Annotated in this window: 49 protein-coding genes, 1 tRNA gene and 1 pseudogene (1 of these 51 running past the window's edge); 29 read left to right on the forward strand and 22 right to left on the reverse strand. The window is 47.7% G+C overall.

The window, feature by feature from the left end; all coding sequences use genetic code 11:
* Positions 1 to 527: 527 nt before the first annotated feature.
* The 4 genes from JW878_06020 (at position 528) to JW878_06035 (ending at position 4,700) form a co-directional block, all read left to right on the forward strand.
* Entirely contained in the window at positions 528 to 956 is a 429-nt protein-coding gene (locus JW878_06020) for a tetratricopeptide repeat protein (protein MBN1762613.1), read from the forward strand.
* A 201-nt stretch (positions 957 to 1,157) separates the two neighbouring features.
* Entirely contained in the window at positions 1,158 to 2,273 is a 1,116-nt protein-coding gene (locus JW878_06025; protein MBN1762614.1) for a fructose 1,6-bisphosphatase, read from the forward strand.
* Between the two features lie 154 nt (positions 2,274 to 2,427).
* Positions 2,428 to 4,347: a peroxide stress protein YaaA gene (yaaA, locus tag JW878_06030; GenBank protein ID MBN1762615.1), complete on the forward strand. Its 1,920-nt coding sequence runs from the start codon at positions 2,428 to 2,430 to the stop codon at positions 4,345 to 4,347.
* Positions 4,348 to 4,454: 107 nt separating this feature from the next.
* A complete protein-coding gene (locus tag JW878_06035; protein ID MBN1762616.1) occupies positions 4,455 to 4,700 on the forward strand; it encodes a hypothetical protein in 246 nt (81 codons plus the stop codon).
* 118 nt (positions 4,701 to 4,818) lie between these two features.
* Here the strand turns inward: JW878_06035 and JW878_06040 are convergent, their stop codons facing one another.
* Both JW878_06040 and JW878_06045 read right to left on the reverse strand, forming a co-directional pair.
* Positions 4,819 to 6,222, reverse strand: coding sequence for a B12-binding domain-containing radical SAM protein (locus tag JW878_06040; protein MBN1762617.1), 1,404 nt, complete (start codon positions 6,220 to 6,222; stop codon positions 4,819 to 4,821).
* A 196-nt stretch (positions 6,223 to 6,418) separates the two neighbouring features.
* Positions 6,419 to 7,657, reverse strand: a complete 1,239-nt coding sequence (locus JW878_06045; GenBank protein ID MBN1762618.1) for an NAD(P)/FAD-dependent oxidoreductase — start codon at positions 7,655 to 7,657, stop codon at positions 6,419 to 6,421.
* Positions 7,658 to 7,894: 237 nt separating this feature from the next.
* On the opposite strand from JW878_06045, the gene JW878_06050 reads away from it, so the two are divergent.
* A complete protein-coding gene (locus JW878_06050; protein MBN1762619.1) occupies positions 7,895 to 8,602 on the forward strand; it encodes an AAA family ATPase in 708 nt (235 codons plus the stop codon).
* A 24-nt stretch (positions 8,603 to 8,626) separates the two neighbouring features.
* Here the strand turns inward: JW878_06050 and JW878_06055 are convergent, their stop codons facing one another.
* Positions 8,627 to 9,073 (reverse strand): response regulator, encoded by a 447-nt coding sequence (locus JW878_06055; GenBank protein MBN1762620.1) that lies wholly within the window; start codon positions 9,071 to 9,073, stop codon positions 8,627 to 8,629.
* Positions 9,074 to 9,329: 256 nt separating this feature from the next.
* Entirely contained in the window at positions 9,330 to 9,470 is a 141-nt protein-coding gene (locus tag JW878_06060; GenBank protein MBN1762621.1) for a hypothetical protein, read from the reverse strand.
* A gap of 191 nt (positions 9,471 to 9,661) precedes the next feature.
* Here JW878_06060 and JW878_06065 point away from each other — a divergent pair, with 191 nt between their 5' ends.
* Together JW878_06065 and JW878_06070 are read left to right on the forward strand one after the other, a co-directional pair.
* On the forward strand, positions 9,662 to 10,039 hold the full coding sequence (locus JW878_06065; GenBank protein ID MBN1762622.1) for a response regulator: 378 nt from the start codon (positions 9,662 to 9,664) through the stop codon (positions 10,037 to 10,039).
* A gap of 7 nt (positions 10,040 to 10,046) precedes the next feature.
* Positions 10,047 to 10,490, forward strand: a complete 444-nt coding sequence (locus tag JW878_06070) for a response regulator (protein MBN1762623.1) — start codon at positions 10,047 to 10,049, stop codon at positions 10,488 to 10,490.
* Positions 10,491 to 10,517: 27 nt separating this feature from the next.
* Here the strand turns inward: JW878_06070 and JW878_06075 are convergent, their stop codons facing one another.
* Positions 10,518 to 12,773, reverse strand: a complete 2,256-nt coding sequence (locus JW878_06075; GenBank protein MBN1762624.1) for a hypothetical protein — start codon at positions 12,771 to 12,773, stop codon at positions 10,518 to 10,520.
* A gap of 960 nt (positions 12,774 to 13,733) precedes the next feature.
* Here JW878_06075 and JW878_06080 point away from each other — a divergent pair.
* The 4 genes and pseudogenes from JW878_06080 (at position 13,734) to JW878_06095 (ending at position 17,703) form a co-directional block, all read left to right on the forward strand.
* Positions 13,734 to 13,826: pseudogene (locus tag JW878_06080) on the forward strand (energy transducer TonB).
* A gap of 109 nt (positions 13,827 to 13,935) precedes the next feature.
* A complete protein-coding gene (gene tadA / locus JW878_06085) occupies positions 13,936 to 15,849 on the forward strand; it encodes a Flp pilus assembly complex ATPase component TadA (protein MBN1762625.1) in 1,914 nt (637 codons plus the stop codon).
* Between the two features lie 14 nt (positions 15,850 to 15,863).
* On the forward strand, positions 15,864 to 16,754 hold the full coding sequence (locus JW878_06090) for a type II secretion system F family protein (GenBank protein MBN1762626.1): 891 nt from the start codon (positions 15,864 to 15,866) through the stop codon (positions 16,752 to 16,754).
* A gap of 7 nt (positions 16,755 to 16,761) precedes the next feature.
* Positions 16,762 to 17,703, forward strand: a complete 942-nt coding sequence (locus JW878_06095; GenBank protein MBN1762627.1) for a type II secretion system F family protein — start codon at positions 16,762 to 16,764, stop codon at positions 17,701 to 17,703.
* 134 nt (positions 17,704 to 17,837) lie between these two features.
* On the opposite strand, the gene JW878_06100 is transcribed toward JW878_06095, so the two are convergent.
* The 4 genes from JW878_06100 to JW878_06115 all read right to left on the reverse strand — a co-directional run bounded on the left by JW878_06100 (position 17,838) and on the right by JW878_06115 (position 22,191).
* Complete coding sequence (locus JW878_06100) at positions 17,838 to 18,287, reverse strand: hypothetical protein (protein MBN1762628.1); 450 nt, start codon at positions 18,285 to 18,287, stop codon at positions 17,838 to 17,840.
* A 51-nt stretch (positions 18,288 to 18,338) separates the two neighbouring features.
* Positions 18,339 to 20,924, reverse strand: a complete 2,586-nt coding sequence (locus tag JW878_06105) for a hypothetical protein (GenBank protein ID MBN1762629.1) — start codon at positions 20,922 to 20,924, stop codon at positions 18,339 to 18,341.
* Between the two features lie 5 nt (positions 20,925 to 20,929).
* The gene (locus JW878_06110) at positions 20,930 to 21,568 is read right to left on the reverse strand and encodes a hypothetical protein (GenBank protein ID MBN1762630.1); all 639 of its coding nucleotides are present in this window, start codon (positions 21,566 to 21,568) and stop codon (positions 20,930 to 20,932) included.
* 116 nt (positions 21,569 to 21,684) lie between these two features.
* Complete coding sequence (locus JW878_06115; protein ID MBN1762631.1) at positions 21,685 to 22,191, reverse strand: hypothetical protein; 507 nt, start codon at positions 22,189 to 22,191, stop codon at positions 21,685 to 21,687.
* Between the two features lie 312 nt (positions 22,192 to 22,503).
* Here JW878_06115 and JW878_06120 point away from each other — a divergent pair, with 312 nt between their 5' ends.
* From JW878_06120 to JW878_06140, 5 genes are all read left to right on the forward strand, one after another.
* Entirely contained in the window at positions 22,504 to 23,283 is a 780-nt protein-coding gene (locus JW878_06120) for a hypothetical protein (GenBank protein MBN1762632.1), read from the forward strand.
* On the forward strand, positions 23,284 to 24,174 hold the full coding sequence (locus JW878_06125) for a hypothetical protein (protein ID MBN1762633.1): 891 nt from the start codon (positions 23,284 to 23,286) through the stop codon (positions 24,172 to 24,174).
* A gap of 79 nt (positions 24,175 to 24,253) precedes the next feature.
* A complete protein-coding gene (locus JW878_06130) occupies positions 24,254 to 25,573 on the forward strand; it encodes a hypothetical protein (GenBank protein MBN1762634.1) in 1,320 nt (439 codons plus the stop codon).
* Positions 25,574 to 25,841: 268 nt separating this feature from the next.
* Positions 25,842 to 27,113, forward strand: a complete 1,272-nt coding sequence (locus JW878_06135; protein MBN1762635.1) for a hypothetical protein — start codon at positions 25,842 to 25,844, stop codon at positions 27,111 to 27,113.
* Positions 27,058 to 28,122: a hypothetical protein gene (locus tag JW878_06140; protein MBN1762636.1), complete on the forward strand. Its 1,065-nt coding sequence runs from the start codon at positions 27,058 to 27,060 to the stop codon at positions 28,120 to 28,122. The genes JW878_06135 and JW878_06140 overlap by 56 nt, the downstream gene beginning before the upstream one ends.
* A 126-nt stretch (positions 28,123 to 28,248) precedes the next feature.
* On the opposite strand, the gene JW878_06145 is transcribed toward JW878_06140, so the two are convergent.
* The 3 genes from JW878_06145 to JW878_06155 form a co-directional block, all read right to left on the reverse strand.
* Positions 28,249 to 28,449 carry a hypothetical protein gene (locus JW878_06145; GenBank protein ID MBN1762637.1) on the reverse strand — a complete coding sequence of 67 codons (201 nt, stop codon included), beginning with the start codon at positions 28,447 to 28,449 and terminating at the stop codon, positions 28,249 to 28,251.
* A 41-nt stretch (positions 28,450 to 28,490) separates the two neighbouring features.
* On the reverse strand, positions 28,491 to 30,404 hold the full coding sequence (gene gyrB / locus JW878_06150; protein ID MBN1762638.1) for a DNA topoisomerase (ATP-hydrolyzing) subunit B: 1,914 nt from the start codon (positions 30,402 to 30,404) through the stop codon (positions 28,491 to 28,493).
* Between the two features lie 62 nt (positions 30,405 to 30,466).
* Entirely contained in the window at positions 30,467 to 30,892 is a 426-nt protein-coding gene (locus tag JW878_06155; GenBank protein MBN1762639.1) for a GtrA family protein, read from the reverse strand.
* Positions 30,893 to 30,966: 74 nt separating this feature from the next.
* Between JW878_06155 and JW878_06160 the strand changes: the two genes are divergently transcribed.
* A tRNA-Leu gene (locus tag JW878_06160) sits at positions 30,967 to 31,049 on the forward strand.
* A gap of 58 nt (positions 31,050 to 31,107) precedes the next feature.
* Here JW878_06160 and JW878_06165 read toward each other — a convergent pair.
* A complete protein-coding gene (locus JW878_06165) occupies positions 31,108 to 39,627 on the reverse strand; it encodes a right-handed parallel beta-helix repeat-containing protein (GenBank protein MBN1762640.1) in 8,520 nt (2,839 codons plus the stop codon).
* A gap of 771 nt (positions 39,628 to 40,398) precedes the next feature.
* On the opposite strand from JW878_06165, the gene JW878_06170 reads away from it, so the two are divergent.
* The gene (locus JW878_06170) at positions 40,399 to 41,691 is read left to right on the forward strand and encodes an MATE family efflux transporter (protein ID MBN1762641.1); all 1,293 of its coding nucleotides are present in this window, start codon (positions 40,399 to 40,401) and stop codon (positions 41,689 to 41,691) included.
* Positions 41,692 to 41,713: 22 nt separating this feature from the next.
* Here JW878_06170 and JW878_06175 read toward each other — a convergent pair whose 3' ends face one another.
* Together JW878_06175 and JW878_06180 are read right to left on the reverse strand one after the other, a co-directional pair.
* Entirely contained in the window at positions 41,714 to 42,427 is a 714-nt protein-coding gene (locus tag JW878_06175; protein ID MBN1762642.1) for a phosphoribosyltransferase, read from the reverse strand.
* A gap of 33 nt (positions 42,428 to 42,460) precedes the next feature.
* A complete protein-coding gene (locus JW878_06180; protein ID MBN1762643.1) occupies positions 42,461 to 42,943 on the reverse strand; it encodes a peroxiredoxin in 483 nt (160 codons plus the stop codon).
* Between the two features lie 108 nt (positions 42,944 to 43,051).
* Here JW878_06180 and JW878_06185 point away from each other — a divergent pair, with 108 nt between their 5' ends.
* Positions 43,052 to 44,326 carry an amino acid permease gene (locus tag JW878_06185; protein ID MBN1762644.1) on the forward strand — a complete coding sequence of 425 codons (1,275 nt, stop codon included), beginning with the start codon at positions 43,052 to 43,054 and terminating at the stop codon, positions 44,324 to 44,326.
* Here JW878_06185 and JW878_06190 read toward each other — a convergent pair.
* Both JW878_06190 and JW878_06195 read right to left on the reverse strand, forming a co-directional pair.
* Positions 44,295 to 44,462: a redoxin domain-containing protein gene (locus JW878_06190; GenBank protein MBN1762645.1), complete on the reverse strand. Its 168-nt coding sequence runs from the start codon at positions 44,460 to 44,462 to the stop codon at positions 44,295 to 44,297. The two genes, JW878_06185 and JW878_06190, sit on opposite strands and share 32 nt — an antisense overlap.
* Before the next feature lie 51 nt (positions 44,463 to 44,513).
* Entirely contained in the window at positions 44,514 to 45,011 is a 498-nt protein-coding gene (locus tag JW878_06195) for a hypothetical protein (GenBank protein ID MBN1762646.1), read from the reverse strand.
* Positions 45,012 to 45,179: 168 nt separating this feature from the next.
* Here JW878_06195 and JW878_06200 point away from each other — a divergent pair, with 168 nt between their 5' ends.
* From JW878_06200 to JW878_06210, 3 genes are all read left to right on the forward strand, one after another.
* Positions 45,180 to 45,935 (forward strand): sulfatase-like hydrolase/transferase, encoded by a 756-nt coding sequence (locus tag JW878_06200; protein MBN1762647.1) that lies wholly within the window; start codon positions 45,180 to 45,182, stop codon positions 45,933 to 45,935.
* Between the two features lie 53 nt (positions 45,936 to 45,988).
* The gene (locus JW878_06205; protein ID MBN1762648.1) at positions 45,989 to 46,762 is read left to right on the forward strand and encodes an HAD-IIA family hydrolase; all 774 of its coding nucleotides are present in this window, start codon (positions 45,989 to 45,991) and stop codon (positions 46,760 to 46,762) included.
* Between the two features lie 154 nt (positions 46,763 to 46,916).
* The gene (locus JW878_06210; GenBank protein ID MBN1762649.1) at positions 46,917 to 47,099 is read left to right on the forward strand and encodes a hypothetical protein; all 183 of its coding nucleotides are present in this window, start codon (positions 46,917 to 46,919) and stop codon (positions 47,097 to 47,099) included.
* A 48-nt stretch (positions 47,100 to 47,147) separates the two neighbouring features.
* Here JW878_06210 and JW878_06215 read toward each other — a convergent pair whose 3' ends face one another.
* Positions 47,148 to 47,624, reverse strand: a complete 477-nt coding sequence (locus tag JW878_06215; GenBank protein MBN1762650.1) for a YbhB/YbcL family Raf kinase inhibitor-like protein — start codon at positions 47,622 to 47,624, stop codon at positions 47,148 to 47,150.
* A 923-nt stretch (positions 47,625 to 48,547) separates the two neighbouring features.
* On the opposite strand from JW878_06215, the gene JW878_06220 reads away from it, so the two are divergent.
* The 4 genes from JW878_06220 (at position 48,548) to JW878_06235 (ending at position 51,867) form a co-directional block, all read left to right on the forward strand.
* The gene (locus JW878_06220) at positions 48,548 to 48,745 is read left to right on the forward strand and encodes a hypothetical protein (GenBank protein ID MBN1762651.1); all 198 of its coding nucleotides are present in this window, start codon (positions 48,548 to 48,550) and stop codon (positions 48,743 to 48,745) included.
* A 109-nt stretch (positions 48,746 to 48,854) separates the two neighbouring features.
* Positions 48,855 to 49,331: a hypothetical protein gene (locus JW878_06225; GenBank protein MBN1762652.1), complete on the forward strand. Its 477-nt coding sequence runs from the start codon at positions 48,855 to 48,857 to the stop codon at positions 49,329 to 49,331.
* Between the two features lie 276 nt (positions 49,332 to 49,607).
* Complete coding sequence (locus JW878_06230) at positions 49,608 to 51,203, forward strand: thiamine pyrophosphate-binding protein (protein ID MBN1762653.1); 1,596 nt, start codon at positions 49,608 to 49,610, stop codon at positions 51,201 to 51,203.
* A 16-nt stretch (positions 51,204 to 51,219) separates the two neighbouring features.
* Entirely contained in the window at positions 51,220 to 51,867 is a 648-nt protein-coding gene (locus tag JW878_06235) for a DUF1122 family protein (protein ID MBN1762654.1), read from the forward strand.
* 159 nt (positions 51,868 to 52,026) lie between these two features.
* Here the strand turns inward: JW878_06235 and JW878_06240 are convergent, their stop codons facing one another.
* Both JW878_06240 and JW878_06245 read right to left on the reverse strand, forming a co-directional pair.
* Positions 52,027 to 52,248, reverse strand: a complete 222-nt coding sequence (locus tag JW878_06240; protein ID MBN1762655.1) for a type II toxin-antitoxin system HicA family toxin — start codon at positions 52,246 to 52,248, stop codon at positions 52,027 to 52,029.
* On the reverse strand, positions 52,209 to 52,499 hold the full coding sequence (locus JW878_06245) for a type II toxin-antitoxin system HicB family antitoxin (protein ID MBN1762656.1): 291 nt from the start codon (positions 52,497 to 52,499) through the stop codon (positions 52,209 to 52,211). The genes JW878_06240 and JW878_06245 overlap by 40 nt, the downstream gene beginning before the upstream one ends.
* Positions 52,500 to 52,582: 83 nt before the next feature.
* Between JW878_06245 and JW878_06250 the strand changes: the two genes are divergently transcribed.
* Complete coding sequence (locus JW878_06250; protein ID MBN1762657.1) at positions 52,583 to 52,792, forward strand: hypothetical protein; 210 nt, start codon at positions 52,583 to 52,585, stop codon at positions 52,790 to 52,792.
* A gap of 46 nt (positions 52,793 to 52,838) precedes the next feature.
* Here JW878_06250 and JW878_06255 read toward each other — a convergent pair whose 3' ends face one another.
* Positions 52,839 to 56,465, reverse strand: a complete 3,627-nt coding sequence (locus JW878_06255; GenBank protein ID MBN1762658.1) for an N-6 DNA methylase — start codon at positions 56,463 to 56,465, stop codon at positions 52,839 to 52,841.
* Positions 56,466 to 56,559: 94 nt separating this feature from the next.
* A complete protein-coding gene (locus tag JW878_06260; GenBank protein ID MBN1762659.1) occupies positions 56,560 to 57,150 on the reverse strand; it encodes a hypothetical protein in 591 nt (196 codons plus the stop codon).
* A gap of 230 nt (positions 57,151 to 57,380) precedes the next feature.
* On the opposite strand from JW878_06260, the gene JW878_06265 reads away from it, so the two are divergent.
* Complete coding sequence (locus JW878_06265; protein ID MBN1762660.1) at positions 57,381 to 57,545, forward strand: rubredoxin; 165 nt, start codon at positions 57,381 to 57,383, stop codon at positions 57,543 to 57,545.
* Between the two features lie 43 nt (positions 57,546 to 57,588).
* A protein-coding gene (locus JW878_06270; protein MBN1762661.1) for a hypothetical protein crosses the window boundary here: on the forward strand, positions 57,589 to 57,671 show its 5' portion. 691 nt of this gene lie beyond the right edge of the window; 83 of the gene's 774 nt are visible here — the first part of the coding sequence; it begins with the start codon at positions 57,589 to 57,591; its stop codon lies off the right edge, out of view.

Genomic DNA, 57,671 nt, shown 5'->3' on the forward strand with positions numbered 1-57,671 from the left:
ACGGATTATGAGCCATTTGATCTCCTCATTCGTCTTTACCATGCCATTCGAAGGCACGGACTGACGAAATAATAACTGGACTCCACATCGCCTTGTCAAAAAAGCAAAAAAGAAAAAGATAGTGCTGTAGAGGCTGCCTCTTGTTGTAAGTAGTTAGGCAGCCTCTCCAGCGGGTTTTTTCTCGGGACTTATTTATTGCCACGGACCTTCACGATCAGGTCAGACACGAACATATGACGATATGAGGGTCATATAAGCTTTTTGGTTATGTTTCCGGTGGAAACCGCTATAGCCTAACGTGAAAGCTAGTGGTGTTGATTTTTGTGGTCTGATTTTGAGAATAGGGCAAACCAAGACGGAAAACTCGTGATCTTCGTTCAGCTCGCTACTGCGTACCAACGATATTCGGTAGCAAAAGGACCTGAACTGTTCGTCGAGTGCTCCGAACCCGAACGTTTGATTTGATGCGTCATGCAACTCAGTCGAAAGCCGCACATATTATAGTGTAACCAGATCTTTATACAATCATGGTGGGAGAAGAGAAAGAGCCGGAGGAGGCGGAAGAGAAGACGGCCGAGGAATTGCTGCTGATCGGCGAAAAGTGTCTTGAGGACGGCAGATTCGAGGATGCCATAGCGGTGTACCGGGAGATCATAAATAAAGAGCCAACGCTTCCTACAACGGCTAAGGCTTGTAATGATTGCGGCGTCGCGTATGCGAGCTTGGAACAGCATGAAATGGCGATCGGGTTCTTTACGGCCGCGCTGAATCTCAAGCAGTATCTCATGGACGAAGGTATCGCGACGTACTACAATCTTGGTCAGGTTTACGGCACGCTCGGGGATGACAAGAAGGCCAAGGAGTGCTTCCGGCGTGGGGATGTGCTCAAGCAAGAACACAAACGCCGGGATGACGAGGCACTGCGTATATTCTCTGAAGTCTTTGATGAGGGGTAGGTTACGATAGACCGCGTGGCGATGAATGGGGCTGACAGACACGTCGTTACCGGTCCTTGAATTGCGCATGCCTGCTTGAATCTTGTTGCAGTCGGATCTTTTTTGATCCGCGGGCACGGTGATTATCGCACTTCGCGAAACTGTGTTGTGCGAAACTTTTTTATTTGTTGGCGGCCAACGTGGATGAATAGGGTGGAGAAGATGGAGAAAATAACCGTAAGTCTGATAAAGGCCGATGTAGGGGGATTTCCAGGGCATTCAACTGTGCATCCCGATTTGATGGAGCGGGCGAAGAAGGAGATGAAGCGGGCGAAGAAGGATGGCTTGCTTGTGGACTATCATGTCTTAAATGCTGGCGACGATTTACAGTTGCTGATGAGTCATCGTAAGGGCGTTGATTCCGAAGAGATACACGGGTTGGCGTGGCGGACGTTCGAGGCTGCGACTGAGGTAGCGAAGGAGCTCAAGCTGCATGGTGCGGGACAGGATCTGTTGGTGGATGCGTTTAGCGGGAACATCCGGGGTATGGGTCCTGGCATAGCAGAGATGGAATTCACGGAACGCGGTTCGGAGCCCTTAGTGGCGTTTATGATGGATAAGACAGAGCCGGGTGCGTTTAATTATCCCATCTATAAGATTTTCGCGGACCCCTTTAATACCGCAGGGCTCGTGGTCGACCCCACGATGCATGACGGTTACATATTTGAGGTATGGGACATAAAGGAGCGGAAGAAAGTGTTCTTAAAATGTCCTGAGGAACTGTACGCGCTGCTCGCATTGATAGGCGCGAAGAGCAAGTACGTGATCAAGCGAGTATTCCCGAAAGAGACGAGTCCGCTGCCGAAGGACGAGCCGGTGGCCGTGATAAGCACGGAGAAGTTGTTCTTTACCGCAGGTAAATACGTTGGGAAGGATGACCCGGTCGCCTTGGTGCGTTCGCAATCGGGCCTGCCCGCACTGGGCGAGGTTATCGAGCCTTTTTCCATGCCGTATTTGGTCAGTGGCTGGATGCGAGGTTCACATAACGGGCCGATCATGCCCGTTCCTGTCATGTATTCGCAATGCACACGGTTTGACGGCCCGCCACGAGTTCTTGCCGCGGGTTTCCAGCTAAGTCATGGTCGATTAGTAGGCCCTGCTGATTTGTTTAACGATCCGGCGTATGACCTTGCGAGGAGAAAGGCAGGGGAGATAGCCGATTATATGCGAGCGCACGGTCCGTTCGAGCCGCATCGGCTTCCTATAGAAGAGATGGAATATACAACTCTGCCGAACGTGTTAAAGAAGCTTGCGAGTCGGTTTGAAGAGGCGGAATAAATCATATTCCCCTCTTCTTATTCTTTTTCGCTATCGCTCACGGAAGGATTTTGATTATCCCTCAGTTGACTTGAGGTCTTTGAGTTAACGATATTGGATATTTAAAAGCCTTGAATGCCTCGTATTTAACTATAGTTCATATATGACAATTACGATGCTAGAAGAAGAATCGCTTGCGGATAACTGTAGAGCTATTCATGAAATTCTCGAATCCTTGCTAGAATATACTTATGAAACCCCCAACTTCGAGCTACCTACAAATGGCATTTACTTCTTCTACGAAGATGGCGAGTTTTGCACGCACGGGAATGAAAAACGGAATAGAATTGTCCGCATAGGGACGTATCGCGTTGATGGAAATTTCAGAAGCAGGATAAATAGCCATTACAGAGGCAACAAGAATTCCAGCGTGTTTAGAAAACTTCTTGGTGGGGCTCTAATTGGGAGAAAAGACCCTAATGATAGACGGCTTAAACAATGGCTAGAGCAGGATGCTCCTTCATTTCAAGAAATAGAGTTAGAGGTTACTAAAGAGTTAAAAGAGCATTTTAGCTTCAGATGCATACCTGTTGAAGATAAAGAAGAACGAGCATGCCTTGAAGAGCAGTTAATAGCAACAATGGCGAAATGTGACAAATGTAAACCCTCAGAGAACTGGCTCGGTAATTTTGCAACAGATGAATTAGTACGAAAATCAGGGCTGTGGAATCATCAGCATGTAACAAGCAAAAATGTACTTACAGGAGAGGCAATCGAAAGAATGAGAGAGCTAACAAGCAAAAACTCAAAAGAGAAAAGAGCTCTTTTTCTTATACCTTGTTGTTCGAAGAAGAAACCAAATGGCGATAAATCCCCATGGTTAGAGGTACGTTCACTTAGAAAAAACAATCGACTGGATTTCCTGGACATCTATCGACACCAAATGATTGATTTTTATTCTAATTTAACTAGAGATGAAGCCTTCAATTATTATAAGAACCGGAATACTGGAGAAACTCGAAATAAAAAGGTTGAAAAAGCTTGGAAGAAAAACTTGAATACCCCCGGATGCGGGACAATGAAGGCAATCGATAGATACAGCTTGGGTAAGTTGTACGAAAAGCCCCTCAATGAAGATATCAAAGATCAATTAAGAGATGGAACTATCAACAATGTTTTCATCGTTTCCGCTATGATGGGGATTGTCCATCCAACGGACTTAATTCCTGATTACGAGTTAATAATGAACGATATATCCCCAAACAGTGATAAAGTGTTTGATTTTTGGAAAAATGTATTTTCAATTGGGAAAATAAGGGATTATTTTGGGCAATTCTTACAATATGACTATGTCTATTGCTTTATGAGTGAAGGATACAGGAAGGCAGTAAGGAATCTTCTAGCAGGACATGAGGTATATTATATCGTCTGCCAAAACGGTCAAGAAAATCCAAGAGTTTGGGGTAAAGTTTTGAACGAAGTGCTATTAAACGGATTTAGTTTGCCCGATGAAGTAAGAAAAGTGGCGGAAACGTGCGACTGTAAGATGGTGGAATTAAATGATACTAAAACCTACGGGTATGGCAACGAATCCAAAAAAATTAGGTTACCTTTTAATAGCGAAAACGTAGTACCTATACAAAAACCAAAAGAATTGAGGGGTGTAAAAATGAGCAAATATTACAAAATTGGAGAGTATCTAAGAAATAGTCAAAAACAGATTGAGACTTTAAGTTATGACGAAATCGAGAGAATTTTAGGATTTAGTTTGCCAGCATCAGCCTATAAATACCGGGCATGGTGGAGTCGTGATCGGAGCGGAGGACATCCCCATGCCAACGCTTGGTTAAATGCTGGCTGGGAAGTTAGTCCCGTGGAGCTTGGGAGGATTATAACATTCAGAAGAGTAGGAAAAGCGAAGTCCCCAGAAGAGAACATCTCTATCTCCCAAGGGGTACAGTCTTCAACCACTCCTGAGATAGGGATAGAAGATATACCAGAACTCATCCGAAAACTATCTAAACTAAACGATGAAGGGATAATAACAAAGGAAGAATTTGAAAAGAAGAAAAAAGAATTATTAGATAGACTCTGAACTGAGAGGGTGGTGAGAATATAAACGAAAAAAATCCCGATTTTGAAGACGTTTGGGAAGAAATTTTAGAAATCGCACGCAGTAAAGCCGGTATCAAAACTCTTGGCATGCAAGTTGGAAACGAGATTATCTCAGTTAAATCTGATAAGATTATGGTGGTCTCTGAAAGGACCGGTAAAGAAAGGCCAGTTAAAAAAGAAGATGTTAAGATGGATTGGGGGATTCTCGCAAGTAAAGGTTCGTTGCAAATAGGTGAAGAAAAGAGTTGGCATGGCTCTATAGTAGCGGCATTTCTAGCCGAGCTTCCTTTTGTTGGTTACACTCTGAGGCCCAGAACATTATATTTGAAATGACGCCTTCTATTTCAAATTGTAAGGATTTTTGACTAACTTCTATTCTCAAGAATTGCGTGAACCATTCTGCCCCTATTGCTGCTTTCTATCATGAGAACGCTCCACACGTTCATCCTTCTTATCCACTCAGTTTACGTTCCAAGATATCATCGATCTGTGTCAGACAGTTGACCCACTCGCGATGGACTTCTTCGGCACTCGCGTATTTCGTTGATGCGATTGGGTTGGGCGGGAAGAAATGCCAGTCATCGGTGTTATTGTTGACCACATCAATACCACAGCTTTTGAGATTGTCGCCAATCTTTGTACCCTTAAACGGGACGAACAGAAAAGGCGCAGGAGTCTCAACCAATTCTTCTTCCAGTAACCGACAGGCCAGTCTCGTCATGGTCTTCAGTCCTGATACATCATCTTCGGGCAGTCCAAAGACGTACCCACCATCCACGTGAATGCCCGCATCCTTTGCCTTACTCAAATAGGTCGCTAAATCGTGACTTTTATAGCCCTTATTAACGGAATCCAGTACAGATTGGCTAACTGCTTCAATACCGCAAAAAGCGCCTCGGCAGTTGCCGTCATATAAGGTCCTCAAGAAAGACTTGGTAAAGTCAATCAATCCAAGTTCGCAATCCCAGAAGATATCTAACTTTTCTCGCCTTATTCCTTCGCAAATATCCTCTACCCAGCTCTTGTCAAAACCAAAATTGAGGTCGTAAATATGCACGATCTTCGCGCCTAACCCTTCAATAATTGCAAGTTCTTCAACAACATCTTTCGGTTCCCGCGCTCGCCATTGCCGTTTCCAGAAAGCGGGCGCATTACAGAAAGCGCAGTTATGTGAGCACCCTCTGCTTGCATATACCAAATCTATACCCCCGTTCAGCGAATATAACACTGATAAGGGGTAACTATCCCTGTCTGGCAAAGGTAAGGTCGTCAGGTCAATAAAGGGGGGATTATCTGTTCGCACAATTCTATCATTGCTCCTGAATGCTAGTCCTCTGATTTTTTCGAAATCTGCTTCAGCGCGAAGTAGGGCATTTGAAAGCGCGAGGAGCGAAGTCTCACCTTCGCCTCGAATGACAAAATCAACCGCGGAATTGCTCAGTATCTCAAAATCTCTCGCCGTTGCACTGACACCGCCCGTTACCACAGCTATGTTTTCATCAAACCCCTTTACTATTTGCGCGGTAGTATAGAGATCCGAAAGAAAACAATCTTCCATACCGTTTACAGCTACTACTTTGGGGTTCTCCTTCTTTAACGAAGTAATCAAAACCTCCTCTGTTGTTTTCCCGTTAAAGCATTCTACGGTTAAATCAGTAAAACTTGTAGTCAAACCATTCTCGGTCAGGTATGCAGACAGTGATAGCATAGCCGTTGGCGGCACCACAGTACCCCTCGCTAGCCCAATTAAATCCCGCTCGGCGGCAAATTCGAGCATCAATCGTTCGTATCTATCGAACTCCGGATGGATGGGTATTTCAAGTGTATTAGGATACACAAAGAGCACATCAGACATTTAGTGATTTCCTCCTAATCCTTTTGACTACTGTGCGGCAACCCCCGCACGTCATACTCAGGCCAACGACCAATTCTAGATCGGACATTATTCTTTTCTTAAAAGTACTTGTGCGCTTTTAAAGCTAACCCTACGAATCTGAATGAAGCATCGGTGCCAGCACCCAGAGCATCACACGAGCAACACCGTGGACCTCTTATTTACTTGCAATGCGGAGATACAGAAAGCCCAATCGTTCAGCAATATTAGCGAGAGGTTGCCTGATTGTGCTGCGATTCCATTTCTCCACAATTGATTCTATCATTGACGCATCCTCGTGTTTCAATTTTTCGAACTGCTTCATGGAGATGATATTCGCAAATAGAGCGAGACGGAGTAAATCCTCCTTTCTGTCTGTGGATGCACCCGACTCATATAACAGCGGTATAAGCTGATCGGACTCTGAGAAGAACGTGCCTAATTTGTCCCGGACACGGTTGGGATACGTATCCAGCGGGCTTTTACCACGAATGAACTCAGCAGCCGTTTTACCCGCTTGATCACCGCAGATTAGTGTCGGGATAATACCCTCGACAAACGGTTTAAAGTTCTGATTCGCGACATCACCCACCAGTAGCACGTTCCCGTAGACCCATTTATCCGTGAGATGGCGTATCGGCGCCCAGCCACTCTTATCTGCTACCACAACTCCATAGCTCAGTTGTTTCTTCACCTGAGGAAGTTCTAAGAACTCTTCATAACAGCTTTTCACCTTCTTCTGTGGTACTATCGTTCCTGCACCGACGTTAGCCGTCGTGCGGGATTTCGGGAGGATATATGCGTACGCACCAGGTGCAAAATCGCCTAAGAATACTTGGAAACTTTTGGGATTCCCCAAGCGCAGATTGTTCAGTTCATAACTCAAGACCTTACCGCAGGTGGTTCTTTTATCGATTTTGAAGCCTAACAACTTTAAAACCGTGGAATCAACACCATCCCCGGCGATAACGACCCGTGGTTTAATCTGCTTTTCACCCTCAGGCGTTCTTATCGTTGCGTTTGTCACGGTATTGTTGCTGTCAACCTCTAAATCAACGAGTTCTGTGTTCGTGAGGACGTGCGCTCCTTGGAATTCAGCAGTCTTCGCTAACCACGCATCGAAGTCGTTTCGGTTCAGCATATAGGTTGTCCAAAGACGCCCGGCTCTCGTTACGGTACTGCCACCAGCCCACAAGGAAATCTCCTCGAGCGTCCAGATCAGCAGATCCTGAGGGATTTTGAACGGTAGAAATGGAAAGAGATATGCGCCAATGCCCTCACCACATTGCACCGGTACGCCGATTGCTCTCTTCTTATCGATGCAAATTGTGTGAGCGCCTGCTGCAGCTGCCGCCCGTGCCGCGCTACTCCCTGCGGGTCCTGCCCCCACCACCAAGACATCACACTCGTGTGCCACCGTTCTTACTCACCGATTCGTTTCGATAATAAATCCATACTACAACAAGCTCGTGCATGTACGCCCAGATAAGGCCCACTACCTTCTTTTGTGCTCTCTTCTCTTCTCCGCTTATTTCTTGTATCCTCTTTGGTAGTTCTTCAGCAGGGCATAAAAACGTTTCTACACGTTAAAGATCCCGAGGAATCAGGATCGAAACTTATTTATACCTGTAATTGTAAGAATGCCACGGGGAAAATGGAACGAATAAAGACTTATAGTGGAAGGTTAGATGAGCAGTTAGAAGGTGGCATTCCAAAGGGCACCGTCTCGCTAATTTGTGGCACTCCCGGTTGTATGAAGAGCTCTTTTGCGTATAGCATTCTGTATAATAACGCACTGAAAAGTAACTTGAAGGGGCTGTATATAACCTTTGAACAGGAGATAAAGAGTTTGAAGGAGCAGATGGCAACGCTGGGGATGACTGAAGACAGTAAAAATCTGACTATTGTGGATCATACAATGGTTGATAAGGAAGTCGGGGTGGATATGCGATTTGACGCTAATTCGATAAGAAAGGTTAAACTTTATCTGACCGACCTTGTAAGGAAAGAAGACTTCGATTTAGTGGTTATCGACCCTCTTAATGCTTTGTACTCTCTAACAACCATTAAAAACCCCCGTAGCGAAATATACCGCTTTTTTACAGAGCTTAGAGCTTTGGGTACGACGAGTTTCCTTATTTCTGAGATCCATCAGGGGGATAATAGGTTTGGTAAATACGGCGTTGAAGACTTCCTTTCTGATGCGATCATCCATTTGGACTGTAGGCGGGAGAGAGATATATTAGAGCGCTACATCGGCGTGGTAAAAATGCGATATACCAATCATAATCTCCAATATTTCCCCATGTTTTATAACAAGAATGGATTTACCATTTACACGAAAGAAGAAATGGAGTTGTGAAGCGATAGAATAGTAATAGAATACTCAATCCTTCTGAGGCTGTCTGTTTTGTACGAGCCAATAAGAGCTTACTTCTTGCACCATCTCTGAGAACTCACCGAAGCCAAGGGGTTTTACGAGATAACTGTTGGCATGGCTGCGATATGCCTGTGCTACATCCCGTTCATTTTCCGAAGTGGTGAGTACCACGACGGGTATAACCTTTAAATCGTCCGATTGCTTAATCGCCGTGAGCACTTCGTGACCGTCAAGTTTCGGTAGTCGCAAGTCAAGAAGAACCAGATCAGGGCGAGGGCTGTCTTCCTCCTTGGCGTAACTCCCTTTGTGGAAGAGATAGTCAAGTGCCTCCTCGCCATCGCTGACTCGATAAATCTTACGTACCGCTTCCTCTTCTTCCATAACTCGCGTTATAAGCGCGGCATGCGCATCGTCATCTTCGACAAGCAAAATCACGGCCGACTTATCCGCCATCGTATGTGGTGTCACTCCTTCTCTCTGTTCTGTACATACAAAGCCATTCTATAATAAATCAATTGCATGGAAACCACGTGTTCTTTTGCTTCTTAACAAAGCGAATTGGCATCCCTTTATTTATTCTTCATTGACAGGATAAAACAGACCGGATCATGCCTGCAGCCCTTTCCCCTCTCAGATTCTATTCGATGCAGCCTCTGCCCGTCCGTGCATCGCGCGCGATTGTTCGCGTTACTAGTTGATACTATCCTCGTCAGCATGCGATGTCGTTAAGATTTCCAGGGGATACGTTCAGGTCAGGATCGCTCGTAATTTCCACGAGAACCGCACGCCCATCCTTCTTCGGTAAGTTCAGCTCGAGCAGAATGAGATTCAGGTCGAGGTGCATTGGCATACGTACCTTCACGACGCAGGAATGCCCTGACCTCCACACCAATGGACAAGAAAATGTAGACTTTTTACGGATTCTGAGTCCATGCAAACGGGACATTGAGGTAGTACCGTTCTTTATAAATATGAGCGAGGCGGATAATATATTGCAATAAAGGGAAACTTATATATAGAGGGAGGGGACGAGATAGAACCATGAAACGGGAGAAGGTACTGGTGGCAGAGCGGTCCACTTTTATGCGTATTATGGTTACCACGGCATTAGAAAGACTTGGGTTTGAAGTTGTAGGTATGGCGAAGGATGGTGAAGATGCCGTTACGAAATATATGGAACTGAAGCCTGATATTACGCTTGTGGATATCGGGTTAGAGGGCATTGATGGCATCGAAGTAACACGTAGGATAGTAAAAGAGGATCCCGCCGCGTTGGTTCTTATACTCATCGCGGAATCTATTGATATTCCTGACATCATAGTCGAAGCGGTGCGGGCAGGAGCGAAGGGATATATAAAGAAGCCTCTCTCAGAGACTGAAATAGAGAAGCGCATAAGCGGCGCATTAGGAAGGAGCTGAGTTTAAAATGAGCGAAAAAGAAGAGGAACGGAAAGAGCTGAAAATATTGATTGTCGAAGATCAGGAAGAGCATGTACTAATCATACAGAATGCGTTAGAGCAGAGCGAGTTGAAGAAGCGGATTTGGGTCTGCAGAGACGGCGAGGATGCATTGAATTATCTTTACAACCAGGGCGACTACGCCTCTAAGGAGGAGTATCCAAAGCCAGACGTCATCTTACTTGACCTCCGTCTGCCGAAGATCGATGGCTTGGAAGTGTTGGATCGAATAAAGGGCGATGAGGGCTTAAAGGACATTAAGGTGATCGTTCTCACCGCGTCGGAAGAGGGCGACGACATAGTGAGGGCGTATAAAGGAGATGTCAAAGGATACCTTCTGAAGTCAGCGTTTATCGTCTCAAAGAGCGGGAAGATGGAAGAGCTTTTAGACGCGCTCATTTCGTTGGGGTGACAACGTTAACCAACCAATTCCGTCACCCTATCTTTTATTCCGTCTTCGCAGTAATACCGCTACCGCAAGAAGTAGCCCGGCAATAGAGAGAGGCATCCCAAAACCGGGTTGTTCTTCAGTTTCCTCAGTCCCTTCAGGCTCTTCTGTTGGTTTTGGTGTAGTCGTCGGTTTCGCAGTCGGCTTTTCAGCCTCTTCTCCTGTCTTAGGGCTCGGTGTCGTGCTGACCGTGACTGAGTGCTCTTCAAGCGGCAGAATGGTTACTGTTGTGCTGGCAGTGTGGCCATCGCCGTCATCCGCGGTCACTTCATACGTGCCGATATTCGTGGATGTCGTGTCAAAGGAAATGCTGAAGGTATTGTAAAAGGTCTTATCGTCTTCTTTGACTTCGGCGATTTTGGGTTTTAATTTCGGTGTTGTCTCTTCCAGCCCTTCGACGGTGACGATGATGGACGTATCCACTTGTCTATTTGTCGTACCGGTAATCTCAATCTTTTTGCCGAGCAGCACATCTTCTAGCTCATCAAGCGTGACAAATCCTTTCTCTACCGATATCGTCGCGATGCCTAAAAGGTCATCGGTCCCCGCTGCATTAATCGTCCTGTCTTTCAGTATCGCTAAAAGCTGATCGGTCGTCTTTGCTCCCAGTGGCGAGGCGTACTCGTTGCTGAGCACTTCTAACAAATTGTCATTGAGACTTTTACCCCATACCCCGTCTCGTCCATAATTGAGCGCTGCGATCAAATACGTGCCGGTATCAACATCTTCGCCTACAGTAATATCCTCTGTCTCGAATTCGCCATCGGTATCCACCCCAGCAGTCTCGTAGGTGAGCCCTGGGGCATCTAATTTACCATTGGTGTCGTCTAAGATATCGTTAGGATCAAGCCCTCTTCCGCCTCCACCATCTGGCGCTATGGTTAGGATATCCACGCTTTCCCGGCCAGGAACGATACCTTCGATTTTGAACTTGTCCCCCAAGGCAACAAAGTCTGCACTCGGTGTTGCGATCAATCCTCCACGGATAAGTACTACTGAAAGTGATGCATCGGGAGGATCTTGAAACGGATCTGAGAACGGCGGGTCTGGCCCTTCTACCCATATCGCAATCTTATACGAATCAGGCGATTTATCCTCGGTCTGCCACGTATAATCAAATCCATCAACATCCAATCCCGTCGCAACCACTACATCTTCAATCTTGAGCGTTATACTATCTCCTGCCGTTGATGACCCCGTAATCTTAACGTTCTCGCCGATATGATAAGTAGGTGGATCTTTATCGACGTCCAACTCTGCTTTATAAGGCACAATCTCCACGAATATGCTATCGGTCGTTCTCATAATATCTTCTGTTGCGGTAATTTCATAAGCGCCAGTATCGGCAAAAACTGCGCTTGTTTTGAATTCACCAGCTTCATCCGAAAGTCCTGTATCAAAAGTTCCACCCGCACTGAACTTCACCTTTGACGCTCTACCCCACGTTACGTCCACTGTGACAGTTGTGTGTGGTGTCGTATAGACCGTAAATACGACCTCTTCAGTAACCGTCTGCTTTTCATCACTCGCCTCTATCGTGACCCCTTTACTTCTCACCTCAAATGATGTTTTATTTCCTTCCACATCAAGCCCATTATTTGTGTCTGGGTCAGTTACTATGCTGAGGGTGTACGTGCCTGTTGTCATACCCGCCGTGTTTATCGTTATCGTGTTCATGCCTGTGGCACTGACATCAATGTCACTGACGGATACACCATTAACCTTGGACAGTTGTTTCCCACGAGGATCCAAGAGTTTATACGTGATATAATTTGGTCGCGACCCAGTAATGATCCATAGATTAGTATCAGCTTTAATGGTCATATCTGCACCACGTGTAACCCAGTCAAATTCTTCTCCATTAACTTCAATTGAACTCACTAATGTTGGGGATACGAAGTAGATATAAGATTCTATGCTAACGGTTCCATCTTTGATCACTCTAATTACATATTCACCAGGAACCAGTTCATCGTCATAGCGGCTGGAATCAAACGGACCGTCAAACGGGATAACAATATGGCTATTTACCCAATTACTCAAAATTACACCTGCCGATATAGAACCTCCTGTAGCATTGAAAAAGTTCAAATTCGTCTCACCAATGATACTCGAATCACCGGGATAAATAGCTCGTCCATCACCAGGACTAACGCCCGCATTCGTCGGCGCGCACATGGCACAAAGTGAAAGTACTGTTACGATTGCTACGATGATACGCCATAACTCCGTTTTACGGTTGGCCATCTCCATCCCCCTCCGATTTGGTCTGGCCGTACCTTTATTGTAAACTATGCACATGCTCTTTAACCATTAGTTCTTCTGAACGAGGGGATATATAAAGTTATCGGTCATTCTCCCGGCTCTTTATCGCTTACCCTTCTCCAACCGCCTTCGCCTCTTCTTACCGACAGATAGACACCGTCGAGTGGAAGTCAACCACAAATTTTAAATAAGGCATATCACCACTATAAACTAAGCGGGGTAATTAGTGGCACGTTAAGTTTATATATTTGCCATATCTAAAAGGGAATAAAAGCAATGGAAACGAAAACTGGTATTGTTTCGGTCGTAGTGATGGCACTTTTTATACTTACGATAGTGGCTATGCCACTTAACGCGAGTGCTGATGAAATCCGAATTGACAGTATCGGCGATAAGAATATTGGCAAGGAGGTAACGGTTTCCGGTGTTATCATAGCGATTTCCAATAATGTCGAGCCGTCAAAAGAAAAAGGTACGGGCATTCAGACCTTCGAGCCCGGAGATACGGGCATTCTCACCATCGATGACGGTACAGATACGATACTCGTTAGCAGTGACCTCCGGCTCGTCGAAGAGTTTTACAAAGGCCAACGAGTGATGGTGACAGGAATATACGCCGGCAAAGTTGGCGATAATGGCCTTATCTATGCGGATACGGTGAGCACTGATGTATGGGCTGGCTACAAAGCCGTGACGGTTAAAGAGCTTACCGATTTTCCTGAGTATTATTATGCACAGTCGGTGCGTATACAAGGGAATGTGACGCGCATGGAATTTACGCGCAATGAAACGGATTTGACGGTTGACGACCAAACGGGGGCGATGGATGTGGAATACCGTGCGGAGCTGGAGACGATAACGGTCGACGATGAGGTGGTCGTCGAGGGTAAGTTTTATCGTAACAAACTATATGCCTTCACGATACGGGCACCAGTATCGGAACCGGAAGTAACGCCTGAGCCACGCCCGACACCGACACCAACACCTACGTTGACGCCAGCGCCAACGTCATTGACACCCACACCACAGCCTACGGAAGAAGAGAGTATGCCGATATATTACATAGTACTGATTATCGCCATTGTGGCCGTAGTAGGTGTGGTTCTTTCCTTCAGAGTACGAGACTGGCTCATGATTAGACGATATGGCAAATAATAAATTTTCGCGAAGAGGGAGCAGAGCAAATAAGGAGAGCGAAAAGGCAGAAGAGCAAGCGGCAGGAAAAGCTACAGCGAAGAAGCAAATGCAGAAAGCATTGGCTGAGGTGAAGCGGATAGAGAAAGCGGAGAAACTGCAGGAGAAGGCTGTTGCTAAGAAACACACTAATACAGAGAAGGCAAAGGAAAAAGGCGATGAGGAAAGTATTGCGAAGGCTCAATCTGAAGAGGAGGAGGCATTAGCCGTTTTAGAAAAGATACGGGAGACGAAAAGGGGCGTAGAAGCTGAGCTGAGAATGGCAATAGCCGCATTGAAGGGCGAGCCTGCAAGAGTCTCTCCAAGAGTGCCTTCAGTAGCAAGCACTGCACAACGCGAGTTCCTTGGCGCGGAGGATGCACCACCGATAGAACCTGCGATAGCAGCGGCTATGGACAAACCGCTACAGGAATTAGAAGAAGGTGTGGACTACATAGAGCTGTATCCGGTTAATGAGCCCTATGCATATGTGGTTATCACCGCAACAACCCCTCCTAAATACATCGTTCGAGAGGTCTCTCTCACAAAAGGGGAGGCTGAGCTTTTGAAAGAGGTCAAGACGTACCTTTATGAGACCTTAGATGCTGTCTTTGCAGGTTTACTGAAACCCGAGGTGTTTCTCAGGGAGAGAGTGGACCATGTAATTAAGGAATTCTCTTTAGATAAGAGCGTAAGTTCTGGGAGCATGGATAAGATAATGTATTATATCTATCGTGATTTCATCGGCTATGGTAAGTTAGACCCGCTTATACGGGATAAAATGGCTGAGGACCTCTCAGCAGACGGGCCTAATATTCCGTTGTATGTATTCCACAGGATTTACAGCTCGATAGAAACGAACATAATATTTGATAAGGAGGAATTAGATGCATTGATTTACCGCTTATCTCAGCGATCAGGGCGACACATCTCGATGGCTAAGCCACTGCTAGATGCCTCACTGCCGAATAAGGATCGGTTACAGTTGAGTATCGGGAGCGAAGTAACAACGCGGGGTTCAACGTTCACAATACGAAAATTTAAGGAGATACCCTTCACTCCGATAAACCTGGTGGAGTACGGGACGTTCTCTATGGAAATAATGGCGTATCTCTGGATGGCGGTTGAGCAAGGTGCGAACATTCTTATCGCAGGGGGTACTGCGTCGGGAAAAACAACGGTATTAAACGCAATAGCGATGTTCATACCGCCGGAAAGTAAGATCATCTCAATTGAAGATACGCGTGAGATAAATTTGATGCATCAAAATTGGATCCCTTCCTTGACGAGAGCGGTGGAAGAGGGTGGATACGCCATCGAGATGTACGACTTACTACGGACTGCACTCAGACAGAGACCGGAGTACGTTCTGGTAGGCGAAGTGCGAGGCGTCGAGGCGCATACACTTTTCCAGGCGATGGCTACCGGGCACATTACCATGTCCACGATCCATGCGGAATCTGCGGATACCGTCGTCAAACGATTGACCAAGCACCCCATTGACGTGCCGCTCATGCTCCTTGACAGCTTGGATATCATTGCAATTCAGCGACAGGTGAAAGTGGGTGATAGAGCGGTACGGAGATGCACCAAGATAATAGAAGTAACGGGAATAAATTTTGTGGATGAAACGTTAGAAACGAACGAGCTGTTCACGTGGCGACCCGATGAATTTGAATTCACGGGCGAATCGAGGGTGTTTGTCAAGATTATGGAGAAACTCAATATGCATGAGGATGAATTAGTAGCGGAGTTTACACGAAGGAGGCGGATTTTGGAGGGGATGCGAGTGAAGGGGATGGCCGACTTCCAGTCTCTTAACAAGGTCTTACAAGATTATCATGTAAATCCTGAGGAAACGGAGAAACGTATATTAGCGGAATAGCGGAAGAATAAGCTATGAGTATAGAGAGTGAAGCGGCACCCAAAAGTGGAACAGTATCAGATCTATTTCGCGGTTATTTCAGGGGGAGACGAGAGAAGTACACGAAACTCAGGGAGAACCTTTTGAGAGCGAGGATCTTCGTTCCTGTAGAGAGATGGTTATCAAGAGCGATTTTCTACTCGATCTTCGCGGCAGTTGGGGTGGTGGCGGGCTATATCCTCCTGAAGTATCTTATTCTCTCTTTGCTGTCCGAGTTTTCACTGGGATTAACCGACCTTGTTGTTAGCGTCATGTTCGCGGCAATTGCATTTTTCGTCTCGTACATCAGCTTTTATCTGTATCCCAGAATACGGGTGTGGGAGCGAAGGGGGAAGATCGATGCGAACCTGCCGTATGCTATCGGGTTCATATCGGCGATGGCATCTATCGGGGTGTTTCCTTATACGATCTTTAAGAAGCTTTCAGAAGCGGAGGAGACGTATGGCGAGGTGAGCAATGAGTTGAAGCTGGTAGTGCGGGATGTGGAATTGCTGGGTTTCGATTTCATCACGTCACTCAAAAGACTCGTCGCGACCACGCCGTCTATGAACATGAGAACGTTCTTGCAGGGGGCGGTCACCACGGCCCTTTCTGGCGGCGAGATGGGTACATACTTTGTTAATACAGCAGAAGAATACATGGAAGAGCGGAGGAAGAGATATGAGAGCTTTATTGAGACGTTGGGCTTTTTTGCGGAGTTTTACGTTATCGGGTTGGTTACGGCCCCGCTCTTGCTGGTGGTGGTGCTCTCGATAATGGTTTTTCTCGGCGGCGCTTCTCTTACAGGACTTGCAGCAATTGTCTACATTGTCATCCCGCTGGGCTCCACAGCGTTTATCTTTTTGATTGGCACATTATCGGACTAAGAGGGAAATGAAAGAGGATAAGCTTCTTGAGGCGATAGAGAAGAAGAGGAAAGAGAAGCGGATAGTACGAATCATCAGAGACCCTATAGGGCTCTTCAGGGATAACCCACTGCGATTGGGGTACGTCTCAGGTGCGATTGGTATCTGTCTCATGATTATGTCATATCTCTACGCGTGGGAATTTGTAGCACCATACGATGCGTACATCTTATCAGGTATCGTCGCGGTTATTCCCCCGGCAGCATATCTGTATGCGGAGCAAAAACGAGTGCGGAAGGCGGATGACGAATTCCCGAGCTTACTGCGTGACCTTGCACAGGCGAAGCGCGCGGGTCTCACCTTGATCGATGCACTTACGCTTACCGCCGAGGGGAATTATGGTGTGCTTACACCCGGGCTGAAGACGCTTGCGTATCACCTGACCTGGGGTCTTTCTTTTGAGGACGCACTGCGGATGTTTGCAAAGCGGTACCCCACGCGAATAATCAAACGGTCGATCGAAATAATTATAGAAGGCTATCAGGTAGGTGGTGATGTAGGCGAAATCCTGAAAGTTGCGGCGGAGGATGTCATGGAGTTGCGAGCGCTGGAAAAGCGGAGGATTTCTGATATGGGGCAGTATGTACTCATCTGCTACGTTACCTTCTTTGTGTTCCTTGGCGTCTTGGTGGTGCTCTATCAATCGTTTATTCCAATGATGGTAGAAGCTTCGGAGAAGGTAGCGGGGACTGGGGCAGGTTCTTTTATGGTTAGTGTAGATGTGGTAACACTGAAGATGCTGTTCTTTCACTGTAGTATCATCCAGGGTATCAGTGCGGGGCTAGTGGCGGGAAAGTTAGGTGAAGGGCAAATTGTTTCTGGTCTGAAGCACGCGACTGTGTTAGCATTAGCAACCTTCGTCGTATTTGCCATTTTGAAATTCCTGCCACCGATGACCGTATCTCTATGATCCTCATAGCATGCACATCACATCTCCCTGCTCTCGTTCAAACTATCGCGCGTTATGTACGGAGAACGAAAAACTCTCTAAAACTGATCGAGTAGTACCTCTCGTTTGTTTTTGAAATCGAGTACTTACACCTGTTATAGCACATCTCCCGTTATCAGATTATACCTTACCTCGTCTTCATAGACGGACGTTCCGTCTGACAGGCGGATGGTGACATTAGCGATGCGAGATGAGGCATTATAATCTTCTGGTGCATGGCCAAAGACCAGAAAGTACCCGCGACGATTCACCAGGCGCTTCATCTGTAATTCGTGAATATTGAGTACATCGCGAGTAGTGCCATTAAAGGGGTTCCTTGGGTCATCTATATCGGTAACGTTCGTTGAAACATCTTGTAGAACGTGACCATAGGTATCACGAACATCAATGAAGACAAATCCAATATCGCCTTGTTCCTCTCGTATCGTTCGCTGCCCGGCCATTCCTGTAGAATAATAGATGGTGGCAAACGCGATGATGGCAATGGTAATAATAAATCCCGTGATTAAAATTACCTGTCCGCCATTATCATCTCGTAGAGTCATGTCATTCTTTTCATTCATCCTCTCGTATCGTTTTGTTTATCTATCGTTTGTTTATCTAAACCACAAAACTAATTGGACTTCATAGACGTTATATCCCGTCCCCCGTGGGTCCCGTGCATATACCAATTTATCCACCGCGACCGCCTGGGGGCCGGGCAGTCCGTGTTCGACCTTTGCGGTTCCATCAAGCATGATTTCCCCGGTGTCATCAAGGAAGTAGAGATTGTATTCGATATACTCGGGGAGGACCTCGTCGATCTTTTCGTCAAGTCCGTTCCAATCTCTATTCTCTACGGCACGCATCAATGCACTGGTGGCGATCAAATCGACACTCCAGTCGTGGAGTACTGGCGTGTAACGATTGTCCGAGGTGCTTAATTCCGCGTATAATCGTATCGAACTCACGCCGGAATCACGAAGAAGGCCAAGGTCATAACCTTGTGCTGCCTCAGCAGCGGTGATAGTATCGCAGATCGTGGAATTATCGGTGGCATTTAAAATTTTAAACGAGATGGCTGTACCTTCAAGTGACGAGGTGTACGAGGAGGCGTAAAACTTATTCCAGCTTCTTGATGAGGTCGCAGTTATGGGCACGGACGTGAGATTGGCCGAAAACTCGTAGCCTATACCAGAGACAACGACTTTAAGGTAATCGGAATGGAGAGAGTGATGACCTTTACAGGGAAATGGTTCCTTTACCGATGTGATATGATAGTAGCTCTCGTAAGGATAATCCTCGGGATGGAGGTATCGCGGAATCATCCATTTCGTGTACGCGTACGGCGTGTACGTCAAGTTGTAAAGGAGGTCCAAATTATAGATCTTGTCTTCCGGGACAACAGAACCGACTAAGTCGTAGTAGCCCGAAGCGCAGAAAATATAAGTTCTATCAAGACCTTCGGTAGTATTCATGGCGGGGAATCTGAAGGTTATAAAATCCCCTTGGGTTATACGAGCATACCCCGTGTCGGTATCTGTTACGTTTTCAAGGACATCTTCTACCGTCCCGTTAACGTACCGCGTCTCGGCTTCAATCGGGCGTATCCAAGTACTCGTAACGGGACTATCAGGAGAATAGTCTACCGCCACGTAGTCAAAATCATGACAGGCAAACGGTATAACGATCCGTATCTGGTTACCAACATTTGCCGTAAGGTTCAAGGGAATAACTTTAGGAGCCACGTCGAAATAGATGGACGAGATAGGGATAGCGGAGTGGGTGTACCAGGCGGTACCGTTCCAGAACTGGATGAGGGGTGCAACCGTCTCAAAAATCGTCTGGTCGAGTTGCGTGGCAAATTCCTCATCGGTTTCAACCAGATCAAGCAGGTATTCACAATTAGGTGTGCCGAGCAGGTAATGATTGTAATACCATAATTTCAACTCGGTAAAATCCGTGATTCGCATGTTCACCAGCAATTTCGCTTCGCTTTCATTCTTTGGCAGGGTTATCGTAATCCAATCGTATAAGTTATGTGTATCGTTAAAGTCCCTCGTTGTTGATACGTTGCTCCCCCAGAAATCGAGGTCTTGCGCTGCCAACGCCCCGGTTATGTCCTTCCCTTCGTTATCAACGGCCGAGACAGGAAGCGGATTGGTTATTGTATGCAGGGTTCCGTAATCGTCAGGCAAAACGGAGGTATTTTCGGGGTGCTCTACAACCTGCAGATCTAAACTGTTTATGTAACCGTCATCCGGTAACGCCATGAAGACAATCGCTTCGTAACATCCGTTTTTAACGGCTAAATTCGTTGTCGTCACAAAACTCGAGCCCTCGTATCGCGCATTAAAACTGCCCGTGAAGAGAAGATCTAAAAGCTCGTATTCCTCGCCAGTCCATCCGTAGATGAAAGGACAACCGCTTTCCTCTGCACTGGCAAGAACAGTTATGGTCTCGCCTGAAATAAAATCTTCTGCATCGGTTACCGACCCGTTCAACCATCCTTCGGTACCCATTGCGTCTTCGGTTTGCAATCGATGCCAGATACCTACTGAATGATCCCAGATCCAAAGCGTAGTATCGTAGCCCGAACTTCCTGTACCATGCCCTTCCCAGGAAATATTTAGTTCTGATATCGTGCTCGGGGACTCATTAATGGTAACGTTATACAGTTGGATATTATAATCAACACCACCAAGCCTCCAAATATCAGTCACCCACCGGTTATCATCAGATGTCGAGAGGGAGGTATAATTGCTTGACGAAGCAGGATCGCCCTGATCATTTGGATCTGAGGGGATGTCTTCGTCTTCCCACGCCCACTTATTTGTGCCCGCGCCACTGCTGAAGTCATACGTTCTGGTAAACGGATTATTTTCGATCCGAATATCGCCACCGCTTAAGTTTATACTATTGTTGTCATCGATATACTGATGACTTTCATTGCCGCTGAACTCATCAGTCCATGAGATGTTGCCCGTTGTGATATTCCCCGTTACGTTAATCACCGTTATATTTGCCTCGGGATAGAACGAGATCACCATGAGCGCATCTTCGCCATACTTCTGCAACTGCACGGCGGAATAGCCCTGCTGCTGTGGTGCGTAGGCGAGCATCACGAACGTGAGAGCGCTCAGCATAAGCAGTGCTGAGATTACCGCCTCGAGGGTCTGCATCTGCGCTTTTTTATCCAACATTTCGGTTACCACACCAGCATTCTCATGGTATAATAATCGTAATCATAGTCCATATCTCTTATAATCGGAACGACAACGATCCGTTCAATAACGACCACGTCGCCGGATAAGCCTTTACGTACCGCGTCAAAGTTATCATCCGCAACATCCTGCGAAAACGTGGATTCGTTGGTTGGTATGACCTGTATATAGCACCCATAGCCCCGGTATCCGCCGGAGGCATTCCCTTGTAAGCCGAGTGCTGCGGTAGCACTTCGATATTTGGTGCTTCCGACAGCGTCTTCCCCAAATTCCCACCAGGTGTTATTACCCGATGTATTCGAGGACATTAGCGCATCCAACTTTGCACGATCGAGCACGTTTGGTTTTGACTGATCGGAAAGGCCAATTCTCACGACGGCCGAGTAGTTGCCCTCGATCCAGAGTGCATCCCAATCGGCAGGTTCACCGGGGTCTTTAATCAGGATTTCAGCGACACGGTGTGCGACGGGATAGATCTTTGCGGATTCACCGGAATACGAGGCTGTTGACGCGGCGAGCAGGTAGTAGGTGAGTAAGAACGCACCGATAAAGATGCCGATAGCGACAAGGAAGTCAATGCTTAACGCCTGCGCGTTCTCATCAGCCACCAGTTTCCTTTTCATCTTCTCTTCCTCCTCCTCTTACTCACATACCCCTAAGATTCTACCGTTTTCCACATGATCCCTCACTTTTTAGCACGGCACAGGTTATCCATGTATCTAAGCGTTATGATAAGCGTCTATACGTTTTCAAGTGTTATATTATTCCCGCTTTTTGTTATCCGTACTCGTGTGGACAGAGCGCTGGATGCGGTTCCGGTTACGTTTACCGTCATCGCATTGCCCCGGCCTTCGGTATTTAACGGGACGTAGACCGTTACTTCGGCGGAATAAATTTTGAGTGCAGGTCTGTTGAGATAATCAGAAGAAACTTCAATAGAATACCCGGTCACCGTGTCCTCGCTACTACCAATTTGATAGGGGATCTTGAGCGTTCTCGTGGCATTCGTGCAGTTGGTGAGGTACATATCATTGATCGTGTCCGAGATCTGGTTACCTAACCCTGCGTACTGTATGGTTATCGATTGCTTTGCCGCGTCGGCCACCAACCCGTTAAAAAGCAAAACAACGGTGGTCATGAGAGCTACCGCTAACGAAATAAGAATGGCGTACTCCAACGTTAGTGAGACCGCTTTTTCATCGTGTATGAAGTTCTTCATGTTCTGCTTATAACTACAGCGCTCCACGTATTTGTTATTTCATCCAGTCTTTAAAAAGGAAATGTGACGTTCTATCCATTCGAAACTAATTCCGTTCCTTGCGCGCCGATTCCCGAGTCATCACCGATACTCCTGTTCAGTATAGGTCTGCTGGCACTTGTCGGATACGTACTGCATGTGAAGCGATTCGGATTGACCTTGCGAGTGTGTATGGGGCTCTTTACGGGATCCTTCACGTACTTCAGAGAGTATGGTATGGCCGTACAACCTCTTGACAGTACGCTACTTTTATATACTCCTTTATCTTATCGCATGTTTAATATACTAATGAGCTAACAAATGCTGCGTATTATAAAATCCAACGAAGCGATTTCACCGGTTATCGGTATGGCACTAATACTGGGGATCGTCGTTACGGCAGTAGGGATTATCTATTCGGTGGAAATGCCAAAGATCGAATCTGCCAAGGAAGAAGCACAGCTGGAGAATATGCGCAGCAATTTCCTCACCCTTCAAACTGATATCAGAGACCTCGTCCAATCGCCTTCTACGGGCCGGGTGACCAAGATGCAACTGGAGGCCGGCTCAATAGGAGCGTATGCGGCCGGGTCTGCAAATGGCACGGGATATATCCGCTACATCGCGGGCGACGATATCATAGCATACGAGAACGGCGCGGTCTTCGCCAAATATGCCGGCGGGAACGACTATGCCGAAGTGATCAGCGACCCGATCATGTACGTTGACGTTGATGACGATAATGTTACCCACGTGTATATCCATGCTATCACACTAAACGGCAGCAAATCCGTTGCCGGTACCGGCCCTGCTGAGTTCGCCCTGACACAAGGGAAACACACTAAGAAGCACGACAATGTAGAAACGAACAATCTGATATTCCACATAAACAGCACGTTCTATCGTGGCTGGGAAGAGTATTTCAGGGAGATATTCGCTTATGCAGACCTAGAGGAGGGCCCTCTGAACAACTCAGACTGCAACGTCTCCACTTCAGATGAAGATGAGAGTGTAACCATCTTCATAGAGGGGAAAGAGTGGTCGGGAGACGAATACGATATAACGCTCTACTATGTGAAGACCGAGGTGATTGTATCATAGATGAAACAGATCTTCCTCTGTTTGATAGTGGCGTTACTGGCATGTGCCGTTGCTGCTGTCGGCACTACTATGGCGTATGATCCTCTATTTTGGATTGAAGAACCTCAAACCACACAGTTGAACATGACCATCACACAGTGGGACGAGACCACGATGAGCTGGGAAGTGCCAGTCGATTCGGTGTATTACATCGAGTCACCGATAAACATTATGGTGAAATACCCGGGCGGAGCTAACGCTACGAATGCAACAATAAATATTACCGGTCCCGGGTCCACCACTCACCCGGAGTTGACCACGAACGCGACAGGACAGGCGAATTACACCTTTAATTATACAGAGATAACACGGGGTGGGCAGCAGATCGTTGTTAAAGCAGTAAAACCCGGAGCCGCGTACGCGCAACAGAATATTTACGTGGACTACCAGGGGATTTTGGAAGTGAGCGTGCGTACCGATAGCATGGTTATTGATTCCGATTATGGGAATTATTGGAACTCCGATGCGGATATGTACTACACCGTTATTGTACGCGATTCCGCAACCGCTTCGAAAGATCCCGTGGAAGGTGTTAAGGTCACTATGACTCATGATGCGAATACGAATCACGTTTATATGGATGAGGGAACCAACCCCAATAAGAGTTGCCAGATAGCATATACTGATAACGACGGCGAAGCTACGTTTTCCGTGCACAGCGATTCCGTTACGGAACTCGAGGGTACTCTCTTTACCATAACCACCGAGCGGAGGGGTTATATGCCTGATAGCGCAACATTTAATGCCCCTTCTGATATTACTGTTGTACCGGTTAAAGGCGCGTTTGCAACCGTGGTAGCCTTCTTGGTTGCATCTCGCTTAGCGCGGACGCGGAGAACGCATAAACGATGATACATTTTAGAAATCGTGGGGAGTCCAATAACGGAACGGGAATGAAACAGGTGCATAAGAGGGGGATGATGATGGTACAATGAGAAGAAGCACCCTTTCTCTTTGTTGTAGTATTCTATGTCTGGTTATCGTCGCCGTTTCAGTCGGTACGGCAGCGACAACACCATATGTCCCAGAATTCTGGGTTGATACTGGTCATACCGCGGAGTTGAACATAACGATGTGGAACGAAACAACGCATAGCTGGGAAGTTCCAAGTGATTCGCTGTATTATATCGAGACGCCGGTTATCATTAACGTGACGAACAAAGACGACGAGCCCGTTGAAAATGCAACGGTAACCATTACGGGACACAACACCTACGCGGAGCTAACCACGAACGCCACGGGCATTGCGAATCCTGTTTACACGTTTGATTATACAGAAATAACACGGGGTGAGCAGCAGATAGCGGTAAAAGCGATAAAGCCCGGATACGCGTACGCGACAGCGATTATCTACGTTGACTATAGAGGAATCTTGGAGATAAGCGTGCGTACCGATAGCATTTATGTTGATGCTAATATTTGGAATCCCGACAATTCAGATGCTGAGATATACTATACGATTATTGTAAGTGATTCTTCAAAGGCTTCGAAAGACCCTGTAGATAGTGTTAATGTTACTATATCTCATGATGCTGACACCGATTACGTTTCGCTGGATTGTATGCCTCCAGGCTGCAAGATCAATTTTCAAACAGTAGATACCGATGAGAATGGCGAAGTCTCGTTTTCCGTTCACACTACTGAAGTCGGAGAACTCCAAGGCGCTGTTTTTACGGCAACCGCGGAGAAAGAGGGATACATGTCGGATAGCATGATGTTTACTGCTCCGTTGACGGTTGAGTGTTTCATCGCAACGGCAGCCTACGACTCGCCGGTTGATGAGCATCTCGAGGTCTTACGCGCGTTCCGGGATACGGTACTGCTCACCAATCCCGTGGGAAGATTCATCGTGGGCACGTACTATACCACCAGTCCTCCGATCGCGGATGCAGTAGCGGAGAGCGATAATTTGCGTGCGGCAACGCGGCTGTTCCTGCTGACACCGTTAATTTACCTTTCCGCGATCTGCCTGAATACGATGGCGTTTGCCGCTTTTGTCGTTCTCATGCTTATCCTGCTCTTCGTACTGAAACGGCACGTGAAAGTGCTCCTGAAGGGCATTGGCTATGGGGCTTTAACCGTTGCTGCCTTTACGGTTACGGTCTTTACACTGGGCGCACTCGGCTATGAACTCCCAGTCTGTGCAGCGATAGCAGCCTTTTTATTGCCCCTGATTATTCCCGCGGCGGTTGCCGTTTGTATAATTGTGTGGATAGAATCGCGATCGCAGTCGATCGCAGTCGAAACCTAAAACGTTACCGTAGCCTTTTTAAACGGTGAAAAAACGGAGATTTATTACAGAGATTCGTACCAATTCCATTCCATTCAATTCACTTCACGGCGCTCCTTGAAAAGAAAACCACGAACGACCCGCGTGGAAAAATCATGACGATTAGAGCAACAAGCAATATTGCCTCCCGTGAGCAATAGCACCTATATTTCATTATATAAGCAACACGCAGGATATAGGTATGGCGGAATGCTGCAAGGTCGAACCGAGGGAGCATGCTAGGCAGACTATGAAAAAGAAACGGGAAACGTTACTCCAGGACACCCATGCCCTATCCGAAGTGGTGGGTTTCGTCTTGATCATGGGCATTCTCCTTGCTGTAACCTCCATTTACATCGCGCAGCAGGTCCCGGAATTGACGAAGGATTATGAAGCACGGCACGCAGAAGAGGTCGTCGATGATTTCTCAGACCTGGACTCGCTTGTTGACGGCATCGTGCTCGTTGCCAAACTGGAAGAAGTAACCTCAGGATCAGCAGCCACCAAATCAATAACGATGTCGCCTGGTAGAGTACCGCTCTTCGGCATGTCTCCCGCGGGCGCAATTCTCTCGTTCTCGCCTTATGAAGAAGCACTCTTCACGATCTTACCCTACGCCGGTGGCGGTTCACTTCCTACCGGTCCATCAGCTAACTATTCCATGGAAGAGAGCACGACCGCTAATTTTAGTCATGCAAACGCAACGAGGGTGAACGTGGACATCTCGTTCGATCAAATCACACTTGCACGCATGGGTATTAGCGGCGATCTCACCCTTAATAATATGGTTACGACTCTCAGCGGTGAGCATCAATACGATACGATAACCATCACGAACAACAGCATCGTTTACCTCGTGCCCGGTAATTACCTGAGGCTCTACGCCAATACGATTCTCATTGACGCCACCTCCTCCGTCATCGCGGATGGCAAGGGTTACGCGGGTGGTGTCGGTGGTCAAATTGGGAGTGGTGCGGGCTTTGGATCCTTTGGCTTTAACGGTAGTGGCGGCGGTGGTGCTGGCCACGGTGGCGAAGGTGGAGACGGTGGTCGTGGAGGACTCTCCCTGGAAAAGGGAATCGCAACTGATATTGGGAACGGTGGAATCTTTTACGGTGATAACTTGTCTACATCTTTTGAATTCGGGTCTGGTGGTGGCGGTGGCGGCTATGGTGAGGGAGGTCAAGGAGCACCGCACCAAGGCCAGGTCGGGGGAACTGGTGGGTACGGTGGCGGAGTCGTGGTACTGGACGCAGCACTGATACGAATTGCTGGTAACATTTCCGCTGACGGTGATGATGGGACTGATGGTTCTGAAGCCAAATATGCATCCGGCGGTGGCGGGGGTGGCAGTGGCGGTACCATCCTCATCCGGGGATATGAAGTGAATCTCTCCTCAGCGACGCTCTCGGCACGAGGTGGTGCAGGGGGCGACGGTGGTACGAGAACTACAGGAAGTGGAAAGAATGGGGCTGGGGGGGGGCGGTGGTGCAGGCGGGCGAATAAAAATATTTTACGATAATGTATCGCTCTATACCGTTCCATCAAGTCTTCCTGTGAATGGTGGTACCGGTGGTATCAACGGGGGTGTTGGTGCAGAGGATGGCGTTAACGGAAATTCTGGCATTCCTTACGCGAATGAAACGACATACATCTCTACCGTTCCGCATTATGAAGATGGTTACTACGTCTCCCGTGTCTATGATACGGGCAATACCACGACGTGCTATGGTAATATGTCATGGGACGCTACGACCGATGAATATACTCCTCTAACGCTGAAAGTACGAACGAGCATATACCCTGATATGACGGGTGCCGCGCTCTGGCCGAACTGCCCCGTGGTAGCAAATGGACAGGACATCTCCGCGTTATCTTCGGCATTCGATATGCATCGATACATTCAGTTCCGCGCAGATTTATCAACCTATGACACCACGACAACGCCCGTTCTGGATTGTGTACGCATCAATTACTCCTCGCACTGCCTTGCGGGTGACGATGAGGGGGCCGTCATCGATTCGGCTGCCGGCATCGTCAAGTTCCGCAGCAGTTATATCTATTACCCCAACCAGGAAATCTTGTACGAACACGGAGCGGTGATTCGTGCTCAGACGATCGATGATGAGAAAAAGGGTTTTGTGATTCACGATCCCCCTATTACGATCGGAACGGACAATGCGACCGGTGCGCCTCTACTGCGGATTTCTATGGTCGATTTAACCGGCTCGAACTATTCCTATGCCGGCTCAAGGAGCGCCTCTGTGGAAACGTCCTACGCTGACTATGTCCATCTTGCGGGCACCATCGCCTTTGATAATTTGTCCCTTGACTTAACTACGGAGTATCCGTCTATCTGGCAGAGCTGGTTTAATGCGCAGCTTGCAGAATCCGACTTAGATGCGTCGTATTATAATCCTCCGGTCGTTAACGAATCCGCAGGAACTGTGGTGGTCGAGTTTTACGGGCACGGATACGGTGTGCAGTTGTACGAGGAAAAGACCACGGTTAACGTAGAGATAACAACGTAAAAGTAGCCGTGCCATAATAAACGTACACTGACAAAATTATTCTTTGAATTCCAACTCTTGTGCGAAACTCGCGGCCGCTTCTAAATCTCTCTCATGGGGTCTGTCTGCCCTTCTTTACGCCACCTATTAGTCATAGCGGCCATACAGTATCATCAAATACCACGGCACGAGAATGCGCGCCAATAATGTCGAAACCACGCCCAAAAATGTAGTATTTGTTTGCTCTGCTTTAGCTAGCGGAGGTACAATTTTGAGTTTCTTCTCAATCGTGATTGTCACCGGATAAGCTTCTTCTCCAACTTTTTTACCACAATTCACTTCTCGCATGCATAATACTACATCAAATTTTCTTTGAGAAGTAAGCTAAGCTAAATATCCAGATTCATCACTTCCTTCGCGTGCGCCTGTATGAAGTTCCGGCGTGGCTCGACGTCCTCGCCCATGAGCACAGTAAAGAGCCAGTCGGCTTCCGCGGCGTCCTTTAAGGCTACCTGCTTGATGCACCGTGTCTCGGGATTCATCGTCGTCTCCCATAACTGCTCGGGGTTCATCTCGCCCAGACCCTTGTACCGCTGGATCCTCACGCCCGCATCTCCTTCTTTCACGTTCATCTCTTCCAGAACCTTTGCGTATTCCTCATCGGAGAACGCGTAGCGCGTCTCTTTGCCCTTCTTCACCATGTACAGCGGCGGCAGCGCGATGTAGACGTGCGTCGTGCTCACCAGCTCCTGCATGTAGCGATAGAAGAAGGTGAGCAAGAGCGTTCGTATGTGCGCGCCGTCAATGTCCGCATCGCTCATGATAACGACCTTATGATAGCGCGCTTTCTCGATATCAAAATCCTCGCCGATGCCTGCACCCAGAGCGGTAACCAGCGCTCGGATTTCGGTACTCTTCAGGATCTTGTCCAGCCGTGCCTTCTCCACGTTCAGGATCTTACCACGAATGGGCAGAATCGCCTGGAAGTTCTTGTCCCGCGCCTGTTTCGCGGACCCGCCGGCGGAATCGCCCTCCACGATATATATCTCCTTCTTTGCGGGGTCTCGCTCTGAGCAGTCAGCAAGCTTCCCGGGCAGCGAATCCGCGATTGCGTCCTTCTTCCGCACGATCTCACGTGCGTGCCGTGCCGCTTCGCGTGCCCGCGCCGCCTCCACCGCTTTCTTTATGATCGCCGTCGCATCAGTGGGATGCTCGTCCAGGAATTCCATCAGGTACTCCCGCACGATCGATTCCACAACGCCCCGGACTTCGCTATTGCCGAGTTTGGTCTTTGTCTGGCCCTCAAATTGCGGGTCCCGGAGCTTCACGCTTATCACCGCCGTGAGCCCCTCACGCACGTCATCACCGTCCAGACTCACCTTTTTCAGCAGGTTACTCGCCTTACCATATTCGTTAAGCACTTTCGTCAATGCCGCTTTGAACCCGCTGAGATGCTTACCGCCTTCAATCGTCTTCACGTTATTCACGAACGAGAAGATATTTTCCGCGTAGCTGTCGTTGTACTGCACGCCGATCTCCACTTGCACCTCGTCCTTCTCGCCGTCAAAGATTATCGGGTCGTGCAACACGTGCTTAGTCCTGTTTAAATATTCCAGGAATGCTGTAATGCCACCTTCGTACTGGAACGTGTCCTCCTCGCCGGTTCGTTCATCTTTCAGGGTAAGAGCAAGCCCTTTGTTCAGGAATGCCAGCTCGCGCAATCGGGTCTTTAAAACCCGTGCCTCAATTTCATACTGGCCGAAAATCTTTATGTCCGGCTTGAATCGAACGCGCGTGCCGCTCTCTTCTTTCGCCCCCTCTGGACGGCTCGAGGCTTGCAATTCACAGATCGGCTTGCCGCGCTCATATTTCTGGTAATAGCTCTGGCCGTTCCGCTGCACTTCCACTTCCAGCCATTCGGAAAGCGCGTTGACCACCGAAATCCCCACGCCGTGCAGTCCGCCGGCCACCTTGTAAACCTTATCATCGAACTTACCGCCCGCGTGCAGCTTGGTCATCACGACCTCAACCGCAGGGATCTTATACTCCGCATGCAAGTCGACGGGAATCCCCCTTCCATTGTCCGTTACTGTAACAGAACCGTCATGATGGATTCTCACGTCAATATGGGTGCAGAACCCTATGATAGCTTCATCGACGCTGTTGTCCAATACCTCGTTCACCAGATGATGAAGGCCTCGGTTGCCCGTGTCGCCGATGTACATTGCAGGCCGTTTTCGTACAGCCGTGAGGTCCTTGAGCACCTGAATATCCTTTGCACTGTAGCTTCCTTCTTCCGTCATCTCTGTATTCCCTTTGCGATAGATTTAAATAAAACTTTTCTTTATAACAAGGCGCTTCGAGGTTACCTGACGCCCCAGGTCAGCCGGCTTTCGAAGAGATAATTCAAGAGGAACGCGCAGATAATCCCTACGATATTCGACAACAGGTAATATACGCCCATGTGCTCGGTCAAGAAGTAAAGAACGCCGATATTGACCGCCAAGCCGCCGGAACGCCAAATATTGCTCTTGATTATGCGTTTCACGAATTGCTCGACGTGCGTGGTTTTTTGCTCCTTGAAGGTCCAGCGATCGTTCATGAGGAATTGCAGGATAATGGCGATTTCAATGGCGATTGCCGAGGAATAAAGGTAGTACACTCTCGCGACGTCGGTAAAGAGCCAGAGAAACCACGTGTTAATGCCTGCACCGATAACGCCGACAACTGAGAACTTGGTCAGGCGAAGGAAGTCCGTCTTCAGAGCCACTACGCGATCCGGTAATTTCATCGTTCGACCATAGAAGTATAGCGTCACAAAACAAAAGGGTTTTTCTTTTCTCGTGTTAAAAAGAGAAAAAGGAAGCGGAGGTTGCCGAGTGGACAAAGGCGTGAGGTTCAGGGCCTCATCTCGCAGGGGTTCGGGAGTTCGAATCTCCCCCTCCGCATAAATAGTTCCTGTATACTCCAGTATTGTGCGATACTTCCTTGCTCGCCTACCTTTTCTCAGTACAACCGTATCGCTGGTATCCAATTTGTGTGAATTTCCCCATTTGCATCTTCAAATGAAGTGCACGTTATCACTCCACCGGTTGCATTCCATGACGGCTCGTTGATGATCTGCGGGTACGAGCCCGTGCGGATGGTGTAGTAGTAGGTTTCGTTTGCGTGGAGGGTAAAGGATTCGTTAAACGACAGATTGTGCCAGTCTTCGGAATAACCCTTCCAGTAGGCTTCGGCTATCTTGGTACCATTTGAGTATGAAATAGCAGCGTATTCGGTATGTCCACCTGTTCCTGGACAGGAATACGTATAAAGCTTCTGCACAATCATCGTTTGATCCGGCGTGATTGTCCCATTGTGTACGCCGCAGATACTCGGATAAGGATTTGCTGAGGAGCCGGTGTCGAAGACCACCGCTTCAGACACCACATTCCACACCCACGTCTGCATAGCCGTGCCATTTGTATTCGTAGCGATTGCCGAGACGTTATGCTCACCGACTACTTCCGCATGCAGCCTGTAACTGGCTTCCGTTACGCTCTCATTTGTAAATAGGAACGAACCATTCAGATACCAGCTCACGTTTACCGTTTGATTCACCGTCACGTTAAACGTCCTCCAGGTGCAGACGGTATCGTTAACCGGTGATGGAGGTGCGAAGGACGTGATGATTGGCAACAGAACTTCTTTGAAATTCCGCAGGCCCGGCGTAGGACCATCGACATCAGCACCACCGGTATTCTCCCAATCACTGCCATCGTCCGTATCTGTGCTCTCCTTGTCCCTGCCGAGCGATTGCCCCTGAACCGGAGCTTCCGGGTTCGTTCCAGTCCATGAAGTCCCATTCGGCGGCTCATTTGTGTTATTGCCGTATCTCACGAAGTCTTTACCCGTGCCGTCAGCAGATAGCAGGCTTATACTCTCGTTGGTATTGTACAACACTTCGGAAGTGAACCCACCATAAAGATCCTCTGCAGACGTATCAAGCGTGCCTCCGATGTGGAATACGAGATACGAACCAGCTTCTAAAACACCGTCCCAATCAGAATCATTCGCTGGTATGGTGTAGTTCACTGGTATGGTGTAGTTCAGATCGCCGTCCCCGTCCACGATCCGCCAGCCGGTAAGATTGACCGCAGATTCTCCCGCATTATAAAGCTCGATCCATTCTTCTTTCGCACCTTGCGTAGCATTTGGATAGGGATAAACTTCGTTTAGCACTATGTGCGACGGCGCGACTGTGAAGCTCGTCTCGGCCACGAGCTTCTCTTCCTCTGTCACCATCGCCCGTCCCACGTATTTCGGCAGTTCTATATCGCTTACCTCGAAGGTTACCGGCTGCGGTGTTTCACCTATCTCCAGGCCTTCTGCGGCAATTTCTTCGTATAACATGCCGCCGCCGGTTTCAATCCTCAACATGGGGTTAACAGAGTGTGTCTCCCCGTCCGTGCTCACGATAGTGGCGTAAACGGTGAGATCATTTCCGTCCACAACGTGCGTCTCTTCCACTCCTATCGGCGCGGTGTACGTCAGATTCAACACGAGTTTGTCGTAAACGGTTGTTTGGTTAATCGTTCCGTTAACCTGCCATGCCGTTACCGAACCAAAGACGCGATCTCTATTCGTGAAGGGATCATACTCAGAGCCGTTTACAAAAAGCACGTCTGGGAACAACTCGCCGGTATATAGTTCCATTTCCATTATATCACTAAAATTCACTTCTTCTTCCCACTTTGATTCTGGTCTCACATTCGGCTGGGAAATATTATACACCTTGTATACTGTTGCATTCGCTAACGAGACGTTTGAAATATTACCGCCTACCGGGAGGTCATACTCAAAATAGAGTAACGGCAATGCGGAGTAATTGTCTTCATCGAACATAAGCCGGTCAATATCCGTGAAGTATATCTCCACAACACTCCCATTGAAATCGTTCATCTCGACGGGCACCGGAACGTCAAAGGTTATAGTAACCTCCCACTCCTGAGTCTCTGAATCGAAGACGGGCGTGCCATAGCTCACTTTCCCATCTCCAGAAGCTGGTGGATCTATCTTAACCGAGGAAAGCCCGAAGAGGTTGAACTCATGTTTCGTCAGTGCGACTGAAGCCTGGGAACTATCATATCTCTTTGTCCAGAGATCGTTTCTATCCAAGGTGTCGATTGCACTTATATAAGCGCATCCAATCGTTTCTTCCCTAATAATCTCGTCAAGCACCTGTGGTATAAGCTCATCTGACGCTCCTGCTTTTGCAATCGCTGTGGCACCAATATAGGATAATGTCCCGTTCCGCAAGAACGCAGTGGTGATGCAATCCTTCTCCCAGATCCTGCTCGAGCCACAACTGGCTGCGATGACCAATGAAGGCGATAACTCCGGCACTTCGTTTACATCCAGAGTTACATTGTCATCTGATCTAGTATCAGTAGCCTGCCAAATAGTATTTCCAGCAGCATCCTTACTATAAGTATAACCGTTAAGATTACTTATATCCCAGGTAGAAGTCCAGCTATGTCCGCTATAAAATACAATTCCCTTGCCAGGTAAATTCTTTATCAGAGTGGTATCAATGAGGTCTGTACTGTTTAAATAATCGTCAACGTCAGGTACATTATCAACGCCTGTGAAAGCTGGATCCTCATCGTACAACCAATCAACTTCCATATATTCAAATTCTGATATGTCCTCGTCAACCAGCCCATCACCGTCGTTATCCGTGCCGTCTAAGATCTCTTCATCCACAAACGGCTCGAAATCGCCGGGGAATGGTTTTATCCAGCCCGGATCCGCATTTAAACCCGCGCGGTCCCCCTCAAAAACAATTTGATCTCCAGCACCCCATTCCCCATCCCTATCTATGTCTCTAAATATCTCAACGTATCCAGTGAATGTTCCTGCTGCAAAGCCAGGTTCATCTGCTATGTAGTCATAGTCGTCGTTGAAACCACTTTTTTGTCCATGATACTGTGGAAGGTCTGGAATATACTCTATCGGAGCTTCTTTCCACCATCTATCATTGTGGTCGTGGAGCCTTGACCAGTCTGTTCTATCAAAAGCGTACCATGCACTACCCAAACCACCCCCATGCGCAGATGGCTTCTCATACAACTGCATTAGATTACCCTTTTTACTACTATCATTCAGTTTATCGCCAGCCCAGACCACAGACTCAAGCCACCAAACACGGTTATCGGCCCAGCGCCGTTTACCGTCTGTATTGTAGATACCCACCGCCAAGAACTCCCTCTCCCAGTCACCGCGCTCTCCAACGTCGAGCTCGGCAAATTGTAACGCGCGTGCCATATAGTTCACATTATCTTCGCTATACAGCGGCATTCGTCCACCCGGTAGTATGTTCGTGTGTGCATGGTAATAGCGGTAATCACTTGCTATCCAATCCTTGTCAGCATCTGTTGGATTAAATTCGAAAGGTTCTTGCTCTATGCCAAACGGCAAAGAACTCGCATCCCCCACCAGGTAAAGCGTTGCGGGCTGCCATCTGAAGATATAGAGTAAGGTGCGAGTGGCCATATAGGTGGAGATGAAGCCGTTGAGGTCGTGCTCGTGTGCCGCATTGTCTACAGTGCTTCTTACAAGGTTGGTTAGGGGATATAATCCTGCATAGCTATTATTGGTATAGTTAACCGGTGTACTCACCACATCCCGAACATCAAGAATCATTGATTTGTAAAACGCTGCGAGCGGTGCGGCTGCAGCGGAAGAGTTCGCCCATGAATTGGTTACCACAATGCTCGACGACTTGTCACCAAACGCTTCTAAGACCTCGTTGAACAGATCTGTTGGCCCTCTGTTAGTAAGCGGTTCTACCGCACATCCTTTCACGATCAGCGTCCGGTTCTCTTCCAGATTCAGATTTTTCGTGTCATTGATTATGGCTCCGACAGCAGTTTTATCATCGGCAATCACGAGGATGAACGTGATGTTCAAGTTCTCGATGAGCTTTTTTGCTTCCATCTGGTTTTTCAGCAAGGAAGAAGGTGCCATCGGCCAGTTGAGGTAGGAAGCAATGGGTGCACCCATAATCGCGGATTCCCGCGTATCATTGACGATAACGATGCCCGAGGAGTTCTTCCAGAAGGCCGTAAACGTCTCTTCGGCATTCGAGGTGAAATTGCTGATACTGAGAAAAACAGTCCCGTTTGGATAGTCAATGCCATCGAACTCGGTCGCGATGTCAAGCAGCTCATTGAGGGACATCGTAATTGGATTGTAATGTCTGGTAGGTGTACCCTTCTTGGACGTTTTGGCATCGTCATCGAACCATATCGCAATGGGCACGGCGTAGACGGCGCTTTCAATGCTATCGGCTAAATAGCCCCTACCGTCTGCGTCTGCCTTCTTCACGCCTTTACCAAACGGAAATTCCATCGTGACCGTGTTATTCGTCTTATTCGCATCTGTTACCGTATTATCAGGGTTGATGATAGCCGTGATATTAAAAGGGAAAGGACTGAGCTTAATCCCTTTTATTGACCATGAGACGTTCCAGCCGTCGAAGGAGACATTGACGCTCGTGTTTGTGGGTATGTCGACCGTTTTATTCTGGATCGCCATGCCGTTGACCACGAGGCGAACCGTGACGTTGGAAACGTTGAAGGAGGCATTCGTATGAACAGTCACGTTTACCGTGGCATTCTCGCCACTTACCAGTAAGGTAGGAACGACGAGATTCGATATGTAGAGATCAATCATCAAAGGATGGTAATCGCCGCCATGTGTGATATTCCCGGAGCTGTTATAGGGCAGGAGCGTGTCACCCAGTTCGTCACCATCCACCTCCTCGCCCGGATAATCGCTCCAGTAGTTGCCACCTAAACAAGGCCCGCCAATGATGTTCGTGCCATTCGCTCTGGTGATATTCCAGGTGTTCTCACCGTCGTCGTACGCGTTGTGCATATTGTTGAAGAAGTTGTTGTAGATGAGGTTGTCGTTCGAATAAACCAGAGCTATGCCAAATTCGAGGTTCGCGTTTACCGTGTTGTTTATAATACGGTTGTCATTCGAAGTATCCAAGCAAATGCCATAGCAGAGGTTATCCGATGCGGTATTGTTTGATATGATGTTGGTTCTTGACCAATCCAAGTAGATGCCACTGCCATTGTTGTTCGAGCAGGTATTGTTTGTAATGGTGTTGTAGAACGAGTCATACGAGCCAATGCCGTCATCTTCATTGTTTGAAGCAGTATTATTTGCTACAGTATTGTTTTCAGAAAAAAACAAAACGATGCCATCGTAGTTCATCGATACATTGTTGTTTGTAATGGTGTTCTCAGAACCGCCCCCGCTGATACCATAATAATTATTTGTCAATGTATTGTTACTAAGGGTATTATTACAGCCATCCAACTTTATTCCTGAACTCATGCCTCCAACAGTGCCGTAAGCCCCGAAACCATAGCGAAGTGCATCGCCAACACTGGCGTTTAGCTCTCCTAACGGGATCTTAAACTCGTATATACGGTGCTCGTAGGGCACGGAGGAGGTGTACTGGAATCCGATGGCACCCCATTCGGTCTCCATACAGGAGACACGGAACTCGCGCAGTGCTCCGTCCACCATCACAAAAATCGCGCCCCAATCTTCCTCGTCCGGCGTATTGTCTGGCGTGACCTCAACGGCAGCATACAAATACGCGCCGTCGCTGTGTAACCAGCCGTAGGTGTAGCCGTCAGGATGCGGTGTATCAGGCCTCCAGAAGACACTGAAGTCAGGTTCCTCCCGCTCTTCAAGCACACCATCCACCTTGATGCCACCATCGTCAACAATGGTGTGCGAGAGCGTATACCCCTTACGAAGCAGAGGATAATAGAGGGGACTGCCATGACTCTTCCCGAGGTCCTCTTCCATTGCACGCATCACCAACGTGGTATTCTCAGGCACGTTCTCCCAGCTTATCTCCACCGTGCTATTCCAGGCGTCGCAGACATCGTACTCAGGAGTGCGTATTTTATACAACACATTCTCCTTGTTCTCGATATGTACTGCTGAGCTGGGAACGTATAGCGCCTCGTCTTTCTGCACAGCCACATAGTCCACGTAAGCCGCGTCGTGCCCTCGCTGGGAGAGTCTGAGCGTGAGATTTCCCGCATCGTGCTCTAATTGAAGCTCACGCGTTTCATAATAAAAGAAGCTGAGTTCTCCCTGTTCGTCCCACGCCCCGTCGGTGAGTATGAGGACGTCAAAGGAATCCCCGCCCCCACCTGTATGGCCTGCTGCAGTGTTATTAATTAAGGTATTGTTATCGGAATTTTCAAGGACAAAGCCGTCCAAATTGTTCGACTCAGCAGTGTTGTCAATCAGTTTATTGTCATGTGAATCTCCGGCCAGATAGAAGCCATATATGCCGTTTAAGTTTGCCGTGTTGTTTGTGACAGTATTGCCCGAAGAAGATGCTATGTAGATGCCGTAGTCGCTCTCCGAGGCATTGTTGTTTGCGAGTGTGTTGTTATTGCTCGTATCGCTCGAATCCAACCAGTGGGATCCTAAGTAGATGCCCGCGCTCATTTGAACGCGGAAAGGGTTGGAATAGAACTCAGCTTCATTCGAGTTTGCGGTGTTGTTAACGATGTTGTTATTGCTCGAGCCTAACAGATAGATACTTGCCCAATTATTCGATGCGTTGTTGCTGGTTAATGTGTTGTTGTTTGCAGAATACAAGTAGATGCCCTCGTAGTTGTTATTAGCATTCACGTTTTCTATCCTTGAATTATTTGTGTAGGCAAGCATCACTCCCTGACAATTGTTTGTTAACGTTAAATTCTTCACCGTTATATCGTTGGAGTTTACAATCCCCACAAAGCCTGCATCGCTCGGGACCGTTTCACCACTGTGGTCTACCCAGTAATAAATCGGTTTTCCATCAATGGAATTTGTGGTGTCTATCTCCAGGATATAATCGGAAAGACTGAGGCCGCCAACACCGAAGTTGTATTCATTTCCCGAGAGCGTGTTATCGGTGAGCGTGCTGCCACCCGAATAATCCATCCAGACCCCCATTCCTTCGTTTGCGGTTACAGTGTTACTCGTAAGCGTGCTGCTGCTCGATTCCACAAGATAGATACCTTGTTGGTTGTTTGAGACGGTGTTCTCAGTGAGAATGCTGTGGCTCGAATAAAGCAAGCTGATGCCCCATATATAATAGGCCACCTTATAGTTATTTGAAACCGTATTGTTCGTAATGATGCTGTATCCCGAATGCACCAGCTCGATACCTTCCCCGTTGTCAAAGACCCTATTGTCGGAAACAGTGTTATGCCAGGAATAATAAGACACGAAGATGCCTGCCCCGTTTGAGTTTAGGGTGTTACCGGTGATACTGGTGTTGTTACAGAAATACTGGGAAATTATGCCATAACTATTTGATGAGGCATTATTGTCGGAAATCGTGTTATTGCTTGAATAATATTTCAAGCGGATGCCTGTGTAGCCATAGGATACGTTATTGTCGGAAATCGTGTTACCGCTTGAATAATTATGCAAGCAGATGCCTTCGATGGCTGAGGATACGTTATTGTTGGAAATATTGTTGCTGCTTGAATTATACAAGTAGATGCCTTCGTCGCTGTGGGATACGTTGTTGCTGGAGATCGTGTTGCTGCTTGAATTTCCTAGGTAGATACCGCCACCCCAGTAGGAGTGGGCCTTATACATGCTCGAAACGTTGTTGCTGGAGATCGTGTTGCTGCTTGAATTATACAAGTAGATGCATTCATCGCGGTTGCTCGAGAAATTGTTGCCGGAGATCGTATTGTTGTTTGAATTAAGCAAGTAGATCCCCCTACCCATAATAGCAGAATAATTTAAGAGGGTATTACCGGTGATAGCACTGTCATTGCAGAATTCTAAATAGATGCCCGGACCCGCCGTACCGTTGCCATCAAAGATGCAGTTCTTTATCATTGAGCCGGTTGAGTTATAGAGACTGATCCCCACACCTTTGAAAGATAACCCTTCTACCCGTATTGCTCCATGGATGTGTAGTTTAGCATCGTTCACCGTTACGTTAGGTTCAATTGTTAAGGTCGCACCCTCTTCTACTATTACAGGCCCTGATAGATTATAAGGGCTGCTTGCCGCGGTCCAGGTAGTATTCACGGTGATAGTCCCGTGCACCCTTCCGGTTTTCGCACTTACGGTAGCATTTTCTTCTTTAATGAGCCCACCACTCGAATTATAAACGCATATTGCGTAGATGTATAACTCCCCCTTAGTTAGCCCGAATTCATCTCGGTAAAAGGTGAGTGAGCGATTATCCGTCGTAAAAATGGGGCTATCATTCCTGAAAATCCGGTATGTCGAAAAATCCGCTGACGGATATTTCGACCAGTTCAGATCGACTATCGTGTTTCCAACGTAAAGGGCTTCCAGGGACACGGGTGCTGCGCTCGCGGTACCGCTCATGCAAACAAGAGCGGTGAAAAGCAACACAACAATGAGCAACAGGAGTGAACATAAAACAATCACTTTCTCGCCTACGCCTTTTTCTACACCTTCAGGCATGTGATAGTTACACCTCCCGTACCGAAATATGTTCACATGTCCATATAAAACTTTAGCTTTTGACCTACAGATAGAATATTATATGCAAAAAATTAGGCAGGTAAGATAAGATCAAAAGGACGTTTTTAACTAATAAGGGGAAGTAGCCTCGATGAGGTATAATAAGCTCTTCTATATTTGTACCGGTCTCAATTCCCTCGGGATGCAGCAGTCGTTCGATTCCAGAAGCTCAAAAAATCGTTATAAGAGGCTTCGTTCGTGTAGATCCGTTAATAAAAAGGGTAATGTCGTGAATAGAAGTTGGTTAGAGAGAAAAAGCGATGCCCATGCTGCCAGAAGAAGCTATGAAAAAGCGATGAATACGGAAGAAAAAGAATGAAAAAAGACGGCTGAGACCAGTTGACAGCCTTATTTTTTCTAAATAAAAGGTATGATCCACTTTTCTAAATTATAAATGGCTATTAACGAATAAAAACACAAAATAAGCTCTAAAATTGCTCTATTCCGGCATTTTTACCAGTAAATACGTGTCCTAATCTCCCCCTCCGCATGCTTTTTCCTTACATGTACGAGCCTGCTCTACCTCCTCCGATCGCGTGTTAAGACTTATGTGCGCCGAACATAAACAAAAGACACGAGGATACTCACGTGAATACCGAACCATCTGTAAAGGGCAGTCCCGATGTGAGATCTCAGAAGAAAGAGGAAACAGAGGGCGTAAAGACCCTATTGGGCGATCCGAAGAAGGCCATTATCACACTTGCATGGCCAATGATCGCGGCAATGTTCGTGCAAACAATTTATAATCTTGTCGATGCTGTCTGGGTTTCAGGTCTCGGTGCGGACGCGCTCGCGGCAATTGGTTTCGTTTTTCCCTTCTTCTTCATGGCTATGGCATTGTCCAATGGCTTGGGTATAGGCGCGGGTTCAGCCCTTGCCCGTCGGATTGGCGCGCGGGATAAAAAAGGTGCAGACAACGTAGCGGTTCATACGATCTGTATAATGGTGTTAGGTGTAGTGGCGTTTACCGTACCGCTCTTTCTCTTTACCGAAGAGTTATTCGCGCTCATTGGTGCGGGTAAGACCTTAGGCATGGCGGTCGCGTATGGTCGAATTATCTTTGCCGGGAGTATTTTCATCTTCTTCACGAACATAGCGAATGCGATACTGCGGGGCGAGGGTGATGCCAGGCGAGCAATGTATGCCATGGCGCTGGGCGCGGGTTTGAACATCGTTTTGGACCCCATTTTTATTTACACCCTCGGTTTAGGGGTTGCCGGTGCCGCATGGGCTACCATACTCTCACTGGGCATCACCTCGGTTATCATGCTAAACTGGCTGCTTTTCAAAAAGGACACCTACGTCTCCTTTGATTTCCGCGGTTTTCGATGTGATAAAACGATTGTCAAGGATATCTTCGGCGTTGGCCTACCAGCGGCGGTGATGCAGCTCTCCATGTCGTTCACCATGCTGATACTCAATGTCATAATTGTCATGGTGGGTGGCACAGATGGGGTAGCAGTCTATTCGACAGGATGGCGTGTGGCAAGTATAGCGGTTCTACCGACGATCGGTATCGCCACCGCCGTCGTCCCGGTAAGCGGTGCTGCGTTTGGTGCGCGCTCCTTTGAGAAGGTGAGTATCGCGCATCTCTATGCGACAAAAATGGGTTTTTTGATGGAGACGGCGATCGCGGTGGCAACCTTTGCGCTCGCACCGCAGATAGCTGCGGTATTTACACAAGTCGAGGCGGCAGCGCATATAGCCCCTGATTTGACACTCTTCCTCCGAATAATCTGTCTGTTCTACCCCGCAATATCGTTCGGCATGCTCTCTTCCTCTGTCTTTCAAGGTACGGGGAAGGGGATGTACGCACTGCTTGTCACCCTTTTGCGGACGATCATTCTCACGCCGTTGCTTGCGGTTATATTCGCATTCTACCTCGAATGGGGCCTCGTGGGCGTCTGGTGGGGGCTGGTTGCCGCAAATATCACGGGTACAATGCTGGCATTCTCGTGGGCAAGGCTGTACATACGGGGGCTGTTGAAGGCGCAGACGGGTTAGAAGCCGCGCACGGGCTTGCTTATTACGTTTTGTATTTGTAATACCCTACCTCCTTCAAAATCGCTACCACTTCATCATCTTCGAGGTCATACCATCGCTTATACGCATCAGCGACGGCAAAGGTTCTCCCCATTCGTATGTTCAAGCAGACAATCGTGTCGGCTTCTTTTCGAATCTTTTGGATAGCACTCAGCGAGGCGGTGGGCACGGCAACGACAATCTCCTCAGGCTTCTTTTTCCGCAATGATGTGAGTGCAACGAGCATGGTAAAGCCGGACGCTAAACCGTCATCAACAACGATTGTCACTTTACCCGTAACATCAGGGAAGGGCTTATCGCTCCGAAACAACTTCAATCTCCGTTCAATTTCTTCTTGCTCCGCTGCGATACAGCGCTCGACCTCCTCGTGCGAAAGCCTGAGGAGTTCTAAGAGGGGCTCGTTAAATAAAATTGAGCCGTCCCACGCGAGCGCGCCGAAACCCGCTTCGCGATTCCATGGTATATGGATCTTCCTCACGACCAACACGTCAAGAGGCAGATGTAACCGCGTTGCAAGCATGGCAGCGACGGGAACGCCGCCGGCCGGTATCGCGAATATGACCGCATCCGTTCCCGTGTAATCCGTAAGCTTCTCCGCCAGTACCGTACCGGCGTTTGATCGATCCTCAAACACAAACGTTTTGTTTCGTAGTTGCGGCACTTCGATGAGGTTTCCACTTTTCCTTTCTCTCGCCATGGGCGACAGCACTCCTCCCGTAAACGGTGAGGCCTATTGTAGCTCCATCAGCTTGCGTTTCACCGCCTCGACGTGTCCTTTGACCTTCACCCGGGGCCACACATAGGCGATTTTACCCGCAGGATCTATCAAAAACGTGCTGCGAACAACGCCCCAGAACTCGCGGCCGTATAATTTCTTCAACTGCCACACGCCGAACTTTTTCAAGACCGCTTGCTCACCGTCACTCAATAACGTTACCTTGAGGTTGTACTTCCCAGCGAATTTGGAGTGGCTTTCCACGGAATCGGCATTCACACCGAGAACGATGGCATTTAACTTCTCGAACTCGTCTAATGCGTCGGTGAAATCGGCAGCCTCACGTGTGCAGCCGCTGGTATTGTCCCGTGGATAGAAGTAGAGAACGACCCATATGCCTTTGAAGTCGCGCAGGCAAGCCTCCTTGTTATCCTTGTCGGGGAGGCAAAAGTCCGGTGCGAGGTCTCCAATCTTTAATTCCGCTGTTTGCACAGTCATCGTAACACCCATATGCTCTCTTCTCAGCGGGGTACTTTCTTACCCCTCCTGTAACTAGAGTATATACATAGATCCACGTATAAAGAGATAACTAAAAAGTGATTCACCATGTTGAAACGGGCGCTGGGTCTCTGGCACATCACTTTGATGAGCATCGGTGTCATTCTCGGTGCGGGCATTTATGTAATCATCGGCGAGGCTGCGGGCCTCAGTGGCACTGGGTTGTGGCTTTCATTCGTTTTCGCTGCGCTCGTTGCCTCGTTTACCGGTTTAAGCTATGCCGAACTCGCATCGCGGTTTCCCCATGCTGGAGCGGAATACGTTTACATTATGCATAGCTTCGGTCAAACGCTCGCATGGATCACCGGCTGGTTGCTCATTGTGAGTAGTATTCTAGCAGCGGCAACTGTAGCGGTCGGATTTGGAAACTACTGTTCTGCCCTCTTTCATACCCCAGTGATAGTCATTGCAATTGCCACCTTGTTGGTGTGCGGCCTTATTCTTATAGTGGGCATAAAAGAAACCGCGTTTATCACCATTCTCTTCACCGTGATTGAAGCGAGCGGTTTGATCATAATCATTTTCATCGGTGTGCCCTACCTGGGCTCGGTGAACTACCTGGAGCTTGCAAATGGCTTACAGGGGGTGATCAAAGCGGGCGTTTTGATCTTCTTCAGTTATATAGGGTTTGAGAGCATTGCGAGACTTGCGGAAGAAACCCGGGAACCTGAGCGTACCATACCCAAGGCGATTCTCCTCTCTATCGCGATAACGGCGGTCATTTACATCCTCGTTGGCATTGCTGCGGTAAGCGTTGTGCCGTGGCAGGAGCTAGCGCACGCAGAAGCGCCACTTGGGTTGGTTGCACAGCGCGTGTACGGCGATCAACTCTTTACCGTGCTCGCGGTCATTGCCTTATTCTCAACCTTTAATACCATGCTCGTCGTGCTGCTGAGTGGATCGCGCCTCGTTTACGGTATCGCGGAATACCGAGCGCTTCCTCGTGTATTCCTGTCCGTGAGCAAGAAACTTCGAACGCCATGGTTCGCTATCGTCAGCGTCGTGCTTGCCTCGCTCTGTTTCATCTTTGTGGGCGATTTGGCGACAATCGCGAATCTAACGAACTTCACCGTATTCCTCATATTCCTCCTCGTTAACGCCGCGGTCATTTATCTCCGCTACAAAGAGCCGGTCGTTAGCGGCTTCAAAACTCCACTTACTATCGGTAAATTACCCCTTTTGCCGCTGTTTGGGTTAGTGACATCGCTCTTTATGCTCGTTAATCTCCCGCTTGATGTGCTCGCGATGGGCACCGCGCTTGTTCTTTTAGGCTTCGTTGTTCACATCATCCTCAAGGTAAGCGTGAATGAGGAGTTATTTTGAGTGATGAACAGTCGCTGGTGTTGTCTCGGAGGTAGAAGTAGAAAACGACCCATTTGTTAGTGAAGTCGTGCAAGCATATCTCCTTACCGTCCTTATCAATGAGGCAGAAACTCGGTGTAAGGTCTCCCATCTTCAAATCCCTTTGTTGCGCAGTTATGTAACACCCCTTTGCTCAGCTTTAAGTTAGTCACTTTGGTATAATTTCTGATTCTTCCCATGTAGTATAGTTTAACGAGTATTTTTTCTTTGGAGGCTCTTTTAGCTGACCTAGATATTCCCATCTTAATTGTACTGATAGTTCATACTTCCCTGGCGTGATCCTGTCAGTTTCTAACTCTCCTACAAAGAACCAAAGCTTATTTGTTGACCCGGGGAGTATATTTATCTGTGAGATCCTTTCGGTGTGAATAATATTGTATTTATTTCTGTAAAATGGATTATTCCAGTTTATCAACTCCGTAGAAGTGTTGTTAATCTCTACTTCTCCACTAACGTTTCTAGCGACATTCTTACCTTTGTTCTCAACGGTGAATCCGAAATATTTATTGGCGGGACTAGAACGTTCCTTTTTTTCGGGATAAAGAATAAGTCTAGGCCTCTTGAGGTACTTCAGCACCGGGAAGAAACACACAACAGCCAAAGTAGCGACTGCTAAGGCTACTTGTAGAACCGAAATATACTCCATAATTTTCTATACCAGCTCATAATATAAGTTCTATCCATACATTTGTTTTTGAAGTTGTATTTCATCTTTGTCAGCCGTATCAGATTTTCCTTTCGTTGGATGCTACACGATAATACTTTACTTCAAGAACTCAAAAGATTTATAGGCTTCGAACCGTAACGTTTGCTCATGCACGCCATTTCGCTCTTGCAAATCGCACCCACGCTGGCCGAGTTTTTCGGGGTGCCGCTGAACTCACCAGCCCGCCCGGTCGCGTCCATACGTAACTTTATGCGTGCTCGCAATCCTGATATGGTAGTATTAGTAGTGATCGACAGTCTCGATCTCCAGATTTATTCTGAGTTCGCCGTGGAATTGGAGGTGCTTCACCGGCTTGCCGAACGTGACGGGCTCCTCTTCTCTTGCGAGACGGTGAGCACGCATACAACACCAGCCATTGCGTCGCTTCTTACCGGTTTAGAACCCGAATCGCACGGGATCGTCGTGAGCGCCGACGTAGCGACATCGAAGATAAAATCCATTTTAGAGATACTCGACGATGAGGGCACGCCAACCGCAGCGGTACTCGACACGAACGGTGCCGAACCGTTATTAGGACGGATGAGCTATGTCTTCGGCGTTGAGAACCGCGAGAACATAGTGGAATACGACGAGGAAATAAAGGCGCACACCCTCGCCGTAGTACAAAAGCAGGATGTACGGTTCGTGCTTGCGCATCTTCGTTCTATTGACCGGTTTACACATAGAGGCTGGGATTTACGTGTTGCCGCACGGATCACCAACGGGAATATGGCGGTGATCGCAGAGGCGGTTCGCGATAGGGACGGAATGCTGTTTATCTGTGGAGACCACACGGCGCATCTTAAGGCGCGAACAGCGGCACAAGGTAAAATTCCGGTACCGTTGATCGTTGCCGCGCCTTAACGTACCGAGAAGAAACTTAAAGCCGTGTGCTTGTAGTATGTAAAGTACTGAAAATGGCAATCAAAGCGCTGGTTATCGACCTTGACGGCACGGTATATCAGGGGAAGACTCTTATTGCACACGCCAACGAGGCTCTTGAACTCCTCGCTAAACAATACGAGATACTCTACCTCACCAATAACTCGACACGGTCACGGGCAGGGTTTACGCAAAAGTTAGCGAATTTCGGCATTTCGTGTACGAAACAGCAGCTCATCACCTCGGGGTTCGCGGCTGCGGAATACATTAAAGAGTACTATCCGTGCAGTCGCGTGTACGTAATCGGAGGAGACGGATTGAAACAGGAACTCATCGAGCACGATATAACCGTTTGTGAGGACGCGTGCGATTGCGTGCTCGTCGGCCTTGATACGGGGTTCACCTATGCAAAGCTGAAGAAAGCACTGACGTTGCTCTTGAATGGCGCGCTCTTCGTTGCGACCAATACCGACCCGTTTTTGGTTACGAACGAGCGGGTTGTTCCCGGCGCGGGCTCGATCGTCGCGGCGGTAGAGACCGGAAGCGGAAAAAAACCGATCGTTATCGGCAAACCCAGCGCGTTTATTACTGACCTTATCGCCAGGCAATTGCAGGTGCAGCCACATGAAACACTCATCGTGGGCGATAATCTCCAGACCGATATTCTCATGGGGATGAAGGGCGGCATGCAAACGGCGCTGGTCTTAACCGGGGCATCGAAACGGAGCGATATCGAGAGATTACTCATACACCCGGATTATATCTTCGAGTCTATCGTCGATATCCCGAGAGGGCTCGCACAACGGTAGGTAGTGCACTCCATAATTTATTCCTTTATCGGTATAGCACCCAAAACGCTCTTCGTCATGGCTTTCTCACGGTATCACGCCCTCGACAATAAGATGAAGCGAGAGAACCAAATTCTTTTAATCCCGGGGAAAGAATATAAAAGCGGTGATGACCATGGCTGATGAATCAGAACCGCAAACGATACGATTCAGGTATAAGTTGAGTAATTGGGAAATCGAAGTAGAAGGGGACGAGGAACTGATAAAGGAGGTAGTGGCAGAGATAAAGAAGAAAGAACTGCCACCGTATGGCAGTATGGAACCCAACCAAGTCGCGGCATCGGGACTCTATTCGTAACTCGTGCTGATATGGGTTCATTCATGTCCCGCGTTCATGAATGGACTATCAGAAAAACCGTGAACCTCGTTTATACACGCCGATCAATTCCGCCTTGTCCACGATGTGGCCTTCCATGGCTGCTTCTACGGCGCTCTTGTTTACCCTGCCGCCTAACGCGAGTTCGGTGTCCAGCGCGTATAATTTGAAGAAGTACCGATGCTGCGTACCTGATGGTGGAGACGGGCCGCCGTAACCGATTTCGCCGAAATCATTCAGCCCTTGCTCGCCGGGCACGCTGTCCTCTTCGATCCGAGCAGTAACAGGAATATTGTACATAACCCAATGGACCCAGGTGCCTCGTGGTGCATCGGGGTCATCGACGATTAACGCCAGGCTCTTTGCCTCCGCCGGAATGTCCTCGATATCGAGTGCCGGGTTGACGTCCACGCCGTCGCACGTATATTTCTTTGGGATGCTCATACAGTTCTCAATTTCTGGACTCGTTACTTTCATAATCTCCCCTCCCGCAGTTGTATGATTCATCTTACCACAGTATAAAACATTCTGTTGCGTCCGGTGGTTTACCCTGCACCGACAAATACATTAACCGATTCTGCAACCGTGAAAAGCACCGCCCGGCTTAGCCTGACTTTTGGTTCTGAAACCTGCGTAAGGCCACACGAACGGGCAATTTCAACAGTGTTATGAAAAGCAGAAGCGGAAACGTGCAGCGTGGGCTCGACGACAAGGAACATGCTTTTTAGGTCACATCTGTATCCTGCGGAGGGAGTGCGGAGCCAGGACATTGATCAGTTTTTGGGCTGAAATGCGCGCATAGGACACATTCCGGAATCCCTATCCGCAAACGTTTCGCTCCCCTGATTGGCACACGTTCCCGTTCGCTCATCGACTGGCGTATAAAATTTGCAGTCTTTACAGGTTGGCATTTTGATCACGTTCTAAAATAAAAGGGTATGGCACCTGAGGTTTTCTCAGTAGGAAGTAATAACGGTGGACCATAAAAGCGTTTTCCTTTTCTGCTCGGCGCCCGCCCGCCGTACGTGCCAGTTCTTTTATTCGCACCTAAACCCCCCACGCATTACCGCTTTTGCGAGTGAATACAGCACGTCTCGCCACGGTTTAGGTCAGGTTCAGCTAAACCATGAGTCGGAAGTATAGGGCATAACAAAGAAGGGTTAGAAGTTAAAAAATCATAGAAATACACCCGCTTAGGTCAGTAAGTAACTACGTATCGCCATCCACCCTTTCAGCTCCTGCGCCGAGCACTACCCCCTTGCCATCAATGCCCGGCGCAGCCGCTAAGAATATCATTAGTGTACTCACTATTTAAATAGTGAACGGACTAGACTGTAGCGTGATTCAAGCAATATTTCTCGGAAAAAATCGCGCCCTGACGAGGAGGCCCGCGCAATAACTCAGGACCAGGCACACCCGTAACCGTAGCGATGAACGAATCGACGCGGCTTATCAATCATCTCATGATCGGAAATACGCGGGAATGCCGTGTAATCGAGCGAAACGCATTGTTCGGGCATCACGCACGCATCGATTATCTTCTCGTGGACTGCCATGAGAAAGCGAGCGAAGCGGTATATCACGAAGCAAAGAGGCGGTTTTACGCGTGGGTGAGGGGGCGCTCGTAACGAAGTAAAAACCCGATCATTATATAAAGGGGGAGGTGATATTAGGTTCTCCGAGGAAGTTCATTCCAATTCACATCATATATTGAACTGAGCAATGGAGGGTGGGAGGATGCCTAGTATGCGGCTTAAGGACATGTTGGACGAGGTAATAATAAAGGAAGTGTATAAGAAAGTACCGTGTGACAGCGAATTGGTGTATACGTCGGCTTTAATACCTGATAAGGATATCGAACGAATGGAAAAGGATGAAAAATTCAAGAAGAAATATCTGAGAAAATTAGGTGTACGGTTTCGTAACCTGGGTTATAAAGACTTAAAAATACTCGATATCGATCCGTCAACGCAGAGTTTAATAGTACGATATACCGGTTATTACACCGGCTGTCGCCAGTATCCGGAAGTTCACTTAAAAACGCTCTTGATCTTACACGATGCGATGGGATGGGATATCCATGATCCCGAAGCTTTTGACAGGATTGTAGAGAAGGCACGAAGAGACCTGGGTAGGAAGAACGTCATGAAGAAGGAGGATCGCTTGTATCGGTTCGCGAAGCTCTTTAAGAAAGCGATCGATGAGAAATTTTGAGATTATTTTATAACTCTATATAAGCGAATGAACGTCTTATTCGTCCAGCAACTAACTACCAGGCGGATTTGAAACGGTAAATATACGCATTCCTCTCGCTTTTCGCGCGCTCTGTTATGGTGAGAACGAATCCCTTTGATTAGAACGTATCGCCGCTAGTTGACCGTAACTTAAGACGCGAGTTTTCCCTCGTTCGGTATCTTTGTCGCACGCACCGTGCTGCAGTAAGTTTATCGTTTGAGAAACGTTTAAGTGCACTTCGGGCATACTACAAGTATGCAAGAGCGAACGGTCTCGGAGGTGCTTGTGGATCAACTCGCGGCCTGGGGCGTGGAGTACGTTTTTGGACTGCCGGGCACGAGCTGCTTGGGTGTGGTGGATGCGATACGGAAGCATAAGAAGCTACGGTTTATCAAGGTGCGGCACGAGGAAGCGGCGGCCTTAATGGCCTCGGCGTACGCGAAGCTGACCGGCAAGGTAGGCGTGTGCCTGACGATCGCGGGACCGGGCGCGACGAATCTGATTACCGGCCTTTACGATGCAAAGATGGATCGTGCGCCAGTGTTAGCGCTTACGGGCCAGGTAAAGCGGCAGTACATCGGCCCCGGCGGTTTCCAGGAGATTGATCAGGACGTTCTTTTCAATTCCTTCTGTGTCTTTAACAAGACGATCAATTCGAAGGAGCAGACCGTTGAACTCGTAACCCTGGCGTTGAAGCACGCGTTAGTGGACCGCGGCGTTGCGCACCTCGCTATACCAAACGACGTGCAGAAGGAACCACTTGAAGCGGATATAGCGCCACTGAAAGGTAGGATACCTGAATTCAACATCGTTAATAGCGAACTCGTCGACCGCGCGGCGCGATTACTAAACGAAGCGGAGCAGCCCGTGATACTGGCGGGCTGGGGCGCGCGGGGGCACGGTTATAAACTCTTAAAGCTCGCAGAGCGATTGCAAGCGCCGATCATAACAACGTACCGTGCGAAAGGGGTGGTACCCGAGGATTACGAGCTCGCGCTTGGCGTGCTCGGCGATGTGGGCACGCCGATGGCACGCAAATTTGTCAATGCTGCTGATTTGCTTTTGGTCTTCGGCTCGTCGTTCTCGGAGAAGACGAATATCCCGCGAAAGCGAATCATTCAAGTGGACTTCGATCCGATGAATCTCGCCAAGGAGTTCCCGATTGAAGCCCCGGTTCTGGGCGAGTGTGGCGTCGTCTTAGAGCAGTTACTGGCGAAGGTGCAGGAACGAGCGGCGAATCCTGGGCTATTAGAAGAAGTGAAGCGGGAGAAGGCGAACTGGTTCGCGCAGCTTGATCAGGAAGCGGATCCGAGGGCTGCACCGTTACGTGCGCCGTTTATCATGAAAGTGTTGCGCGAGACCATCGATCCGGCAGCGATAGTCACCATAGACGTGGGTGATAATAGCTTCTGGGTTGGCCGCAACATGGTGATGGCGCAGCAAACGCTGCTGATGTCCGGCTATCTGGCGACGATGGGCTTTGGACTGCCCGCAGCGATAGCGGCGAAGTTAGCGGCTCCTGACAAGCAGGTCGTGTGTATCACCGGGGACGGCGGCTTCGCGCAGGTAATGGGTGAGTTCATGACGGCGGTCGAACAGGACCTGAAGATTGTCGTGGTCATCCTGAACAACCGCGAGCTGGCCATGATCAGCCTGGAGCAGCGAGTGGAGGGCTATCCGAAGTTCGCAACGGAACTCGAGAATACGAACTTTGCCGATTACGCGATCTCGTGCGGTGGCTGTGGCTTCACGGTGCACGAGCCGATGGAGTTAAAAGCGGTCATGGAACACGTGCTACACGGAAGGAAGCCGGCGATTGTCGATATTGCAACCGATCCGAAGCGATTTTAAGTGAACCGAACGAACCATGGGCGAAGAAGGGAACGACAGCCCTCTTTATACCCTGGAAGGGCGAAAGGTTGGTGAATACACCGTGCACGTGAAGGACGTAAGGAAAGGCGCATTCGCCGGTGTGTTCTCGTTCAGCCTGCTTGTGGACAGTCACGAAACAGTAAGCGGGCTGTACTACCTCGGCAGTACGTGGATAAGACCCTGGCTGGAGCTTGATTATTCGCCGGTATCAGGCGATGAGCTGGACGCAACAGGAGAAGTACTCTTTCAACTGCTTGCGGAGTTTATCCCACCGGGCGGGCACATCTCGGTAGCATACCGCGATCACAAAATCACCGCACGTGCGTTGCTGTCAGGCGTGTCGCCGGCGGCCACGCCAATCGGGTATTTGCTCTGGCGTTGCGGCTGCCGGTGGTTCAAAGATTGGTACTTCGCCGAGGGCTGGAAAGAGGGCGGGATCAAGCTACAGGGCGAGAAGCCGCTTGATGAAACACGCAAAAGGGAGAATACCGCTAAGATCATAGCAGAGTTAACGGAGTTTCTGGGGAAAGAGGGATATCTGGAGCCGGAGATCGAGAAGGTGTGCAAGGAGTTGGCGAGGAAGGTTGTGGAAGAGATCAGGATACAAATAAAATCCCCGATTGCTTCTTTTAGATTGATATAATCATTGCGGTGCTTCTCTGCAAACCATCATAGATAGGAACTTGAATGAAACTTGTATAATCTGTTAGAGGTGATGTATCAATAATGCCCCTCAAAACCTTATGCCTAACTTTAAAATCTGACCGCCCCGTAGAAGAAGCCGCCGCGAAATTAAGAGACTTTATTTAAGAAGTGTGATTAAATCATCTTTACTCAACCCGGTTTGATGCGGGATATCAAGTAACGTCCCTTTCGCGAGTTCGTTATGCAAGGGGACAACGGTTTTGAAAGTTTTCCCTGCAGTTACTTTTTGAAACGAGACGTGACTGCCCTTACGCCGAACTTCGACAAACCCCGCTTTCTTCAGGACTCTGACAAGTTCCTTTCCTGAGACCACGGGCAGTTTAAGGCATCCGCCGCTTCTGCCTCTACTTCTACTTTTACCTCTAACGGTGTCCAGTAAGGGGTAACAGATACGCCAGGCAGGTCTTCAAGCCCAAAACTCTCGATGTAAAGTTCGATAGCCTCTTTGAGATTCTTCTGTGCTTCCAAAAGGGATTCGCCTTGTGATGTCACGCCAAGTTCTGGACACCGTGCCACAAAGAATTTACCTTCCTGGATGATGGACACCAGAAATACCCGTTTGTTCTCCATCCGTTATACCCTCTCCCCCCTCTAGGTTTACTTTTTTATCTTCTACTCGGACTTTGATTATGATTTAGTAGGTAGTATCTAGTATTTATTTTTTCAGGTACTCCTATGCACCTCAAACCATTCGTTTGGCCCTGAAATCGGATAGACCGGTGAGAGCGAACGCGGCGAAGATCCAGGGCTTCTTCGCCACACGGTTCACGGAGTACGCATTACTGCACCAACACGTCGATGTGAACAACGGTGCTTCTCTGCAAACCATAGATAGAAACCTGCCCTTTTCGCTGAGGATATGAATGAGGTAAAGAAGGTGGAGGAGGTGTAAATGGACACAGATTATCTCTAAAACCTCTCCAAAAACTCCTCAATAACCTTTATATCCTCGTCGTTTAACCCGTACAGTTTATAAACAAGCTCGTTTATCTCCGCTTCGAGTTCCGTGACTGATGGCGACTTTGTTTGGGCTTTATCTTCCTCAAGCTCCTTCAAAATCGCTTCGATAATCGCATCATTTTTGGGAACGAGAAGCTGCAGCTTTTCGTCTTTCTTTGCACGTTTTCCTTTTAGTGCCGCAACAACGTAATCTGCCTTCGGTTTTGAATCAACGAAAATGGCCGTTTCTTTTTTCCCGATTACGATGTTGTATCCACCACCCTCAACAGTTTTCTCTACAAAGGGTTCAAGCGTCTTGTGATTAGACTTGAAAGTGACGGATTTGGAGTCGAACTCTTCACCCCTGCTACGATAATCTTGAATGCAATCCTCAGGGAAGTTCTCGATTTTCTGCTCCAGCTTCACTAAATCTAAAATACGCTCGACTTTGTTCGTTATTTCGTCTGCAAGTTTTTGTTCTTCTGGAGTTTGTGGAAGTTTGATTGGAAGAGGTTCCAAATATTGTTTTTTATAACGGTAGTAATCTCCTGATACGGAAGGACTTATTTGCTTGTGGTAAAATTCTGTTAATTTCGAATTTAATAATCCCAATATGAAAGGGTAGTATTTTTTATATTCATTTTCTAAAATTATAACAAAACAAGTATCCATACAAAGCCAGCTTCCCGATTTGTCAAGACTAAATTTATTTCCAGTTGAAATATCCGGAGTGATAATTTTTTCTTCTAACATCTGAGGATTTGGATGCCAAAGTTCGTACCATCTTTTCCCAGTCTCCGAAATAGTCATTCTCCAAGATTTCCTATTTTTGAGAATATCTTTATATTGCTCTAAATATCTCAAAACGTTTGGATATTCATCTAATTCTACAACTTCAAATGAATTATTTTCCTTTTTATAAGGGTATATAATAAACGTATCAACTTTTGATGTGTCTCCAGTCCATATAAACCCCCATTTTTCAACATTTCTACCTCTAAGAATGGGATAAATAAGTTCTTCTTCAAGAGAGTGTTCTTTTATAAATTTTTTAGTAATAGGATTGATAAATACGTCATTGTTACCCGTAACGATGCCCTCATTAATCCTCTTGCTTATGTCTACCAAATTTGAAGTGGAATCTTTTCGAATTTTCCCCACAACTTTTTGTTCTGGAGCAGATAAAAATTCCCAGGAATCTTTCAATCTTTCCTGCTTTATATCTAAAATTTCAATATAGTCATTTCTATATCCCTCTTTTGAGATATATATTCCGATGTAATCTAATATTTCATCTTTTGGTTTTAAAACATTAATAAATTTTAATGTATTCCCAGGTTCAAATTTATTTTTTACTATTATGACACTAGGATAATTTGTTGCGTCTTTAAAGACCCCTGTATCACCAAAATCTATCAATGTTAGTATGGAATGATTGTTACAGATGAAGTCTCTTACCCTATTCCCATAGTGAGAATGAATAAACTTATTTGATGTAATAAATCCAAACTCTCCTTGTTGACTAAGCCAGTTGATTCCTCTTTCCATAAATGGAACAGCAAGATCAAACTTCCCTAACACGGTTTTATAGTTTTTTCTGAGGTAATCATTCATTTCCGTGGGCAAGCTCTGCACCCTCACATACGGGGGATTCCCCACCACGAAATCGTACTGCACGTAGTTTTTCAGAATCGCAGCAAGTATGATGTCCTCAAGGGATTTAATCAGTTTACCATCGCCGAACGTGTCTTTAAGCTCCTTGAACTTCTGCAAGAAGTGCTTAGCGTACGGCGTGAAGAAAGATACCAAGCCATTCCAGTCTCTGTCCTTTAAATATCGCTTGAAATTACGCTCTAGCTCTTTTGTATCAACTTTGTACTTTTCTTGCCACGCAGCTTCTTTCACCGTGTCAAAAACCGCTTGGAGCGCTGCGAAATATTCCTCAACATTGGGCAAATCTGTTTTTGCAATGACCTCTTTGAAGTAAGGCATTTTTATCTTCAGGTCGCCACCCTCAACGGGCAAGCCCGTGTCAATTGCAATAAAGTGGATACCTTTCGCAGACTCCTCAATAGTTACTTTCCTTGCCTCGCCCTTCGTCTCGTTAACCAGCGAATCCGTTCTGAAAATCGGCAGGCGATTCAGAACAAAATGGGGGTCCTCCTCCATCGCTTTCTTATACTTAGGAATCAGGACGAGCATGAACTGCATCTGCGCCATAAACGTCGCGAACGGGTGAATATCAAAGCCGACGATGCAGTATTCGTTACAGAGCTCTTTTAAAATCTCCGACCACCCTTTTTCATCTGCGATTTGCTCAGACGCTTTGAGATAGCGCCGTAATACTTCGACCAGAAACGTCCCGGAGCCGCAGGCAGGATCTAACAGACGTTTACCAAAAACATTCCGTCCTTCGTAACCAACTGCATCGAGTATGTACGTTACCACCTCTTGCGGCGTGTAAAACTCACCGAGTGCTTTCCTCGTCTCTTTATCGAAATAGCGCTGGTACAACGTGCCGAGTGGATCACCAATGATCTCCGAAAAGTCAAACTTGTAGAGTGTTAAAATGATCTCGGCAAGCGCCTCGCCAAAGTATCCTTTTTGCTTCTCATACCGGGGACTGAAAAGCGCATCTCCCGCGCTTATCTCTTTGTAACTGTCCTCCCACCAGTAGAAAATATCACCCTCGAAAACTGATTTAACCAGCTTCTGTTTCATGCTCTCAATGAGATTCTTCGTCGTTATCGCCCACGCCAGGAGCGTTATATCGCCCCGGTACGATGCCCGCTCAATTTCCGTCTTGATGAACCGGGAAAACTCGATATACGGCAGTTTATAATCCTCACACGCCTTCGCCAGAATCAACCGTGTGAATAAAGAATACGCACTTTCCAAGCAGAACATGAACTTGAAAAGATTCTCCTCGCTCGCTTCAAGCCCGATACTATCCATTATCTTCCGCCAATTCTCTGGCACTTTCTCCGGCTTCTTCGCGTACGAAACCTTCCAGAAATTGTACGCGCTTTTAAGAAACTTAGACCGCTCCAACTCGAAATCAAACAGGCCGATTGTCTTTTGAACCAAAATCGAAAATATAGAGCCTTCTTTCAGTTCGAAGCTCTCAAAGAAATACTCCTGCGCAATCTCCGTGGATAAATTTACTTTCTCCTCAGGTTTATCAAACCGCTCGAAATAGCCGAGCACCTCTTCAATCCTCGTTCTCTCAATGCTTGGCTTTTTTAGCCACTCATAAACCTCTTCGCATTGCGATAACGTAACATCGTCAAGAGTAACGTGCAGTTTTCGTTCCCAGTTAGAGTTTATCCGCTCATAAATCAGAAGTTCCAATCCATCGGTAAGTAGTCCATATCTCGCTTTGAGCGGTTTCACATACCGCTCCCACAATTGTGCAAAATCTCGTTCTACATTAATCTCATTCGGCCTTTTAAATTCAACCACAAACACCACATTCTGATAGTCGTCAAAGGCAAGCAAGTCGCTTCTTTTGCCTCTTACACTCTTCTCAAATCGTATATCCTTAAACTCTTTCTCGTAACCAAGCACTTCAAGGATACCACTCTTTACAAAAGCCACCCGTAAATCCTCTTCAGAAATCTCCTTCCCGCTTTTTATCTTCGCGTGTAGCTCTTCGAAGCTTGCACGTATCTTCTTGGCAGTGTCCATTTGCTTATACTTCTCTAATATCCTTTACAAGGAAATTACCACCCTTTAGTTTTACGCCTGCTATCTCGAATTTCTTACCGAGTAACGCGCCTCTTATTCGTGCAAGCGTTGCCTCTTCCCTTATCTTCTTCGCTTCTTCCAGAGTGATCTTCGCACATTTCTCTGCTATTTCCTTTTTGAAAATCAACGTGCAGCGTTCTCTTCCATTATCGAACCGGGCTTTGATTCGTAGATCCCAGATCCCCTCAACATCGCTGTGCACGATACAAAAATTATCGATGATCCATCGATTGCATTTGGGACACCGCTGGATAAGCCCACTGCCATCGTAAATCTGTGTTATGTTTCCCACGAGTGTCATGAGATCCTCGCTCGGTTCCGAAGTCTTTGTGAACGAAGGTTTCTCAAGGAGTTCCTCAACCTGCTCTGCCTCAATAACAATAGCATTCGGAAACTTTTCTGAGAACGAATTCAAAACCTCAAGCGCTTTCTCTTCGCCCCGCGTCTCAAGAATCTTTAACGCCTCGGGATGAATTTGATAGCCCCGCCCAAGAATCCGTTTCAATATGCCTTCGGTTGATGATGAAAAAGCCATGAAGCATCTATTGTACTATCCTACATAACTTCATAAATAGATATCAGATTTGATTCTATCTATGGCATCTCTGTCAATTACTGCACAAAATAAGAAATGTCAGGACTTTTTACTCCTCATACACCACCCAATAAATCGTACCCGCCTTTTCGTCGGAGATGAGCAGCGAGCCGTCCTAACCTATATAACGCTACACGGCAAATGAATTGACAGTGAGTGATAGATAAGAGATGAAAAAATACAAATGCACGTTATGTGACTACGTCTACGACCCTGAAAAAGGCGATCCCGACGGCGGGATAGAGCCGGGTACGGCGTTTGAGGACCTGCCTGACGATTGGCTGTGCCCTGTCTGTGGTGCCGCCAAAGATGACTTTGAGGAACTGGAAGACTAAAACATTATTGTTTAGTGGGGCCAATCCTACTAACATACAACGGATGACCACCAAGCTCTTTGAAACGATTTACCGGCAGGCGCTGCCTGCATTGGAAGGCAGAAGCATCAAAGATGTGCGTATAGG

This window comes from Methanomicrobia archaeon (assembly GCA_016930255.1).
Classification (GTDB): domain Archaea; phylum Halobacteriota; class Syntropharchaeia; order Alkanophagales; family Methanospirareceae; genus JACGMN01.

Bases quoted from the DNA above. Each gene is read 5' to 3' on its own strand.
- JW878_06020 (MBN1762613.1), top strand. From the start codon at position 528: ATGGTGGGAGAAGAGAAAGAGCCGGAGGAGGCGGAAGAGAAGACGGCC.
- JW878_06025 (MBN1762614.1), top strand. From the start codon at position 1,158: ATGGAGAAAATAACCGTAAGTCTGATAAAGGCCGATGTAGGGGGATTT.
- yaaA (MBN1762615.1), top strand. From the start codon at position 2,428: ATGCTAGAAGAAGAATCGCTTGCGGATAACTGTAGAGCTATTCATGAA.
- JW878_06035 (MBN1762616.1), top strand. From the start codon at position 4,455: ATGCAAGTTGGAAACGAGATTATCTCAGTTAAATCTGATAAGATTATG.
- JW878_06040 (MBN1762617.1), bottom strand. From the start codon at position 6,222: ATGTCTGATGTGCTCTTTGTGTATCCTAATACACTTGAAATACCCATC.
- JW878_06050 (MBN1762619.1), top strand. From the start codon at position 7,895: ATGGAACGAATAAAGACTTATAGTGGAAGGTTAGATGAGCAGTTAGAA.
- JW878_06055 (MBN1762620.1), bottom strand. From the start codon at position 9,073: ATGGCGGATAAGTCGGCCGTGATTTTGCTTGTCGAAGATGACGATGCG.
- JW878_06060 (MBN1762621.1), bottom strand. From the start codon at position 9,470: ATGCCAATGCACCTCGACCTGAATCTCATTCTGCTCGAGCTGAACTTA.
- JW878_06065 (MBN1762622.1), top strand. From the start codon at position 9,662: ATGAAACGGGAGAAGGTACTGGTGGCAGAGCGGTCCACTTTTATGCGT.
- JW878_06070 (MBN1762623.1), top strand. From the start codon at position 10,047: ATGAGCGAAAAAGAAGAGGAACGGAAAGAGCTGAAAATATTGATTGTC.
- JW878_06075 (MBN1762624.1), bottom strand. From the start codon at position 12,773: ATGGCCAACCGTAAAACGGAGTTATGGCGTATCATCGTAGCAATCGTA.
- tadA (MBN1762625.1), top strand. From the start codon at position 13,936: ATGGCAAATAATAAATTTTCGCGAAGAGGGAGCAGAGCAAATAAGGAG.
- JW878_06090 (MBN1762626.1), top strand. From the start codon at position 15,864: ATGAGTATAGAGAGTGAAGCGGCACCCAAAAGTGGAACAGTATCAGAT.
- JW878_06095 (MBN1762627.1), top strand. From the start codon at position 16,762: ATGAAAGAGGATAAGCTTCTTGAGGCGATAGAGAAGAAGAGGAAAGAG.
- JW878_06100 (MBN1762628.1), bottom strand. From the start codon at position 18,287: ATGACTCTACGAGATGATAATGGCGGACAGGTAATTTTAATCACGGGA.
- JW878_06105 (MBN1762629.1), bottom strand. From the start codon at position 20,924: ATGTTGGATAAAAAAGCGCAGATGCAGACCCTCGAGGCGGTAATCTCA.
- JW878_06110 (MBN1762630.1), bottom strand. From the start codon at position 21,568: ATGAAAAGGAAACTGGTGGCTGATGAGAACGCGCAGGCGTTAAGCATT.
- JW878_06120 (MBN1762632.1), top strand. From the start codon at position 22,504: ATGCTGCGTATTATAAAATCCAACGAAGCGATTTCACCGGTTATCGGT.
- JW878_06125 (MBN1762633.1), top strand. From the start codon at position 23,284: ATGAAACAGATCTTCCTCTGTTTGATAGTGGCGTTACTGGCATGTGCC.
- JW878_06130 (MBN1762634.1), top strand. From the start codon at position 24,254: ATGAGAAGAAGCACCCTTTCTCTTTGTTGTAGTATTCTATGTCTGGTT.
- JW878_06135 (MBN1762635.1), top strand. From the start codon at position 25,842: ATGAAAAAGAAACGGGAAACGTTACTCCAGGACACCCATGCCCTATCC.
- JW878_06140 (MBN1762636.1), top strand. From the start codon at position 27,058: ATGGGGCTGGGGGGGGGCGGTGGTGCAGGCGGGCGAATAAAAATATTT.
- JW878_06145 (MBN1762637.1), bottom strand. From the start codon at position 28,449: ATGCGAGAAGTGAATTGTGGTAAAAAAGTTGGAGAAGAAGCTTATCCG.
- gyrB (MBN1762638.1), bottom strand. From the start codon at position 30,404: ATGACGGAAGAAGGAAGCTACAGTGCAAAGGATATTCAGGTGCTCAAG.
- JW878_06155 (MBN1762639.1), bottom strand. From the start codon at position 30,892: ATGAAATTACCGGATCGCGTAGTGGCTCTGAAGACGGACTTCCTTCGC.
- JW878_06165 (MBN1762640.1), bottom strand. From the start codon at position 39,627: ATGCCTGAAGGTGTAGAAAAAGGCGTAGGCGAGAAAGTGATTGTTTTA.
- JW878_06170 (MBN1762641.1), top strand. From the start codon at position 40,399: ATGATCGCGGCAATGTTCGTGCAAACAATTTATAATCTTGTCGATGCT.
- JW878_06175 (MBN1762642.1), bottom strand. From the start codon at position 42,427: ATGGCGAGAGAAAGGAAAAGTGGAAACCTCATCGAAGTGCCGCAACTA.
- JW878_06180 (MBN1762643.1), bottom strand. From the start codon at position 42,943: ATGACTGTGCAAACAGCGGAATTAAAGATTGGAGACCTCGCACCGGAC.
- JW878_06185 (MBN1762644.1), top strand. From the start codon at position 43,052: ATGTTGAAACGGGCGCTGGGTCTCTGGCACATCACTTTGATGAGCATC.
- JW878_06195 (MBN1762646.1), bottom strand. From the start codon at position 45,011: ATGGAGTATATTTCGGTTCTACAAGTAGCCTTAGCAGTCGCTACTTTG.
- JW878_06200 (MBN1762647.1), top strand. From the start codon at position 45,180: ATGCACGCCATTTCGCTCTTGCAAATCGCACCCACGCTGGCCGAGTTT.
- JW878_06205 (MBN1762648.1), top strand. From the start codon at position 45,989: ATGGCAATCAAAGCGCTGGTTATCGACCTTGACGGCACGGTATATCAG.
- JW878_06210 (MBN1762649.1), top strand. From the start codon at position 46,917: ATGGCTGATGAATCAGAACCGCAAACGATACGATTCAGGTATAAGTTG.
- JW878_06215 (MBN1762650.1), bottom strand. From the start codon at position 47,624: ATGAATCATACAACTGCGGGAGGGGAGATTATGAAAGTAACGAGTCCA.
- JW878_06220 (MBN1762651.1), top strand. From the start codon at position 48,548: ATGAACGAATCGACGCGGCTTATCAATCATCTCATGATCGGAAATACG.
- JW878_06225 (MBN1762652.1), top strand. From the start codon at position 48,855: ATGCCTAGTATGCGGCTTAAGGACATGTTGGACGAGGTAATAATAAAG.
- JW878_06230 (MBN1762653.1), top strand. From the start codon at position 49,608: ATGCAAGAGCGAACGGTCTCGGAGGTGCTTGTGGATCAACTCGCGGCC.
- JW878_06235 (MBN1762654.1), top strand. From the start codon at position 51,220: ATGGGCGAAGAAGGGAACGACAGCCCTCTTTATACCCTGGAAGGGCGA.
- JW878_06245 (MBN1762656.1), bottom strand. From the start codon at position 52,499: ATGGAGAACAAACGGGTATTTCTGGTGTCCATCATCCAGGAAGGTAAA.
- JW878_06260 (MBN1762659.1), bottom strand. From the start codon at position 57,150: ATGGCTTTTTCATCATCAACCGAAGGCATATTGAAACGGATTCTTGGG.
- JW878_06265 (MBN1762660.1), top strand. From the start codon at position 57,381: ATGAAAAAATACAAATGCACGTTATGTGACTACGTCTACGACCCTGAA.